The 47,036-nt window shown below is 48.4% G+C and carries 42 protein-coding genes; 25 read left to right on the top strand and 17 right to left on the bottom strand.

Annotated elements, in window-relative coordinates:
* Nucleotides 1-95: 95 nt before the first annotated feature.
* The 4 genes from NG792_RS24915 to NG792_RS24900 form a co-directional block, all read right to left on the bottom strand.
* Entirely contained in the window at nucleotides 96-2,222 is a 2,127-nt protein-coding gene (locus NG792_RS24915) for a DUF4433 domain-containing protein (protein ID WP_261237175.1), read from the bottom strand.
* 50 nt (nucleotides 2,223-2,272) lie between these two features.
* Nucleotides 2,273-2,461, bottom strand: a complete 189-nt coding sequence (locus tag NG792_RS24910; RefSeq protein WP_261237174.1) for a hypothetical protein — start codon at nucleotides 2,459-2,461, stop codon at nucleotides 2,273-2,275.
* 93 nt (nucleotides 2,462-2,554) lie between these two features.
* Nucleotides 2,555-2,965, bottom strand: a complete 411-nt coding sequence (locus tag NG792_RS24905; RefSeq protein WP_261237173.1) for a type II toxin-antitoxin system HicB family antitoxin — start codon at nucleotides 2,963-2,965, stop codon at nucleotides 2,555-2,557.
* A 99-nt stretch (nucleotides 2,966-3,064) separates the two neighbouring features.
* Nucleotides 3,065-3,391 carry a type II toxin-antitoxin system HicA family toxin gene (locus NG792_RS24900; RefSeq protein WP_261237177.1) on the bottom strand — a complete coding sequence of 109 codons (327 nt, stop codon included), beginning with the start codon at nucleotides 3,389-3,391 and terminating at the stop codon, nucleotides 3,065-3,067.
* 228 nt (nucleotides 3,392-3,619) lie between these two features.
* Here NG792_RS24900 and NG792_RS24895 point away from each other — a divergent pair, with 228 nt between their 5' ends.
* From NG792_RS24895 to NG792_RS24840, 12 genes are all read left to right on the top strand, one after another.
* The gene (locus NG792_RS24895; protein ID WP_261197988.1) at nucleotides 3,620-3,961 is read left to right on the top strand and encodes a hypothetical protein; all 342 of its coding nucleotides are present in this window, start codon (nucleotides 3,620-3,622) and stop codon (nucleotides 3,959-3,961) included.
* Nucleotides 3,962-4,369: 408 nt separating this feature from the next.
* Nucleotides 4,370-5,896, top strand: coding sequence for a photosystem II chlorophyll-binding protein CP47 (gene psbB, locus NG792_RS24890; RefSeq protein WP_261197989.1), 1,527 nt, complete (start codon nucleotides 4,370-4,372; stop codon nucleotides 5,894-5,896).
* 132 nt (nucleotides 5,897-6,028) lie between these two features.
* Nucleotides 6,029-6,124: a photosystem II reaction center protein T gene (locus NG792_RS24885; protein ID WP_015148751.1), complete on the top strand. Its 96-nt coding sequence runs from the start codon at nucleotides 6,029-6,031 to the stop codon at nucleotides 6,122-6,124.
* A 317-nt stretch (nucleotides 6,125-6,441) separates the two neighbouring features.
* On the top strand, nucleotides 6,442-7,035 hold the full coding sequence (gene nrdR, locus NG792_RS24880; RefSeq protein ID WP_261237172.1) for a transcriptional regulator NrdR: 594 nt from the start codon (nucleotides 6,442-6,444) through the stop codon (nucleotides 7,033-7,035).
* 716 nt (nucleotides 7,036-7,751) lie between these two features.
* Entirely contained in the window at nucleotides 7,752-8,828 is a 1,077-nt protein-coding gene (locus tag NG792_RS24875) for a 30S ribosomal protein S1 (protein ID WP_261237171.1), read from the top strand.
* 364 nt (nucleotides 8,829-9,192) lie between these two features.
* Nucleotides 9,193-9,933, top strand: coding sequence for an HAD family hydrolase (locus tag NG792_RS24870; RefSeq protein WP_261197992.1), 741 nt, complete (start codon nucleotides 9,193-9,195; stop codon nucleotides 9,931-9,933).
* Between the two features lie 70 nt (nucleotides 9,934-10,003).
* Entirely contained in the window at nucleotides 10,004-11,260 is a 1,257-nt protein-coding gene (gene metK, locus NG792_RS24865) for a methionine adenosyltransferase (RefSeq protein ID WP_261237170.1), read from the top strand.
* 424 nt (nucleotides 11,261-11,684) lie between these two features.
* Nucleotides 11,685-13,556 carry a DUF3352 domain-containing protein gene (locus NG792_RS24860; protein WP_261237168.1) on the top strand — a complete coding sequence of 624 codons (1,872 nt, stop codon included), beginning with the start codon at nucleotides 11,685-11,687 and terminating at the stop codon, nucleotides 13,554-13,556.
* 646 nt (nucleotides 13,557-14,202) lie between these two features.
* A complete protein-coding gene (locus NG792_RS24855) occupies nucleotides 14,203-14,919 on the top strand; it encodes an alpha/beta hydrolase (RefSeq protein ID WP_261197995.1) in 717 nt (238 codons plus the stop codon).
* Between the two features lie 115 nt (nucleotides 14,920-15,034).
* Nucleotides 15,035-15,652, top strand: a complete 618-nt coding sequence (locus NG792_RS24850) for an alpha/beta hydrolase (protein ID WP_261197996.1) — start codon at nucleotides 15,035-15,037, stop codon at nucleotides 15,650-15,652.
* A gap of 217 nt (nucleotides 15,653-15,869) precedes the next feature.
* Nucleotides 15,870-17,042 (top strand): M20 family metallopeptidase, encoded by a 1,173-nt coding sequence (locus tag NG792_RS24845; protein ID WP_261197997.1) that lies wholly within the window; start codon nucleotides 15,870-15,872, stop codon nucleotides 17,040-17,042.
* Between the two features lie 154 nt (nucleotides 17,043-17,196).
* Nucleotides 17,197-17,451 carry a hypothetical protein gene (locus tag NG792_RS24840; protein WP_261197998.1) on the top strand — a complete coding sequence of 85 codons (255 nt, stop codon included), beginning with the start codon at nucleotides 17,197-17,199 and terminating at the stop codon, nucleotides 17,449-17,451.
* 177 nt (nucleotides 17,452-17,628) lie between these two features.
* Here NG792_RS24840 and NG792_RS24835 read toward each other — a convergent pair whose 3' ends face one another.
* From NG792_RS24835 to NG792_RS24800, 8 genes are all read right to left on the bottom strand, one after another.
* Complete coding sequence (locus tag NG792_RS24835; protein WP_261237167.1) at nucleotides 17,629-18,714, bottom strand: AAA family ATPase; 1,086 nt, start codon at nucleotides 18,712-18,714, stop codon at nucleotides 17,629-17,631.
* Between the two features lie 232 nt (nucleotides 18,715-18,946).
* Nucleotides 18,947-22,399 carry a tetratricopeptide repeat protein gene (locus NG792_RS24830; RefSeq protein WP_261237166.1) on the bottom strand — a complete coding sequence of 1,151 codons (3,453 nt, stop codon included), beginning with the start codon at nucleotides 22,397-22,399 and terminating at the stop codon, nucleotides 18,947-18,949.
* A gap of 213 nt (nucleotides 22,400-22,612) precedes the next feature.
* On the bottom strand, nucleotides 22,613-23,005 hold the full coding sequence (locus NG792_RS24825; RefSeq protein WP_261198001.1) for a hypothetical protein: 393 nt from the start codon (nucleotides 23,003-23,005) through the stop codon (nucleotides 22,613-22,615).
* 447 nt (nucleotides 23,006-23,452) lie between these two features.
* Nucleotides 23,453-23,941: a PIN domain-containing protein gene (locus NG792_RS24820; RefSeq protein ID WP_261237165.1), complete on the bottom strand. Its 489-nt coding sequence runs from the start codon at nucleotides 23,939-23,941 to the stop codon at nucleotides 23,453-23,455.
* On the bottom strand, nucleotides 23,934-24,185 hold the full coding sequence (locus tag NG792_RS24815) for a UPF0175 family protein (protein WP_261237164.1): 252 nt from the start codon (nucleotides 24,183-24,185) through the stop codon (nucleotides 23,934-23,936). Before NG792_RS24815 ends, NG792_RS24820 begins: the two co-directional genes overlap by 8 nt.
* Before the next feature lie 262 nt (nucleotides 24,186-24,447).
* Nucleotides 24,448-25,179 carry an SIMPL domain-containing protein gene (locus NG792_RS24810; RefSeq protein WP_261237163.1) on the bottom strand — a complete coding sequence of 244 codons (732 nt, stop codon included), beginning with the start codon at nucleotides 25,177-25,179 and terminating at the stop codon, nucleotides 24,448-24,450.
* Nucleotides 25,180-25,321: 142 nt separating this feature from the next.
* Entirely contained in the window at nucleotides 25,322-26,419 is a 1,098-nt protein-coding gene (locus NG792_RS24805) for an OmpA family protein (protein ID WP_261237162.1), read from the bottom strand.
* Nucleotides 26,403-26,930, bottom strand: coding sequence for a hypothetical protein (locus NG792_RS24800; protein WP_261237161.1), 528 nt, complete (start codon nucleotides 26,928-26,930; stop codon nucleotides 26,403-26,405). The genes NG792_RS24805 and NG792_RS24800 overlap by 17 nt, the downstream gene beginning before the upstream one ends.
* Before the next feature lie 338 nt (nucleotides 26,931-27,268).
* Here NG792_RS24800 and NG792_RS24795 point away from each other — a divergent pair, with 338 nt between their 5' ends.
* The 4 genes from NG792_RS24795 (at nucleotide 27,269) to NG792_RS24780 (ending at nucleotide 32,083) form a co-directional block, all read left to right on the top strand.
* Nucleotides 27,269-27,835 carry a Uma2 family endonuclease gene (locus NG792_RS24795; RefSeq protein ID WP_261237160.1) on the top strand — a complete coding sequence of 189 codons (567 nt, stop codon included), beginning with the start codon at nucleotides 27,269-27,271 and terminating at the stop codon, nucleotides 27,833-27,835.
* 193 nt (nucleotides 27,836-28,028) lie between these two features.
* Nucleotides 28,029-30,362, top strand: a complete 2,334-nt coding sequence (pcrA, locus tag NG792_RS24790; RefSeq protein ID WP_261237159.1) for a DNA helicase PcrA — start codon at nucleotides 28,029-28,031, stop codon at nucleotides 30,360-30,362.
* Nucleotides 30,363-30,537: 175 nt separating this feature from the next.
* Nucleotides 30,538-30,978: a hypothetical protein gene (locus NG792_RS24785; protein WP_261237176.1), complete on the top strand. Its 441-nt coding sequence runs from the start codon at nucleotides 30,538-30,540 to the stop codon at nucleotides 30,976-30,978.
* Nucleotides 30,979-31,066: 88 nt separating this feature from the next.
* Nucleotides 31,067-32,083: a WD40 repeat domain-containing protein gene (locus NG792_RS24780; RefSeq protein WP_261237157.1), complete on the top strand. Its 1,017-nt coding sequence runs from the start codon at nucleotides 31,067-31,069 to the stop codon at nucleotides 32,081-32,083.
* Nucleotides 32,084-32,297: 214 nt separating this feature from the next.
* Here the strand turns inward: NG792_RS24780 and NG792_RS24775 are convergent, their stop codons facing one another.
* Nucleotides 32,298-33,587: an FGGY-family carbohydrate kinase gene (locus tag NG792_RS24775; protein WP_261237155.1), complete on the bottom strand. Its 1,290-nt coding sequence runs from the start codon at nucleotides 33,585-33,587 to the stop codon at nucleotides 32,298-32,300.
* 345 nt (nucleotides 33,588-33,932) lie between these two features.
* Between NG792_RS24775 and acs the strand changes: the two genes are divergently transcribed.
* The 5 genes from acs (at nucleotide 33,933) to NG792_RS24750 (ending at nucleotide 38,716) form a co-directional block, all read left to right on the top strand.
* A complete protein-coding gene (gene acs / locus NG792_RS24770) occupies nucleotides 33,933-35,900 on the top strand; it encodes an acetate--CoA ligase (RefSeq protein WP_261237154.1) in 1,968 nt (655 codons plus the stop codon).
* A gap of 371 nt (nucleotides 35,901-36,271) precedes the next feature.
* Entirely contained in the window at nucleotides 36,272-36,592 is a 321-nt protein-coding gene (locus NG792_RS24765) for a 2Fe-2S iron-sulfur cluster-binding protein (protein WP_261237153.1), read from the top strand.
* 64 nt (nucleotides 36,593-36,656) lie between these two features.
* Nucleotides 36,657-36,836 (top strand): DUF8621 family protein, encoded by a 180-nt coding sequence (locus NG792_RS24760; RefSeq protein WP_261237152.1) that lies wholly within the window; start codon nucleotides 36,657-36,659, stop codon nucleotides 36,834-36,836.
* Nucleotides 36,837-36,962: 126 nt separating this feature from the next.
* Complete coding sequence (locus NG792_RS24755; protein WP_261198014.1) at nucleotides 36,963-38,027, top strand: DUF3326 domain-containing protein; 1,065 nt, start codon at nucleotides 36,963-36,965, stop codon at nucleotides 38,025-38,027.
* Between the two features lie 83 nt (nucleotides 38,028-38,110).
* Nucleotides 38,111-38,716 carry a CPBP family intramembrane glutamic endopeptidase gene (locus NG792_RS24750; RefSeq protein ID WP_261198023.1) on the top strand — a complete coding sequence of 202 codons (606 nt, stop codon included), beginning with the start codon at nucleotides 38,111-38,113 and terminating at the stop codon, nucleotides 38,714-38,716.
* 96 nt (nucleotides 38,717-38,812) lie between these two features.
* Here NG792_RS24750 and purN read toward each other — a convergent pair whose 3' ends face one another.
* Nucleotides 38,813-39,499: a phosphoribosylglycinamide formyltransferase gene (gene purN, locus NG792_RS24745; protein ID WP_261198015.1), complete on the bottom strand. Its 687-nt coding sequence runs from the start codon at nucleotides 39,497-39,499 to the stop codon at nucleotides 38,813-38,815.
* 271 nt (nucleotides 39,500-39,770) lie between these two features.
* On the opposite strand from purN, the gene NG792_RS24740 reads away from it, so the two are divergent.
* Together NG792_RS24740 and NG792_RS24735 are read left to right on the top strand one after the other, a co-directional pair.
* Nucleotides 39,771-40,361, top strand: a complete 591-nt coding sequence (locus NG792_RS24740) for a Uma2 family endonuclease (RefSeq protein WP_261237151.1) — start codon at nucleotides 39,771-39,773, stop codon at nucleotides 40,359-40,361.
* A 51-nt stretch (nucleotides 40,362-40,412) separates the two neighbouring features.
* The gene (locus NG792_RS24735) at nucleotides 40,413-41,003 is read left to right on the top strand and encodes a Uma2 family endonuclease (protein ID WP_261237150.1); all 591 of its coding nucleotides are present in this window, start codon (nucleotides 40,413-40,415) and stop codon (nucleotides 41,001-41,003) included.
* Nucleotides 41,004-41,176: 173 nt separating this feature from the next.
* Here the strand turns inward: NG792_RS24735 and NG792_RS24730 are convergent, their stop codons facing one another.
* Together NG792_RS24730 and NG792_RS24725 are read right to left on the bottom strand one after the other, a co-directional pair.
* Nucleotides 41,177-42,574 carry a GTP-binding protein gene (locus NG792_RS24730; protein ID WP_261237148.1) on the bottom strand — a complete coding sequence of 466 codons (1,398 nt, stop codon included), beginning with the start codon at nucleotides 42,572-42,574 and terminating at the stop codon, nucleotides 41,177-41,179.
* Between the two features lie 64 nt (nucleotides 42,575-42,638).
* Complete coding sequence (locus NG792_RS24725; protein ID WP_261197493.1) at nucleotides 42,639-44,177, bottom strand: YcjF family protein; 1,539 nt, start codon at nucleotides 44,175-44,177, stop codon at nucleotides 42,639-42,641.
* Nucleotides 44,178-45,145: 968 nt separating this feature from the next.
* Here NG792_RS24725 and NG792_RS24720 point away from each other — a divergent pair.
* A complete protein-coding gene (locus tag NG792_RS24720; protein WP_261197492.1) occupies nucleotides 45,146-45,313 on the top strand; it encodes a metallothionein in 168 nt (55 codons plus the stop codon).
* A gap of 169 nt (nucleotides 45,314-45,482) precedes the next feature.
* Here NG792_RS24720 and NG792_RS24715 read toward each other — a convergent pair whose 3' ends face one another.
* The gene (locus tag NG792_RS24715) at nucleotides 45,483-46,103 is read right to left on the bottom strand and encodes a hypothetical protein (RefSeq protein ID WP_261197491.1); all 621 of its coding nucleotides are present in this window, start codon (nucleotides 46,101-46,103) and stop codon (nucleotides 45,483-45,485) included.
* Between the two features lie 153 nt (nucleotides 46,104-46,256).
* Here NG792_RS24715 and rpsD point away from each other — a divergent pair, with 153 nt between their 5' ends.
* Complete coding sequence (gene rpsD / locus NG792_RS24710; RefSeq protein ID WP_261197490.1) at nucleotides 46,257-46,865, top strand: 30S ribosomal protein S4; 609 nt, start codon at nucleotides 46,257-46,259, stop codon at nucleotides 46,863-46,865.
* Nucleotides 46,866-47,036: the final 171 nt, after the last annotated feature.

The raw sequence follows: 47,036 nt of genomic DNA, 5'->3' as shown, positions 1-47,036 counted from the left end.
CAGCTATAACCGGCCATCGGCTAAAATCAAGCAAAACTTTTTATTTTAGCATAAAATTATTTTGCAAGAGGTCTATTAAAAAACTATATTGCTGGCTACTTAGGAGACCAGTTCTTGATTTCACCTTTCCACCCGGCATCTCGTACTTTTTGCTCATTACCTGGAGGCACTCCAATGAAGATAACATCATCCAGGGAGATACTTTCATCTACTTGTACTTCTGCTTGAATACAGGTAGGTTTGCAAGGTGTTAGTCCTGCTCTTGTATGTGGTGTGCCGTTTATATCAATGACTACAGAATCGTACATACTTTTAAGTCCTGCGAAACCTTTTTTTATGTAAGCCCCCCGTCCTGAAGCTGCGTTAATGGGGCAAAACAGCGTTTCTTCTTTCCAGAGGTAATCTGGTTTAATAGCAAGTAATACCCAGCCTTGCGTTTGGTGTCTCTCTCTAGCACGATAAAGGTACATCGAGTTATAAGATTGAATACTACAACAGATATGATTCAATTTTCCATCCCATCGGCCTTCATCTATTTGCTGGTATTCATAATTTAAATATTTTAGTTTACGAGATGAGAGTACCCCCCCATCTTCGCAAATACCTTGCAAGTTTTCAAGAGTAGTAAAATGGCACAAGCATTTAATTTCCCGTTCGGCAACAAAAGCACGAATTTGTTCAGCTTCAGCCGCATCAGGACGAGCTATAACTGGGGGTATTTTAACTATATACCGCTGAAGCCCAGGTGCTTCTTTAACCCAGTCTGGAAGTTGAAATATTAGTGATTTGCGTTCCGACCCTGAAAGTGAAGAGTGAGAAAATACTTTTTCCATCCTTGACAAAGTATTAACCAACGACCCCGACAATATTTTTATTTTTTCTTGAGGTGGTAAATATTTAAAAATTTTTTCGTTGTTCTTAGCTGAATCCGGAAGTTTCTGAAGAAGTTTAAGCAAATCGTCATAAGATTTATTTACATCCTTAGATTGATTTTTAGTTGAGTATTCTAATCCCCAATTTATATCGTCATCTTCGTCATCCAAATCCCAAATTTCGTTATAATAATTTAATTCAAATGTTTTTTGAGGGTATTGATCCAAAATTTTGGCAATTCCATCGATCGCGCTTTCATAAGATTCTGGTTTTTGAAGCTGCAAGACGAAAAAATTAATTTTTTCCTCATCTGATAAAAGGTCAAAAATCTTGGGAGATTGTTTAGCCTTCAATGGTATTTTGCCAATGACTGATGCGCGCTTATTGTCAGAGCAACCTTGGAGCAACTCAGAAATTTGCTCGATCGCGCTCTCATACTTTTCATGATTATTCAGTTCTTTAACCCAAATTTCTAGTTTTTCATCATTTGACAAAAAAGTAAAAATATTGGAATGTTGTTTAGCTGTTACCGGAATTATTGACAGCCATGAAGCTCGCTTAGGATCAGCACACCCTTGTAGCAAATCCGCAATTTTAACCGTCGCGCCCTCATACTCTTCAGGATTGTTAAGTTGCTTAATCCAAAATTCTAGTTTTTTATCATCAGACAAAAAGGTTATAATTTTTTCGTGTTTTTTAATCTCGTCAGGAAGTTTTGAAATCAATGATATTTTGTTAGGAACTGAACAATTAGCTAGAATATGAGCTACTGAATTAACAGCCTTGTCATATTGAGGCTCGTTTAGAGAACAGCCAAATACTGCTAACAACACATCGATATTATCACTGTTAACGCAATTATCGATAATTTCTCCATCTGTTTCGGTACTCAATAATTTTATATTTAAAGCATTATCTCTATATGTATTTTTGTCTCGTCGATATATTTTTCTGATATCACAAACAACAACATCTCCTCTCTTGATATCTTGCCTCGCCGAAGTAACTTCATTAATATGGAAAAAAACTTCTGCTGTAACGTTTTCACCCCGCTCGAACAATTGCAACAATTCTGAGTCGTTTATCAGAAGTATTGCACTACCAAAACCTTTTTCTATGTTATACGAATCTATCACTCCCACTTGTCTAAGTAGGCGCAGGTTCTTAGCCTCATTTTCTTCAATCTCAAAAGTGATAAACTGTCCTCTCTTGAGTTCTTGTGCTGAATGAATTTCACTTTTATGAATAGGAAAACGCTGTTCGTCTTCACATTCTAATATTTTGTAACGGTCATCCCAGTCATTTTCTGGTTCTGTTTTCCACCATTTAAAAAGTGCAACTTTAGTCATTTCAAAAGTCCAGGCATTTAATCGATTTTCAAACGATAAAGTATTTATTATTAACCGAATATCTCCAAATCATCAGGAGAGAAGGACTTCATCTCTCCTGTCCCATAACCATTATCGTCTAATAATTCATAGACAATATTTCCTTTAATTTGTGAGCTTGTTAGCTTAATGTCACAGCCTTTTTCAATCACTAGCTGCCCAGTTGATTTGACGCGATATCTTGTCTTCTTAAACCCCATATTTTGTCTCCTTAATTTTTCAAAGCAAGAGCAAAACTCAAATGCACCCTACCTACGATCGCCCCCTAAAGAAAAGACGACCTAGCATAAACGTCAATTCTGGAAACCCCGATGAGCTGCATCTGCTAAAACTTCTTCCATCCAAGCATTGATGCTCTTACCGGCTTTTGTTGCAGCAAGAAAAATTTGACGGTGCTGTTCTGGGGTGGTGCGAAATGGCAGCTTACCGGAGAAAGGCTTTTCTGGCGTTTCTCCTAATTCTTCACAAAATTCTAAATAATCATCAACAGAATCATAGAATGCCTGACGTGCTTCTTCCACGGTTTTACCTTGAAAGGTAATCACGTCTTTGATGTCCAAAACGCGACCAAAAAGGATGTCTTTTTCTGAATCTACTTCAAGTTTAGCAGTGTAACCTTTGTAAGTTAACATAGTTGCCTCAGTGGTGGAACGACGAAATGGCACAACAACACTTTTTGGAGAGTTTGTAAAATTGTGTGGCATGATGCGGTGATGGGGTGACTAGATGGGTGGTCAAGCTTTTAAAAATTTGGGGTTGGGGCAACTGGTGAAGTTGCCCCTTTCTGAACATCTTACTAACGGTTACTCAGACACAGATATAGAGGCAACTCTAGCTTTTTCTAAGAATTCCCGGACACTTTTAACTGCGTCCTTGCACACTTCCTTTTCAGGATGTGGTTCGTGAAAAACGGCTTTGACGCCGTTTAATGCAACTCGCACCCGAGACCCTCTCCCTGGGCGGACAATCGCCCCTAGCGCTACGAACAGGCTTTCAACATCTGTCCAGACAATATCTGACCGAACGGGGTGTACATAGATTGCCTTTAGCGTTCGACGCTGTTTGCTATTTAATCCACTTACCAGTTGAAGTCCCTCAGATTGAGATGCCTTTACACGAAGTGTCTGCATTATTACCCCAGCTTGACGCCATTCTTTGATGATATCAGTAAATGATATCGCTGTCAATGGACAATTTTTCTAGAGGCAGGCGAGTGGCGATCGCTAGGTTTCCCCTATTGCACTGCTACACTTCTTAGACTTAGCAACTCCAGAGTTAATGAAGGGAAAATACAAACAGTGGGTATTTTTGCGATATCTTAAAACAGCAGATTCTTCGTCTGATGCCAAGAGGAGTGCGTGAAATATTTTTTTCTAACAGAAGGCTGGACCGTTGGTCGCGTTTGGGGAGTGGAAGGACTGTGGAATGCAGTCGCCTGGAGACGCGAACCTGAAATCGAGAAAATACACTTTTGTATTGTGGAGAATAATGACGAAAAATTATGGCTCTATCGGGTGGAAGACTCCGTAATCATGGTGGAAGTCAAGCCGATTTCCCCCGCATCCAGTGGGGCCTCTACAATTGGGCAAGTCGTGCTGCGGCGTCTGATGAGTGCCGAGCAAGTCATTGAGCGCTTGTCCGCCTCAGAAGCCACCTGCCAGATTAATCGGCCCAATTTTGCGAATTTGGGTGCAACCTAAACCGCAAATTCCCAGGTCCTTGCCTGGAAACCCCAAATCAACTCCGCTTAGGGACCGCTTCTGCCGGAAGCTTCTAAAAATCAAGGCTTTAACCCCTGGCTCTAGGGGAACAAAACCCTGAGAGACTCGGCAATCTGGATGCAGCCGCTTCTCAGAAATCAGCACCCGCCACTGTACCGGGGCGATCGCTTTTCTTTACATCAATAACCAAAACTCTTGCATTCGATTCCATCAATAGTTACACTTCTTTAAATACTGTCTCATTTTTGAGATGCGATAGTCATCGTGCAGCCACTGTCCAGCCCCCAGCTTTAAGGCTTGGACCCCCAGTGAAAACGCTTTGACTTTATAAAAGGCTCAAAGATAGCGTCCAAATAGATAACTCAAACTGAGGAGGAAGCGTAGTCAATGGGACTACCCTGGTATCGAGTACACACAGTCGTTTTAAACGATCCGGGTCGGTTGATTGCCGTACACCTGATGCACACAGCTCTGGTGGCAGGTTGGGCCGGTTCAATGGCCCTTTATGAACTGGCGATTTTCGATCCGAGCGATCCCGTCCTAAACCCCATGTGGCGTCAGGGGATGTTCGTCATGCCCTTCATGGCTCGCCTGGGCGTGACTGATTCTTGGAGAGGCTGGAGCATTACCGGCGAAAGCGCAGCTGACGTCGGGTTCTGGTCATTTGAAGGAGTGGCTACTGCTCATATTGTCCTCTCCGGATTGCTGTTCCTAGCAGCTTGCTGGCATTGGGTTTATTGGGATTTGGAACTGTTCACCGATCCCCGCACCGGCGAACCCGCCCTGGACTTGCCCAAAATGTTTGGGATCCACTTGTTCTTATCGGGTCTGCTGTGCTTCGGATTTGGAGCATTTCACCTCACAGGTTTATTCGGACCGGGGATGTGGATTTCTGACCCTTATGGCTTAACGGGACATATCCAGCCCGTTGCGCCCGAGTGGGGACCCGATGGCTTTAACCCCTTTAATCCGGGTGGTATCGTGGCTCACCACATTGCAGCAGGTATTGTTGGCATTATTGCTGGCATTTTCCACTTATCTGTGCGTCCGCCTGAGCGGTTGTACCGAGCGCTGCGCATGGGGAACATTGAAACCGTACTCTCTAGCAGTATCGCTGCCGTATTTTTCGCCGCTTTCGTGGTCGCCGGTACCATGTGGTACGGTTCCGCCACCACTCCGATTGAACTGTTTGGTCCAACCCGCTATCAGTGGGATAGCAATTACTTCCAGCAGGAAATTGATCGGCGCGTACAAACTTCCCTGGCTCAAGGGGATAACCTAGAACAAGCCTGGGCCCAAATTCCTGAAAAACTGGCGTTCTATGATTACGTCGGCAACAACCCCGCCAAAGGTGGTCTGTTCCGCGTAGGACCCATGAACAATGGTGATGGACTCGCCCAAGGTTGGTTGGGTCATCCCGTGTTTAAAGATGGTGAAGGTCGCGTGCTCTCGGTGCGTCGTCTTCCCAACTTCTTTGAAACCTTCCCCGTGGTCTTGACTGATGCCGATGGCATCGTGCGCGCGGATATTCCCTTCCGTCGTGCTGAATCTAAATACAGCTTTGAGCAAACCGGCGTAACGGTGAGCTTCTACGGTGGGGAACTCAACGGGAAAACCGTTAGCGAACCGACTCTGGTTAAGCAGTATGCTCGGAAAGCTCAGTTAGGCGAACCGTTTGCGTTCGATCGCGAAACCCTCAACTCCGATGGGGTGTTCCGCACGAGCACTCGCGGTTGGTTTACTTATGGTCATGCCTGCTTTGCTTTGCTGTTCTTCTTCGGTCATATCTGGCACGGATCTCGGACGATTTTCCGCGATGTGTTTGCTGGAATCGACCCGGATCTCGAAGAGCAGGTCGAGTTTGGTCTGTTCCAAAAAGTCGGGGACGTTTCAACCCGCAAACAAGAAGTTTAGAGTGGTTTACCTCTAACTCTGAAGTCAGGTCTAACAAATGGACTGGTCCCAAAAGACAAGTGCATTTTGTTAGACCTTTTTTCTATTGCTTGGTAGACTGGTGTTACCCTTGATGATCAGGAATTTATCATTATGCAGAGTGTCGCTTACATCTTAATTCTGACTTTAGCCATCGGTGTGCTGTTCTTTGCGATCGCCTTCCGTGAACCGCCTCGCATTGGTAAGTAACAATCCGGGGGTAATTTCTGAGTTAATTGATTCCTCTAGCTGACTCATTCCATTGGGAAAAGAAGGCAAAGAAGGCGAGGCGGCCATTGCGATCGCATTGAACCTTCAAAAATAGGATATAGATAGACTCAGATTTTTTCCCCAGACTTGGACCCCACTCCTCAAGCCAGCCCCATGCTGCGCTTTTAACCGAGTTTAGGCAGGAAGATTTCACAGCGGGAACTCCCATGCGAAAAACAGCCGCTAATCGCCGGAATAATTTCCCGATTTCTTTCTGCCTTCCCCTCGGAGTTCCTCTCGCTCACAGGACAAAAATCATGCGATGTCCATTTTGCCAGCATACTGACAGTCGGGTGCTAGAATCTCGCTCCGCTGAAGCCGGTCAAAGCGTCCGGCGTCGCCGGGAGTGTCTCCTGTGCAACCGTCGCTTTACCACTTATGAACGGATTGAATATGTCCCGATCACGGTAATTAAACGCGATGGCTCCCGGGAATCGTTTGATCGCTCTAAGTTACTGCGCGGGATTGTTCGCGCTTGTGAAAAAACCGGCGTTGAGGCTGGACAAATTGAAAATTTAGTCGATGAAATCGAAGCTCAATTGCAGCAACAGCGATTTAGACGCGAAGTCACGAGCAATGATATCGGAGAATTGGTCCTTTCTCAACTGCAAGAGGTCAGTGAAGTGGCCTATATCCGGTTTGCCTCAGTCTATCGACAATTCCAAGGGATTCGTGATTTTGTGGACACTTTAAAGGACCTGCAAAATCAAAGCGATCGCCAGAGCACTGAACACTCACCCACCCCGGAAGAAGACAATTCCCCTCGAAAATCTCCCGATGATCCAGGGCAGTTAACTATCAATGATGCACCCCAGGATTCTCCCCCTGTCTCTTCTCTAGCTCAAGCCTAGAGCAAAATTACCGCTTAGGCTCTGGGTAATCAAGGGTCGGTGAGTTCCGAGGTAACCATTAACCTATCCTTAAAATAAATTCTCTTCAACCACAGCGATCGCCCTTGATCGCTCATGGATCTGTCCCCTCTTCACCGGTGGCAAGGGGTTCCTATCCCGGGTCTTAACGAGAGATTCTACAGAAATTGTTTGAAAAATTTCCCAAGCTCGGTGTTCAAAAAAGAGCATTCAAGCTATAATAGTTTTTCTAGGCTTAAAATTTTCCAAAGGAAAGCGTCTAAAATAGTACGGAAGCGTCTTTTTGACGTCATCTGAATGCTTGCAAGCCAAACCGGAAGTTGAATCGAACCAGCCCTCAAAAACAACGGCTGAATCTTTGACAGGAAACTGCTCGAAGTCAATTCTTTCCCTTTGCCTGTGAGCGGGGAAGCAGAACCCCTAGGAGCAGTCTAAACGCGCTAGTTCGTGGCCAAGACCCCCCTCCCTCTTCTTGCTTTCGCCCCCACACTAAACTCTAACTTTTTTGTTTAACCTTGGACGCCCAACCGAGGCGACCAAGGGAAAAGGAGTGTGATGGTGCACTGATGTCCAGGTTAGCCTAGACTTTAAGTTGCTCAAGATTTCTAGCCGTTTTACGGCTTCAAAATCAACATCGACAACATCTTTTCAAAAAATACACGACTACGAACGGAGAACAGTTCCAGGAATCAAATCGCATGGTCAATCAGAACACAGTCGCCAAAGATGTAGGCTTTACTCACGAGGATTTTGCAGCTCTTCTCGATAAATATGACTATCACTTTAGCCCCGGTGATGTCGTTGCCGGTACAGTATTCAGTCTAGAGCCGAGGGGCGCTCTGATTGACATTGGTGCAAAAACAGCGGCATATATCCCCATTCAGGAAATGTCGATCAACCGGGTTGACGCTCCTGATGAAGTCTTGCAATCGAACGAAACTCGCGAGTTCTTTATCCTAACCGATGAGAACGAGGATGGGCAGCTAACCTTAAGCATCCGCCGCATTGAATATATGCGGGCCTGGGAACGAGTTCGCCAGTTGCAAACCGAAGACGCCACGGTGCGCTCTCAGGTCTTTGCAACCAATCGCGGTGGAGCGCTGGTTCGCATTGAAGGGTTGCGTGGCTTCATTCCAGGGTCCCATATTAGCACCCGCAAACCCAAAGAAGAACTCGTCGGAGAAGAACTCCCCTTAAAATTCTTAGAAGTAGACGAAGACCGTAATCGTCTGGTTCTATCCCATCGTCGAGCGTTGGTTGAGCGCAAGATGAACCGCTTGGAAGTCGGCGAAGTCGTCATCGGTACAGTTCGTGGCATCAAACCTTACGGTGCCTTTATCGATATCGGCGGAGTCAGCGGTTTACTGCACATTTCGGAAATTTCCCACGATCACATCGATACCCCCCACAGCGTGTTCAATGTCAATGACGAGCTGAAGGTGATGATCATTGACTTGGATGCAGAACGGGGTCGCATCTCCCTGTCTACCAAGCAACTCGAACCGGAACCCGGGGATATGGTGAAGAACCGGCAGTCGGTGTTCGATCGCGCTGAAGAAATGGCTCAAAAATTCCGCGAACAAATGCGGGCCAAACAGCAAGGACAACAAGAGCAGCCAGCAGTTCCTGTGGCTGCCGTGGAAGAACCCGTAGCTGAAGAAGCCGAGATTGAAGTCCCTCCTGCTGTAGAAGACGCAATTGAAGTCCCTGCTGCTGTAGAAGCACCGGAAACTTCGATTACTCAAGAGGAAGTCTCTGCTGTCGCCGAAGAATAGATCGGGGAAACTCTGGCGATCGCCGGATCTTCAATCGGTGAGACTGGGTTCGGGGAGTAACGGATTAAACTTCTAACTGGATTCAAAAGCAATCCCCCCGTCCCTGGTTCACTTAACCTTGCTCCCTCATCACTGCTCCCTCCTTTGTAATCCTTTGGAACAGGAATTACCCTAGAGTGGCCCCAGCGGGGACATTTTATCACTGGGGGGAGTTTTGAACTGAGGCCATCCAGGTACTCCGTTCAGTCAATAGCAGGGCATGAAAGAACCGCAACCCCCTTTCCTCCCCTCGGGGAAAATATGCTGACTCTTGACCCCGAACCGATCGCCCTTTAATCATCACCGTCACAGGAGACTAAAGACATTGACCACCATTCAGTGTCGAGATATCAAATTCGAGCGCATTGAGGCAATCATCTTTGATAAAGACGGAACCTTAGAAGACTCAGAAGATTTTTTAAGACTCTTGGGACACAAGCGATCGCGCATCATCGACGCTCGGGTTCCGGGAACCGGAGACCCCCTCCTCATGGCCTTTGGCCTCACCAATAACACCCTCGACCCCACCGGCTTACTCGCCGTCGGCAGCCGAGGCGAAAACGAAATTGCCGCTGCCGCCTACATTGCCGAAACCGGACGCGGTTGGCTGGACGCCCTAGAAATTGCTCGGGCCGCATTTGATGAAGCCGATGAGTTCTTCAAAAAAAATGCTACCCCTTCTCCCTTATTTGTCGGCTGCCTGGAAGCGATCGTCAATCTTTCCCAGGCAGGACTCAAACTTGGCATTCTCTCCGCAGCCAGTACCGCACGAGTCCAAGCCTTCGCGCAACATTATCAGCTTGACACCTATCTTCAACTTCAAATGGGCGTGGATTCCGGGCCCAGTAAACCCGACCCCGCTCTATTTTTACAAGCTTGCCAGTCCCTCGGTGTTGAACCGGGGGTCACCCTCATGGTGGGGGACTCCCCTGCTGACTTTCAGATGGCAAAACGCGCTGGTGCCGCAGGTTGTATCGGGATTAGCTGGCGTCCGGCATCTTCTGATCGCCTCGCGGGTGCGGATGTAGCGATCGCCTCTCTAGAGGAAATCCTCATTCAATCTTGAAACTTCCTGTTACCAGCGTCAGACTAAGATAGTTTAACGATCGTTATCCAGATCCCAGGAGGACTTAACGTTGACTCGTCGCTACTTATTTACCTCAGAGTCCGTCACCGAAGGACACCCCGATAAAATCTGCGACCAGATTTCTGACTCCATTCTCGATGCCTTGCTGACCCAGGACCCCAAAAGTCGTGTCGCCGCCGAAGTCGTCGTTAACACGGGCTTAGTTCTGATTACCGGGGAAATCACCTCCCAAGCACAAGTAAACTTTGTCGAAGTCGCCCGCAAAAAGATTGCGGAAATAGGCTATACCGATGCCGGAAATGGCTTCTCGGCCAATAGTTGCTCGGTACTGGTGGCCCTCGACGAACAATCTGCTGATATCGCCCAAGGGGTTGACCAAGCGCAAGAAACCCGCGAACAGATCAGCGAAGAAGAACTCGATGCGATCGGTGCCGGTGACCAAGGGTTGATGTTTGGCTTTGCCTGCAACGAAACCCCCGAACTGATGCCGATGCCCATTTCCTTGGCGCATCGGATGTCTCGCCGACTGGCAATGGTCCGCAAAAATGGCGAACTGCCTTATCTGCGTCCCGATGGCAAAACCCAAGTTACAGTGATTTATGAAAATGGGGCTCCCGTCGGCATTGATACCATTTTGATTTCCACTCAGCACACCCCGGCGATTGCAGACATTACCGATAACCTGGCGGTACAAGCCAAAATCAAAGAAGATGTCTGGGAACGGGTGGTTCAACCTTGTTTTGCTGACCTCCAGGTGAAACCTGACGAGAACACCCGCTTTTTGGTGAATCCCACAGGTAAATTTGTCATTGGCGGACCCCAAGGGGATTCGGGCTTAACCGGACGCAAAATTATCGTCGATACTTATGGCGGCTATTCCCGTCATGGGGGCGGTGCATTCTCTGGGAAGGACCCAACGAAGGTAGACCGCAGCGCAGCCTATGCTTGCCGGTATATGGCAAAAAATATTGTAGCGGCTGGTTTGGCCGAGAAGTGCGAAGTACAAATTAGTTATGCGATCGGGGTCGCCCGCCCGGTGAGTCTGACCATTGACACCTTTGGCACGGGTAAAGTGGACGAAGATAAGCTGCTAGAAGTGGTTCAGAAGCATTTTGAACTGCGTCCGGCAGGGATTATCCAAACGTTTAACTTGCAGCGTCTGCCTGGGGAACGAGGCGGTCGTTTTTACCAGGATGTGGCCGCCTATGGTCATCTGGGCCGCACGGACCTCGACTTACCTTGGGAAGCTACGGATAAGGTGCAATTGCTCAAAGAGGCGTTGCTCCCCGCTGTGGCTGCGGTGTGAGACCGATGTTAGCTGAGATGTTCCCTCGGTCAATGTGAGAGAGCATCCGTAAGCTCGTGAAAAACCCGGTTTCTTCAAACCGGGTTTTTGAATTAATGGCCACTCACATAACGAGGAGGGCAAAAAAAGAGCGGGGGGAGGGGGTTGCTTTTTTTGGCTTAGTACAATATTATATTTATAATCCGAATGGTGAGTTCAATAAAATTTGGGTAAAGCCTCCCATTATAAAATTAAATTTAACAGAGTCAATCCCCCTTGTCTAGTCCTCAATCCCTTTTTTTAAGGTGAGTTCGGGACCGGAATCACTCGGGACTTAAAAAAGGGACTCCTCACAGCTTTTCTCCTCTAGGGGCCGGTCTGAAATTGCGAAACTCTCTTCAATACGGTACGCTTGCTGTGGATCGCAAAAGGGAGAAATGGTTCAGTGCTTAAGCGCGTCACCTTACCAGTGCTTTCTGTTTTAGTCCTGACGACGGGTTCAGTGCTGCAAGCACAACCTGTACCGGAGGGGGTTGCACCGACAACCCCTTTGCCAGTCACGACGGTGTTACCTGGGGATATCAGCGGGGTGTTGCTGATTGATACCCGCGCGAATGCCTGGAATGGGTTAAATCGATTTATTGACCTCCCGCCTGGGTTTTCTGGGCCGGGATTTTTGCCTTACATTCCGGCAGAGGTGAATTTTGCCAGGGATATCCAACCCTGGTTGGGAGACTGGACGGCGATCGCCCTGATGCCAGGAGGAGAAGGGACCGGGAGGGCCTCTCTCCAGGAGAATGCGGTTATGGTGGCTCCAATTCAGGACCCGAACCGGATTCCTAATTTTGTGGCGCAATTAAGTGCGGTTCAGGGACAGCCCCGGGAACGGCAGTTTCAGGGGGTGACGCTGTTAGAATGGCCCGATCAGAGTATGGCGAGGGAACAGGGGGAGTCTACAGGGTCCCTACAAAGGGGGCCGATCGCCTTAAATCCCTTGTCGCCTTTCAAACGGAACAAATGGCTCAAAGGGTGGCCCGGATTGGCACAGACGAGGCCCATTTTGCCCGATTCTACCCCGACAGCCCCAGCTCAACCCGACCCCAGGCCCCCCGCAGTCCCGGCCCCAGAAGTTCAGGGAACCGGAGGTTTGACGATCGCGATTGTTCCGGGATATGTGGCGGCGGCCCAGAGTAGCGCCCCCTTGGAACGTTGGATTGCAACGAAAGACACAAGCAATAGTTTAGCCAGAGATCCTCAGTTTCAGCGGACCTTAGCGCATCCTGAATTGGGCCGATCGCTGGTGATTGGTTATGGCAATTTTCCCGAATTGGCCCAACTTTCGAGCACTTCTCCCCTGTTGAACCGTCTGGTTCCCCTACCCGCTTCCGGGGATATTAATCCGGCAGGGGGTGAGTTGACCACTCCCTACAGTGCGATCGATTTGATGGTATGGATGGAACCCCAAGGGATCCGCGCTCAGTCTCGGGGGTTTTACAAAACCCCCGAGACTGAGCCTCGGGGAGTAGCAACCCCGAACCCAATGACGGCAAGCCTTCCGGCATCCACCTACTTCACCTGTGGCGGCAGTCTGAATTTGTGGCAGGCGATCGGCCCGATTTTGGGTCAAAACCTCCTCACTTTGCCCGGATTGGAGCAAATCCCGGAGTTCACTCAATCGACTCTGGGTTTAGACGTGACACAAGATATCCTCCCCTGGATGGATGGCGAAATTACCGCTTTTGTTTTTCCCACCAATCGGGGCTTTTTCCCCACAGTGGATGAAACGATGAAATTGGGAATGGGGTCGATGATTGAAACGAGCGATCGCCAGAGTGCGGAACGGGTGTTAACTCAGCTCGATGAATTAATTGCCCGGGAGTTGTCCGGGGTGATTACTATTACTCGTCATCAAATTAATGAAAACTCTGTCACCAGTTGGGAGGTCATTAACCAGAATGGGAGGACAGAAAGTGTATTCGCTCATGGATGGATTTCTGATAAGACCCTGATGATGACCACGGGACTAGGACCATTCCAAGAACTTTATCCGCAACCTTATCAGAGTCTCACCAATGCTTTTAATTTCCAAGCTGCTTTAGAACCGTTACCACAACCGAACCTCGGCTATTGTTATCTGAATATGGGTTCTTTCTTGGCCTGGGTTAATACGTTTGTACCGCCGGAAATTAATGCATCCCGGGAAGGTCAGATTGTGCTCAATAGTTTGGGGAAAATTCGGAGTATAAGTGGAACGGGTATTTCTCAGAACACTCATGTTCAATGGGATTTATTTATGCTTTTATCTCCCCGCTCCTAGCCGAACCCGGGTTTAGAGTGCAGGGGGCCTTACCCGGAGTGACCGGGCAAGATTTGATTTCCTATAGGGCGATCCCAATTCCCTCTGTAGGACCTCCATCCCGTACTTTGGCGATGAACCTCCTGTATAACTTTTTTTTAGGAAACCGAAAAGCCAAATGAAATAGAGGAATCCCTGATGGAGGATAATTCAAAAAAAAGTTTACGATGATTGTTCGTTAGCCGTAAAGCTTGTCTGGCGACGAACACAGAGCGGCGATTTTCTCTTCCCCCTTGTTATCAGATTCAGATAAACTATAAACTCCTGAAGAGTAAATCCCGCTGAAACAAACGAAAATCAGGGGTTACAGCTACAAGGGGTTATTTGCTTGAAAAACCCATCAGTTTTTTGTCAACGAAATAATATAATTTGTCAAAAATAACTATCGCTAATCTGATTATTTTTTTAGTTTAAAAATATCTAACTTTAGAATGAGTAAAAAGACGAGAAAAAATGTAGTAACATAAGACTGACCTGTTTTCACAGAGATTGTCGATTTTCTGGAATCTTTCCAGGAACAAAAAACTGGTAGAGAAAATCCTCTAACATCAATATAGTCAACGTTGCAAAACAGACAAGTCTGAAGTGTTGTATCAGGAGTACGTGGATGAACATAACCTCTGGGTTGGATATTAATCAAAAATTCTCCTTTGTGGTGAAACAGTTTCATGGGATCTGGAAAAGGGCTTTATCCCTAGGTCTGGCAATGGTTTTAGCAGTAACTGCTGCGGTTACCATCAATTGTGACAATGCGATGGCTGTAGAGAGAATCATCCTAATGTACGGCGATTCCCGCGAGACCATCTCGATCGGCGATTTGCGCCGGTTTGTGAGCGAAGGTGCGGAACCCGCAGAATTTCGTAACCGCTTGGGTATCATCGATCGCGATATTGAAGCATTACGATTTGCATTGGGTCAAGAAATTCCCGTTTCCCAGGAATTCTTGAGAAAGATTCTTAACAGCACCATCGGTCAATTTATCCTCACCCGTCTTGAACCTGTTCTGGGTATTGCAGTGGAGGAAAATGTTACTCAAGTCGTTGATTCCTTCGTCTCGGCAGCAGCCAACGATAGCTTTACCCTTTTGGAATTGCTAGAAAACTATCCAGAACCACAGTTGAGCGTCAGTGGTCCCCTGTTAGAAGAAGGCTATAACCGAATTAGTTTCTTAGCGACGGATGTTTTGGCGATCGCACAAGTGGTCCAAACCTATTTATCAGATGTCGTTTGTGAAGAGGGATTGTTTGGGTCAGATTTTGACACCAAACCAGTCCCCCAACTTTTCACCGGATCTAAGGCGAATAACTTAGGCTGGTCTAAATAAACTGAACTCAATCTATAGAGGCAGAGTGACTGCCTCTATTTAATGCTTCATGAGCCGATAATTTGGGTCGGGTGAAGCCAGCAAAAAGGGTGAAAAATCCTTCAGGAGCGATGCCATGAAAATAAAAATCAAAACGTTTGTCACCAGTCTGCGTCAGCTACCCAAAAAGTGGGTGAAATTTATAGCCCTCAGCCTCGTTGTTTTTCTGACGAGTCTTTCATTTGTGGTGTTTACACCTTCCCCGGCGACGGCTTCTCAAGTGGTGGTCCTGACTTATGGTCCCCAAAGAATTGCCATTCCCATGACCGAATTAGTGGAATTTGGGGAAACCGGAGAAGCATCTCAGGTGATCCGATTTTTGACGGGAATTGCCGATGTGGATCGGGATCTATTTCGGACCGTTTTAACCCAGGAAATTCCGGCGAGCGTCCGAGTTTTAGACCGTACCCTCAACTTTATTGTGGGAGAATTATTCCTCTACGAGATCAGTCAAGCCATTTATCCGCCCTCGGGTCGTAAAGGGGTTGAAGGGTTGCGATCGAGTTTGGTCCTTTCTGCTGCGGATGATGGCCGACTTTCCCTGCTAGAACTTCTACAAAAATATCCGGCTCAACGGGTTGAAATTGATGCTAGAAAGATCAATAAAACTTATGGACAGGTCGAATTTTTGGTGGAAGGAGCAGAGAAAGCCTTACAATTTGTTCGAGAAACTGTAGGGGATATTATTTGTTAAGCCATCCATGCCGTCTTGCCAATGAAGCTTACCTACTGCGGCAATCAAAACCTTAGAGGGTTACAACTTTAAAGAATTGAATTCCTTATCAAGAGCCGACTTTTTCTTAGATTTAAGAATCAGTCGGCTTTTGGCGATCGCCCCTCAATCTGGCCGCACAGAGTTCCCGGAGCAAGCAACTCTATAATAAAAACTGTACGCTCACCCTCGGACCTTCATGCTCACTGACATTAAAAACATTGCTGCTAAACTCGCTCCCCGCCTGATTGAGATTCGGCGACATATTCACAGTCATCCCGAACTTAGTGGTCAAGAGTATCAAACCGCTGCCTATGTGGCGGGGGTGCTCTCTTCCTGTGGGGTTCATGTGCGGGAGGGGGTGGGTAAAACCGGGGTCATAGGAGAACTTTCCGGTCAAGTTACTGATGAGAGAGTGTTGGCAATTCGCACTGATATGGATGCGCTGCCGATCGCCGAACGGACGGGGTTAGACTATGCCTCCCACCAGGCAGGAGTGATGCACGCTTGCGGACATGATGTGCATACCACCGTTGGATTAGGGACGGCGATGATCCTCTCGGAACTGGTAGATCGTTTACCCGGAACCCTGCGTTTTTTATTCCAACCGGCGGAGGAAATTGCTCAAGGTGCCGGTTGGATGATTGCCGATGGTGCAATGCAACAAGTCACCAATATTTTAGGAGTGCACGTTTTTCCGTCGATTCCCGGGGGGTCGATTGGGATTCGACGGGGAGCATTAACCGCTGCCGCCGATGACCTAGAAATTACGATTATTGGGGAATCGGGACATGGTGCGCGTCCCCATGAGGCAGTGGATGCGATTTGGATTGCGTCTCAGGTGATTACTACCCTCCAGCAGGCGATCGCCCGGACTCAGAACCCCTTGCGTCCCGTGGTTTTGACCATTGGTCAACTGAATGGAGGACGTGCGCCGAATGTGATTGCCGATAGTGTAAAAATGCTGGGAACCGTGCGATCGCTGCATCCGGAAACCCATGCCGACTTACCCGCTTGGATTGAAAAAATTGTTGCAAGTGTCTGCCAGATGCATGGCGGCAGCTATGAAATGAACTACCGACGGGGAGTCCCTTCGGTGCAAAATGACACCGGGATGACGCAGTTAGTGGAATCAGCGGCATTAGAAGCCTGGGGAAGCGATCGCGTCCTCTATATTCCTGAACCCTCCCTCGGTGCAGAAGATTTTTCCCTTTATCTGGAATACGCACCGGGAATGATGTTTCGTCTCGGCGTTGGATATCCAGACAAACCCAATTACCCCCTGCATCATCCTCAATTCGAGGTAGATGAATCGGCGATCGTCACGGGCATTGTTACCCTTGCTTATGCGGCTTGGAAGTATTGGCTTTAATAATTGATAATGGACAATGGATAATGGATAATGGAAAGTTATCAATTATCAATTATCCATTATCAATTATCTTCTTCCTTTCGGGGGATGAATTGAGAATGGGTTCTTGTTAGGGTAAGTGAATAATCTGAATGAGTGAGATAGGGCTAAACCTATGGCAGCAAGTAAACAACTCCAAGGACTAGAACTGATTGACTGTGCTAAGGCCAATGCGGAACAAGGTTTAGAAACGGCTGCGGCACAGAGTGGTTATGGGCAGAATACTAGCCTATTTTCCCAAGAATTAAAAGCCGCTTGCCAGAATATTGGGGTGGAAATTAGGGAACTCAGCGATTTGATTACCCCTCAGCATCAAATGCAACAAGGGCGAGGGATTGATATTGCGCCGGAAACTCCTGGAGATTTATAACGCTCACGGGTCAATAAAACGGGCTTTAAAATTAATATTTTTTATGCCGATGGGGTGATCCGCTGGTGCGGGGGATAGGGTAGAGGGCAAAAAGCGGGTTTCTGGACAAAATTGCTACATCCTGCCCCAATTTTGGGGCGTTTGGGATGTAGGGTGGGAAATGCCCACCCTATCGGACTAAAAATGTTCGTATTCTCGCGGAGCAGTGTGGGGCAAGGTTTCTAGGCGGCTGCTTAAATCGGTGACGGAATGAGAGAGGCGATCGTATCCATCTTGTAAGGAGGCGATCGTAGTTGCCTGAAACTCAATCTCTTGATGGAGGCGTTCCACTTCTTCGTTTTCTAAACAATTCAGCCGTCTTTGCATCTGGGCGTTGAGGGTTGAGACTTTCTCAAATAACTCCCTAATCGGCGCTTCCCTACTCCCGAGTTGTTGGAGGTTGCTCCAGGGAGGTAGGGCTTCAAAACGCTGTTGAAGTTGTGCTAATCCCTCGCTGATGCGGGTCATTTCCCGTTGGAGGGCAGTAATTTCCTCGGATTCGGGATGCTGCTGTTGAAATTCAGCCTGTAATCGGTCTAAGTGGCGTTTTAAGGCAGTGAGAGAACTCGTTTGTTCCAACTTTTTAACCGCTTGGGTGAGACGCTGCAAATAGGGCTTGACAATTTGTTTGTTTTGTTGTTCTAATGTTTTGACGCGACGGGCCAAGGGTTCCATTTCGGTTTGAATTTGGAAGTGGAATTCAGCCAAATGAGGAGGGGGGGGAAGGGTTTCTTCTGTCTCTGGAGAGTTGAGGAATTGTGATTGTGCCTGGGGTGGAGTGGAGAGTTGGTCCAACTGTTCCTGCATTAATAATAAGCGAACGTTCACCGTCTCCCAGTCATCTTCGCGGACGGCGGTTTTTTGGAGGCGTTGGGTGATGGTTTGCAACTGGGAAATCGCCTCATGGAGGGGATGCAAATTCACCTTTTCCACGGGGGGTTGTTGGGAGATGGCAGTTTGGAGAGAGTCTACCCTCTGACGGACATCCGCGATCGCCGAGGTGGTTTGTTGTGCCGTTTCCTGTTGCGATCGCATTCGATTGGACAAATTCAGACTTAACGCCAAGGTGAGAGGCACCGCCGCATAGACGACTTGTCCGGAAATGGCTGCCACGACGGTTCCCACGGCGGATCCGGCAACACAAGTGCCTTCAACCCAGGTTTGCCAGGGATACGAGTTGAGATTGCCCCTAAAACTTTGATTGGAAGGTTTTATCGTTTGCATGGTTGGTGGTAGGATGCCCGGTTTTGCACCAATTATAGTCACTTCGACAAAAAAGCGGGAATAAAAATTCCCGCTAGATAGAAACCCGCACCCTGTTCGCGTAGCGTTCCGTAAGGAAAGGGTGGGACTATACGGACGAAGCCCGAGAAGCGCGGGCTAAAGAACGAATTTTCGGTCTTTGAGAACCGGATTGGGTATCGGGTCCCCTGAGATTCAGGGGACATCCGAGGGGTTACTCTGCACTCGCTAACGCAGTCAGGGCAGCGATCGCCTGTTGGTGATGGATGGTATCTCCTTGGCGAGAAAACAAGTTTGCTGCGGTTTGTAAATCCCCGATCGCCCCTTGGCGATCGCCCATTTCTGCCCTCGCCCGACCCCGATAGTTATAGGCGCTGGCATACTTCTCATTCAGACTCAGGGCTTGGGTAAAGTCCTCGATTGCTCCATGATAATCAGTCCCTGCGGACCGGGCAACCCCCCGATTCAAGTAGGCGACGGCATCATCGGGTTTCAGACGCAAGGCTTCTGTATAATCCGCGATCGCCCCGGCATAGTCCGCTTGGTTATACCGGGCTAATCCTCGGTTGTTATACGCGACAGCATCTTGGGGATTCAGTTGAAGGGCGCGAGTGTAATCCTCTGCCGCTTGTTGATAATTCCCCAAGCGTCCGTAGGCTTCCCCACGATAGAAATACGCGCTTGTCTGTTCCGGTGCTTTCAGGATGGACTCGGTGTAATCGCCAATTGCTCCTGTATAATCCCCTTGATTAAACCGGGCAAATCCTCGGTTAAAATACACCACTGCTTCATTGTCATTCAATTCCAGCGATCGCGTATAGTCGGCGACTGCACCAGCAAAATCACCGATTTGGAACTTCGCTAATCCGCGATTATTATACGCCGTCGGCTGATTGCCGTCAATCTGTAACGCCCGAGTATAATCTTCTACCGCCCCTTGGTAATCCCCAATATCCAACCGCTCAAACCCGCGATTGTAGTAGGCGCTGGCATTAGCAGGATTCAGCAACGGTTCGCTAAAGCGCTCAATCAACCCGTGAATAATCTTCGGGTCCGTCGTGCGTAATCCGACTTCTCGTTCCGGTAGCGCATCACTGCTACTCAGGAAATGATGAGTCGCTAACATCGCCCATTTGTCATCGCACACCAAAAAGTTCTCATGGGTGCCGAGGACTTTCAATTGTAGGCGATCGCCATATTGAGTCCGCAGATGTTCCAAATCATTGAGCGCATCGTATAACCCGCGTTTTGCCATCGGGTCCAGTTGCCAATGTTCATTAATCCGAATCGGGAATTCTCCGGCTTCAATATCCCGCAGATGTCCCCAACCGATTTCGACTTGTACACCCTGTTGCAGCAGCCCTTCCAGCTTTTGCAGCAGGGTACCATCCAATCCCGCCCGACTAACCCAAGGACAAACTAAAATCAGACGATGTTCAGCCGTCTCGATCGCCTCGAACAGTTGCGCTCTAATCGAGGGTCGGTCAAATACTAACTCATACTGATGAGCTTTAATCCCTTCCAGTAAGGATTCGATTTGATAAAGTTGCTGGGCGATCGCCGGAGAAATCAGAGATTGCAGATGACCACTTTGTTGGGTATTGTTCGGCACTTCCGGATGAGTTGCCAGGGCTTTTAGCTGCTGACTCAGTTGCTCAATCTGCGGTTGCACTGAAACTTCTCCCGGGCGATTGCGCCACTGTTCCAGTTGCCCTTCCAGTTGTCCTAACGCAACTTCTAACCGTTCGATTCTCTCCGGGGTCACATCCGATAAGTGACCGATGGATTCGCTCACTTGCGCCAGGGCCGATCGCAACTCAGAAATTTCCAGCCGCAGGACATCGATCGCTTCTGCATCCCGTCCCCCTGCCGGGGATTGGCTGGGGTTGGGCAGTTGTTCCAATCGCCGATCCAGCTCACTCACACTGGCAGTGAGGCTTTCAATTTGCTCCAATTCCGGACGAGAATTAAACTGTTCCAGCAGTTCGTGGATTTGGTGAGTCACCTCACTCGATACCGCATTAGGAACGCCACTCCCTTGCCATTCCAGTTGCTCCCGCAGACTCTGCACCTCTTGGCGCAAGGCATCCCGTTCTTGCGGCAGGGTTTCGTCCAGGCGTGAACTGAGTTCGCTCACGATGCTATCCAGTTGACTAAGGCGACTGCTCACTTCACTCTGGTTTTCCAGGGAAGTAGTGAGTTCCCGCACTTCAGCTAGGTTCGCGGTAACTTCCCGTAATGCTTGATTCAGTTGTTCCACATCGGATTGTGAGGCGATCGCGGAGGGTAAATTATTGACGCGATCGGCTAACTGTTCAAGCTGGTCCTGCAATTCAGGAATAGGAAATCCCCCCAGGAGATCCACCCGTTCTTTGAGGGTTGTGAGGGCAGCTTCCAACGGTTCCAGGGCTTCCGGGGCGACAAATTGGGGTAATCCCTCAATTTTTTCCTGTAATGAAGCCAGGGCAGTTTGCCACGACCCCTGTTCTTGTTGCAGGGCCGCTAATCCGCTGGTTAACTGTTCTAAATCCCGAGTTTGCAGGGCTAAATCCTCTTGAATCCGGCGCAAATTTACCGCTTCTAAGGGCGCTAACCGAGTATCAATTTCCGTGATTGCTTCGCTGACAGATTCGGCAATTTTCCGCAGGGATTCATCCACCCCCGTTAAATCTATCGCCTCTTGGTTACCACGGGCGGAAACCCCGAGGCGTTCCAAGTCTAACTGCTGTTCCAGTTGAGGAATCAAGGCGATCGCCAGGGATAAAGCATTTCTCAAGCGTTCCACTTGCTCAACATCCGGTTGCGCTGCTACCTTCTGATTAAGCTGTTCCAGTTGCATCCGCAACTCGCTTACCGGGGCGATCGCCTGTTCTAATGCTTGCTGCCGTTCCTGCAATTTCGCAATTTCTGAGCTCAGGGAACTCACCTGTTCCGCCCCAAATTCCAGAGGATTTCCCGCACTCACTCGCGCTTCGAGATCCGCCCGCAACCCCGCAATTTCCTGCTCAATCGCTTGACTCACGCTGGCGCGAACCGTTTCCAGTCGCTGTTCAATTTGAGCAATTTCGGACAAAACTGGGTTTAAATCCGGAGTGGCATTGCCAGTTTCCAACTTCGAGAGCTTGTTTTGAAATTGGGCAATTTTGCTATTAATCTGGGCGATCGCACTCTCCCACCGCTCAACCCCATGTCCACTCTTGGGGGATTCTGCACTCTGGAGTTGGGCACTCAGGGCCGTCAAAGTTTCCTGGACCCCGGCATAATTCTCCCGGAGTACGGAAATATCTTGGCGCAAGGGACTCAACTCTAACCCTTGCGCCAGGGACAGGGTTTTTTCTAACTGTCGCTTAACTTCTTCAAATTCCTCCGAATGTTTTGACACTGCCGACTGGACATGATTAAACTCCGAATCCGTCGGCAATCCCTGCACTTGTTCGCGCAATATCTTTAACTCTCGGGCGAGTTTCTCCCCGAGTTCGATGCTATTGCCTCCGATAGACGGTTCCTGCGCTAATCGACGGCGATTAGCCAAATTGAGGATTACCGACAGGGATAGCGGCGTTGCAGCATAAACAATCTGCTGCGTCGCGATCGCTGCCACGGAACCCGCCACGGAACCCGCCACGGATAAATATTCCAGAATCTCTAGCCAACTTCGCTTAGTCATTTGAATGGAGAGGCCAATTTTTGGTTTGTATGAGGATTTTTCTGATATATGCGGTCAATTTTACCCTGGGAGTTATCCTCCTGGGGCGATCGAATGCAATTCCTTGCCCATTGGTCAATGTAACGTAACGCCGGTTAGTCTCCCCATCCGGACCAATCCCAACGAATCCCTAAGACTCCCGGGAGATTGCCCTAAATTCCCCAAGAAATTGCTTTAATCACTGCCCAGGGGCGGCACTTCAATCGTTGCCTCCCCTGTAGCAATATCTAGCAAACTTTCTAAACTCATCGTATCCATCGACTGCGGATGCACGGGTTCCAACACATCGATCAGCAACATCAACTGATCAATCGCAAGGCGAGTAATCTTACCCCCCTCGATCCGATTAATCTGCGGTCCCGATATCCCCGGCACCAGTTCCGGGTCGATATAGAGGTCCTTCCCTCGGTCCTTAAGCAACATCGACTCTTGGGTTGCAATGTACTGCCCCAGATCATGTACCGATGTCCACCCCCGATAATGTCTGAGCCAACGCAGGTATCGGCCTAAATGTAGCAATCCCACCTGAGTTAACCGGCGATTTTTCGTAAGCGTGTTTTGGGGCATATTAATTTAGCTGCTATCCGTTGTTTTTCTTGCAGACAACCAGTATGATGTTATCTTAACATAGCGAATTACTGATGAAGAATTAAAATTTATATGATTTCAGGTTCTTAATATGTTATCATGCCCTTAAAAAAAATCCCCTTCTTGAAGGGACCCCTCCCTAACCCTCTCCTGTGCCTTCAGGGGGGGGACCCGAGATAGAGTGGCGGTGTTAGGGGTAATGGTTTAGCCATAATTTTAACTCATATCATAAGTCGAGGTCCCTGTAGAGCCTCAGCCCCCGGCAGGTGACCATTATACAGCAAGTGCGGCTGTGCGGGTGATTTTTTGGCATTTTTCCGACATTTTATGTTAAAATACTCCTCAAAACTAGCAAACTCAAGCCATCATTAAAACGATGGCCAAAACTAATGTCAGAACATCAACAAATTTAAGTTAATTTGCCATTTATTCCCCTACAGATTTGAGGGATTGATTGACAATGCGATCGCTCAGATACATCCCACTTTGACGCAAGCGCTCTATAATGGGCCGTGCAGAGGGAATTAAGCCCCTTTGCTTTGCAATCAGGACTAAACCCAAGGTTCCTCTAACTGGAATTTTAAGAGTAGTAGCGCAACGACGTGCAGCTAAATCGTCTAAAATCACTTCTGTTCCAGGATTAGTATATCCCCAAGCTAAAACCGATGACTCACCTGCACCTAAATCCCAATTTTCAATGATTGAAGGAATGGGAGGAGTTTCTCGAATGAGTAACCAGTTTTTAGACGAAAGGGCTTGAAGGGTTATGTCTTGTTCTCCATAAGTTTGGATCTCTATGGCTACAGCTTCAGGAACAATGATATCCGAATTGACCGTTTCGTGCAGTAATGCTAATAAATCAGTTTTACTGAAGAAGATCAGGGGTGAAGTATTGATAGCCGGAAAGTTAGCCACGCTCTAGTTCTCTTTGTAAGTCTTCCATATCAACGGCAAAAACATCAATTTTTTCTCGGGACAAAGCCTCTAAAAAGTCCCGTCGATTGAGTCCAGCAATTTGAGCCGCTTTTTCTTGAGATATCTCAGATTTTCGATACCAATGAATCGCTGCTGCTAATCGCAAATCGTTAACAAATTCTTCGGGAGGAAGACGACGGGCAGAAAATACTTCATCCGGTAAATCAATGGTTATTTTTGACATGGTTTAACCTGGTTGTGTGCTAAAGTAAGTTTATCTTATTTTTTGTCAGCGTGAGGTTTCCTGCCAAAAGTTTGTTGGAAATACTATTGCCCACGCTCTTGGTTTATTATCAACGCTACTGGGTTGGATTATAGCGTAGTTTGAGATTTGTCATTTGTCATGGGTCCTTTGTTGTTTGTGCGGGGTGTTGGAGAGGAGTTTGTATGGGGAGAAGGGGTCGGGAAGTGTGGGCGGGGGTTGTAACCCCCGACGGTTGAGGGATTTAATAACTAATGTCCAGAGTCACTGAGGCGGAAATCTGCTGATCGCCTCCGATAACTGGGGTGGAAAAATCCGCTGCTGCTTCCATGCGTGAGAACATCGGTTGTGGATAGGGCATGGCGGAATTGACTTGTATTTTGACAATTTCTCGCCGAGTGAGATTGAGTTCCGATAAAACGGTATCCGCTTGGGTGAGGGCGTCTTGGGTGGCGGCGCGAATCGCTTGCTGGCGGGCGGTTTCCATTGCTGCATCGGCAGCGGTGAAGCTGACTCCATCAATGCGGGTTGCACCGGCATTGACTGCTTCATCTAACAAAGTTCCGGCGCGATCGGTGGGAAGACGAAAACTGACAATATTTGAGGCAGAATAGCCGGTAATCGTAGGCGCTGCGTTGTCATTACTGCGATACAAGGGGTTGAGTTGTATGCCAGTGGTTTGGAGTTTTTCCACATTGCGCGATCGCAACAGTTCTACCACGGCTTGCGATCGCCTTGCTACCTCTTGTTGCACCTCTTGGGCAGTTTTTCCCTGCACTTCTACCCCTAATCTCACCTCTGTTAAGGTGGTGGGAATACCGACAATTCCCTGTCCCGTGACGGTGAGGTTGCGAGAGGGTTGTTCCTGGGCAGAAACTGCATCCATATTGGGGCTAATCCCAAACATCCCCAAGGCGAGGGCAACAGCGGCGATCGGACTTAAAAGATTCAGGTTTGTCGGCATTAATCGGTTCATGGGTAAAGTTTCCTCTTGGATTCATCTATTGCTAGTCTGACACCTTAAGGACGCGGTTGAGGAATCGGTTACCGTTTTGGAAACTATTTTTTTTTAAACCACTCCCCTCGGGGATTCAAGCGAATATAGCTTTTGATTGCCTTTAAATCAATCCCGCATTTTTCTGAGCATACTTCAAGTTATTCTGATACTCTATCACCTTGACTTGAGCCATAACATAATTGGCATTATTTTGGGGGACTGCCTCCATGAATGCGATCGCCTCTTGCCATTGTTTGGCGACTTGTAACCACTGTTGGGGAGTTTTAGCCGCTTGTGTCAGGGTTGCTGCACTCGTTGCCTTCTTAACTGCTTCCCCAAAGGGGTCGGAATTGGGCGCAATTTCTACCGTCCGAGTTTCTGTTTGAATGGTAAATTCAACCCGCCGATTTTTTTCCCGTCCCTGGGGATTATCAGAACCATTAGGATTTGTATTCGGGGCGATCGGTTGACTTTTTCCTAACCCTTTGGTTTGGATGCGGGTAGGTTCCGCTTGAAAATTATTGACAAAATAATATTTCACTGCCGCTGCTCGTTTTTGCGACAATTCTATATTATATTCATCGGTTCCTTTGCTGTCTGTATGTCCATGAATCAAGATTTGGGCATCCTTAAAATGGGTCAACACTTGATTGACTTTTTCCAAAGTCGGTTTAGCTGCCGCCCGGACGTGATATTTATCAAATTCAAATAAAATATTGTCGGAGAGATTGAATTTAATCCCTTCAATGGTGGTTTCTGCATTTAATTCGGTGAGGGTCTGTTCCACCTCAGTGGGCGTCGGCAACACCGTTTCTACCATAATTCGGGTTGAATCGGTCGGGTCTTCTTCCGCAGTACCTACAGTCGGTTCCGGTGGCGGTTCTACTTGGACTGAAGTCGCAGGAGGGAGGGTTTCTGTGGTTGCTGAACTCGGTTCTGGTGTTGTTTCTACGGGTACTGGAGTTTGTGGAGGTGGGGTTTCTACGGTTGGTCTCCTTTTAGCCAGAAATTGAGGGTCAATCCTGCTCATGGGAACAGGTTTAAAGGTCCATGTTGTCCTAGGGGTCTGGTTAACCTTTTCTAATTGAGTGACAGGAACAGGGACGATTTCATAGGTGGTAATTTTGGATGAGTTTTGCTGGGGATTTTGGCAAGCGTTAGTCGTCAACAGCAAGCTAGAGGCGATTACTAGATTTAAGGATTTAATTGGTTGGGTCATTTTCGGAATTTCTGGAAATTTCAATATTTGTCATATCAAATTGAGTCCACTGTCGGGAAGAAGAATTAGCCCGGACCCACTCCATTCTATTTTGTAATCGGATTGAGTTAACTTCCGGCAATAACCGACCCATAAATACAAATTGACCGTTAAGCGTCGTACCCGGTGGGATTTGAATCAGGGGATTATCTGGAGGAATAGCTAGATTATATTTATTATTTTTGTCATCATAAATAAAGATATGTTCTTTTTCAGGATCAATTTTGATGACCTCTCGGCGGCCATTGGTGATGGATAATGTTACAATTGTACTATCTTCAGCGAATGCGACTTCTGTCAAGCGCATCACGATTTCGCTTTGATTCATTTGTAAATCATAACGTTCTGTCACCGTTGGAGATGTTGTAGTTACGGGTGCGCCTCCTGGGAGTTGTTGTGCCAAAGGGTTAGAATCACACCCCACACAGACCAAGGAGAGGAAGGCGATCGCAGCGAACAGGCGAAGGTTCATAGATGCGCGGTTTTGAAGATTAAGGGATTATTGTACTCGATATGAGTGAATTGGTGGGTGGGTTAATCTTTAAGAATTATTAAGGAATGCTCGTTTATTATTGAACCTCAGTAAGAATGCGGAAACTATCAAATTTACTTGAGTTATAAAAGAATAAATTTATTTGCTTACTTTGAAGAGGCTACCCGCGAAATTACATGGGTTAAAGGGTAGCCAAATTACACATTTATATGCAATTTCCGGGTAAAATTATCAAAAATTTACCGTTTTTCAGTTAACTATTAACTCTTTCGCTAAACTGTGCTAAAATTAAAAAGACCTATCTTTAACAAAAAATTATGTCCAGCGTAACAATCAAAGACCTTGAAATACTTCAAGGTGTCATCAGTCAAGCTGGGTTGGACTATCAATTAGAATTAGAAAACGGCCAAATATCAATCATGGGACCTTCAGATATCGTATCCAGCGAGGTTGGAGTCCGGTTAATTGCGGCGCTTTATGCTTGGATTAATCCGCGTCGATTGGGACGAGTTTTTGACTCTGCCGGTGGGTTTATTTTGCCGAATAGTAATCTGAAAGCACCGGATGTTTCTTTTGTAAAAGCAGAACGGTTGCGGCGTAGTATTCGATATTTTGCCGAACTGGTTCCAGATTTAGTGGTGGAAATTAAATCACAAAGCGATCGCATTCCTCCGATCCAGCAGAAACTCCAGCAATACTTAGAACAAGGCGCACAAGTGGCAATTTTAATTGACCCAGATGAACAAACCGTGACCGTTTATCGCCCTACCGGGGAACCGCTGCAACTTCGAGGAGATGAAATTTTAACGATTCCGGAACTGTTACCGGGTTGGGAACTGTTGGTTTCTGAACTTTGGCCGCCTATTTTTGAGGAAAATGAGTAAAAGCAGTGGCGGTATGAATCAGATTCCAACAGTCCCCAAATTTGGTAAAATTACAAAGCAGATCTGATACCAAATCCGGTTGTCAAACACCGGCTTTACTCTTCAGCCCGCGCAGGCGGGCTTCGTCCGCAAACGCCCCACCCTTCAGGGTGCGGGTGTTTCTCAGCCCTTACCGCTTTTGCTTCGTTCAACCATGACCTCAACCCTTGACTTTCTGGCCCATCTGAACCCAAACCAACGTCGCGCTGCTGAACATTTTTGCGGCCCCTTGTTAGTCGTTGCCGGGGCGGGTTCGGGCAAAACTCGGGCGCTTACTTATCGAATTGCTAATTTAATCCGCAGTAATCAAGTCCATCCTGACGATATCCTGGCGGTGACCTTTACGAATAAGGCGGCCCGGGAAATGAAGGAACGGATTGAGAAGATTTTCGCCGATATTGTAGCGGAACAAAAGTATGATAAACCCTTTTCTGCCCTAGAACCAGCGGAACAAACTCAGGTGCGATCGCAGGTGTGGAGAAATAGCATTAAACCTCTGTGGATTGGCACGTTCCATTCCCTCTGTTCCAGGATTTTGCGTTACGATATTGAAAAATTTAAAGATGAAAATGGGCGGCAATGGAACCGCAAATTTTCTATTCTGGATGAGTCCGATGCTCAAGCGGCCATTAAGGATATTGTTATCAAACAGATGAATTTGGATAGCAAAAAGTTTGAGCCTCGCAAAATCCGGTATGAAATTAGTGGGGCGAAAAATAAGGGGTGGTCTCCTCGGGATTTAGAGGCGGATGACCCGACAAATTACCGCAATCGCAAGGTAGCGGAGGTTTATAGTCGGTATCAGGATGCTTTGGCAGCGAATAATGCCTTAGATTTTGATGATTTGATTCGGATTCCGGTGGAATTGTTTCGGCAGGATGCCCAGGTTTTGGATTATTGGCATCGCAAATTTCAGCATATTTTGGTAGATGAATATCAGGATACCAACCGCACTCAATATGATTTTATTCGGATGTTGGTGACCAATGGAAAAGCGGCAAAGTCCTTTAAAAAATGGGAAAATCGCTCGGTGTTCGTGGTGGGCGATGTAGATCAATCGATTTACTCATTTCGGATGGCCGATTATACCATTTTGCTGGAGTTTCAGCAAGACTTTGGGGATGGTTTAGAGGATGAAGAGACCCAAACTTTGGTGAAATTAGAGGAAAACTATCGATCGCGCGAAAATATCCTAGAAGTTGCTAATAAACTGATTGAGAATAATACGGAACGGATTGATAAAGTGTTGCGTCCCACCCGGGGAGAAGGGGAATCGATTATATGTTATCGGACCGAAAATGATTTAGATGAAGCGCAATATGTGGTGAATCAAATTCGGATGTTGCAAAATCAGCATCCGGAGTTGGATTGGGGTTCGTTTGCGATTTTGTATCGGACTAATGCTCAATCGCGATCGTTTGAGGATGTGTTAGTTAAAATGAATATCCCCTATCGAGTGGTGGGGGGGTTGAAGTTCTACGATCGCAAAGAAGTTAAGGATGCCGTTGCCTATTTGCGCGCCCTTGCGAACCCCTCGGATTCGATTAGTTTGCGGCGAATTATTAATACTCCCAAACGCAGTATCGGGAAAACCACATTAGATCGTCTCGATGAAGCGGCAAAGCAGTTAAACGTCCCCCTGTGGGAAATTCTCAGTGATGAGACATCGGTGAAAACTCTAGCAGGGCGATCGGTAAAACAAGTCCTAGAATTTTCTGAGTTAATGTCCCGATGGCAGGCACAAGTAGAAACCTTACCGGCGATCGAAGTCCTTAAAGGGATTATGGAAGAATCCGGTTATATGGAAGCCCTGAAACTCGAAAACACCGATGAAGCGTTAAACCGCATGGCCAACATTGAACAGTTGTATAACGCCACCATCCAATTTGCCGAAGAAAATGAAGACAATTCTTTAACGGGATTTCTGTCGAGTGCTTCCCTTGCTTCAGATTTAGACAACTTAGAAGAAGGGGAACAGGCGGTGTCTTTGTTAACCATTCATTCCGCCAAAGGGTTAGAATTTCCCGTGGTCTTTTTAGTGGGAATGGAAGAGGGTTTATTTCCTAATTTCCGCAGTGTGAATGACCCGCGCAGTCTGGAAGAAGAACGGCGACTCTGTTATGTGGGGATTACTCGCGCCCAGGAACGACTGTTTTTAACTCATGCCTTAGAACGTCGGTTGTGGGGGTCTTATGAACGCGCTCAACCCTCCCGATTTTTAGCTGAATTACCCCGGGATTTACTGCAAGGAAATTCGGTTCCCAAGGAAAAAACTCGCCGCAGTTCGGGGGCTGCAAAAACGCAAAAAGGGGCGGCGGCAAAAGAGACTTGGGTGGTGGGAGATATGGTGGTTCATGATACTTTTGGTCCTGGGGAAGTGTCTCACGTTTTTGGGTCTGCAACTAAGATGTCCTTGGCGATTAAATTTATGCGAGGAGGTCAAAAAATTATCGACCCGCAAACGGCCCCGATGCAAAAATTAAATTAATTTGGGGAACTAAAAATGAGCGATGGCGTCTAAAGAACGCCTGGATTTTAGACGGAATACGGTATTCAAAGGTCTGATGAGAACCCCGCAGCCTAAAGGCTGGGGCTATACGGACGAAGCCCGCCTGCGCGGGCTGAAGAAAGCTCTAATTATAGCGATCGCAGAGATTAAAGAGATGGAAAGAGGACTGATGTGGTTACCCTTGCTGGCCCTATTTATAGGACTCGCTTGGGCGGGATGGAACGAATATCAAAAGGTGGAAGCCTATCAGACTTGGGCACAAGGGTTCGATCGCACTAAGTATGATATTTATGCGGTGTTAGGAGAGAAGGGCGACTGCCTGACTTGGGGAAAACCCACGCGCAAAGGTCCCGTGAATCAAGAAACCTTTTCCTTAAAAGAGGTACAGTCAGTGCAACTGCTGGTGAATCACCAACCCGTGGTAGTCGATTCCCTGCCGGAAAATCTCCAAGCCAAGACCATTGCCTTAGAATTTTTGTTTCCATCCCCAAAACAGTCCGTGCAGATTCCCTTTACCGAAGTGGCGATCGCCGTGGAATGGACAAAATATTTACAACAACAGTGGCAAAAGTGGCAGGAGGGGACGGTGGATTAAGTCAACTTTTTCCTCAAAAATGCGTGAATCTAAACTCTAAAATAGTGTTAGATCCTAGGTGAACACTTAATTTTCTAATAAAGCCAATATGACCTTAACGCCCTCGTCCTGGAAAAAATTTAGCGCCTTAGTCGTAGCTGGAATCGCGACCCTGGGGGCGATCGACCTCCATTTTCTAGCCAGCGCCCCCCCATTGTTGGCACAACAGGGCACCCCCAGTTCCCGACTATTAACCACCTTTGGCGATCGCGCGTTCCCAATTTTTGCCGTTGCCTATAGTCCCACTGCCCCAGTCGTCGTCAGTGGTAGCAATGAAGATACCATCAAATTTTGGAATGCCGACACCGGAGAACTGAACTATACCGCTTCTGTTCATTTAGATGACGTGAGGGCCTTAGATATCTCTCCCAATGGTCAAATCCTTGCCAGTGGTAGCGATGACAATACCGCCAACCTTTGGAACATGGAAACCGGACAGTTGATTTATACCCTTTATGGTCACACAAAGGGGGTGAGATCCGTGGCATTTAGTCCCGATGGCCGGACCCTGGCGACGGGCAGTTGGGATAATACAGTTAAACTCTGGAACGTCGAGAATGGGCAAATTATTCGCACCTTGAGCGCCCATGAGGACGGCGTAAATACCCTCGCTTTCAGTCCCAATGGCGGTACATTGGCATCCGGGGGACTGGATAACAATGTCAAACTCTGGAACCTGAATACTGGGGAGTTAATCACCACCATTCCCGCCCATGATGATTGGGTGAGTTCCGTTGCCTTTACCCCCGATGCACAGAATCTCGTCACGGGCAGTTATGATAATACCTTGAAAATTTGGGATGTGAATCGTGGGCAATTGTTGCAAACCCTGCGGGGTCACTCCTTCCCGGTGTATCAAATTGCCATTACCCCCGATGGAAGCACCGTTGCCTCAGTCAGTGACGATCGCACCGTCCGACTCTGGGATATCCCCAGTGGTAGATTAGTGGAAACCCTTACGGGCCATGAAAAATCCATCTTTTCCGTTTCAATGGGACCCGATGGCAGACGATTAGCGACTGCGGGGAATGATAACATCATCAATATCTGGGAATTAGGTCGGTAATTGCTTGGAGAGGCCCGCAGCGTCAAGCCCGGAGGCTATACGGACGAAGCCCGAGAAGCGCGGGCTGAAGAGAACCCACACTTTCAAGGGTGACGGGTTTTGGAAACCTCATCACTAGCCCTCTTAGCCCGCGCAGGCGGGCTTTGTTCGTATAGCCCCACCCTTCAGGGTGACGGTTTTTATAAACGTTAAACGTTGACAACCGAATTCCAAATTAGCCCCGGTCCTGCATTCGGGCCAATAATGCGGCACCATAGGCCGCTTCTGTGTGAGTCGGCGTGATTACCGGAACATTCAAACGACGCTGGCGAATTGCCGTCCAGGTGGGGTTTTTGGACCCGCCACCAGCGGTATAAACCCGCTTGAGACCCGTGGCCCCAAACTCTTGTAACACTTCATATCCCCTTGCTTCAATGCGGGCGATGCTTTCTAATAATCCATGCAAAAATTCCACATCGGAGTTAGGACGGGGTTCTAATCGCGGTGGCAGTTCCGGATTATTTAACGGAAAGCGTTCCCCGGGTTTAAGCAGAGGATAATATTTCAGAGGACTTTCCAGGGTTGGGTCAATGCTTTCGCTGAATTCTGCCAGTTGCCGATCGCTGAAAAACTGACGCAGGACCGCCCCTCCGGTATTGGATGCCCCGCCCGTTAGCCATAAATTGCCGAGACGATGACTATAAATCCCATAGCGCGCATCATCCACGCGATCGCGACTTAAAAGCTTGAGTACCACCGTTGAACCCAGGGAAGTCACCGCCTCTCCCGGTTCCCTGGCACCGGATGCCAAAAATGCGGCAATACTATCTGTAGTTCCGGCGCAAATTACGCAATCCGCAGGCAACCCAAAGCGATCGCCCATTTCTGCGGTTATCGGGGCGATGGGGGTTCCCGGTTTGACCACATGAGGTAAATAGGGAATAAACTTGGTAAACAGTTGCGGCAAGGCCAGTCGTAACCATTCAGGATAAAATAAATGCTCGGGGTCATACCCCAATTTCAGGGCATTGTGGTAGTCGCTGATGCCAATTTGACCATGAAGTTGAAAACCCAGCCAATCCGCTTGATGCAGAAAGAATAAACCCGTAGTCGCCACGCGATGAAGGGCATCGGGATACAATTTGGGATGACGGGCATACCATAACAGCTTTGCCAAACTGGAAGTCGCCCCGATCGCCGGATGATTGGGCGGGGCGATTTCCCGTAAAGTCTCCATCACCGTGATCCCCCGAGCATCATTGTAGAGAATCGGTTCCACTACCGGAGCCCCGCTGCGATCGCACAGCAACACCGTAGAGGACGTCCCATCAATGGCGATCGCGCCGATGGACTGGCGCACCGATAGAGGAAGTTGGTCCAGTAACGCAAATAACCCCTCCTGCCACAGTTCCGGGGTTTGTCGGTCCAGGGGAAAATCCACCTGTGCCTGAATCCCTGCATGGTCATCGATCGCCACTGCACGAGCACCAGAAGTCCCGAAGTCTATGCCGAGATAGAGGGTCATGGGTGATTTGTCCTTTGTCCTTTGTTGTTTGTCCTTTGTCATTGGACCTCTTGCCTAAATCTCTTAAGCCCCCCTTTTTAAGGGGGGTTTGGGGGGATCAATCGAGAATGTTGCAAGAGGTTTATTTGTCGTTAGTCCTTGGTCGTTGCTTATTCATCCGAATGACACAGGACAAATCCCCAATGACCAATTCACCTTAACGCTTACCATCCTCTAGTTTAGGGGATTTTATCACTCGTCGGTCATCGGTCCTGGGTGAATCCCCGCTTAAAAAATCTCAAGGTTTTAAGTGCCCTTCTGGATCAAAAATAATAAATAAGCCCAAACATAGAGACTGTAACAACCATGTCCCAACCCACGATTGAATCAATTCTGAACGAAAAACGGCAGTTTCCGCCATCAGAGGAATTTTCCAAAAATGCTCGCATCAAGAGTTTAGAAGAGTACCAGGCGCTTTATGACCAAGCTGCCGCCAATCCGGAACAGTTTTGGGAACAGCTTGCAGAAAAAGAACTGCACTGGTTTAAAAAGTGGGATAAAGTCCTCGACTGGCAACCCCCCAATGCTAAATGGTTTGTCGGGGGTCAGACGAATATTTCCTACAACTGCCTCGATCGCCACCTCACCACCCACCGCAAAAATAAAGCGGCCCTGATTTGGGAAGGAGAACCAGGGGACTCCCGGACCCTCACCTACGCCCAATTGCACCGGGAAGTCTGCCAAATGGCAAATGTGATTAAAGAGATGGGGGTGAAAAAAGGCGATCGCGTCGGTATCTATATGCCGATGATTCCCGAAGCAGCAATTGCAATGCTTGCCTGTGCGCGGATCGGGGCCGCCCATACGGTGATTTTTGGCGGATTTAGCGCCGAATCCCTCAAGGACCGCCTGGTAGATGCCCAAGCTAAACTGGTGATTACTGCCGATGGCGGGTGGCGTAAAGATTCCATTGTTGCCCTGAAAGAGCAAGTAGATAAAGCCCTAGACCTAGGGGCCAGCAGTGTTGAACACGTTCTGGTTGTCAAACGCACTGGACAAGAAATCGCCATGAAACCGGACCGCGATCGCTGGTGGCATGAACTGCAACCCACCGCCTCCGCCAACTGTCCCGCAGAACCGATGGACAGCGAGGACTTACTCTTTATCCTCTACACTTCCGGGACTACTGGCAAACCCAAAGGCGTCGTCCATACCACTGCGGGATACAACCTTTACACCCATGTCACCCTGCAATGGACCTTTGACCTCCAAGAAACCGATGTCTATTGGTGTACTGCTGATGTGGGTTGGATTACGGGTCATAGCTATATCGTCTATGGACCCTTGTCCAATGGTGCAACAACGGTGATGTATGAAGGTGCACCACGACCCTCAAACCCTGGTTGTTTTTGGGATGTCATCGAAAAATATGGGGTCACCATCTTCTACACGGCCCCCACCGCGATTCGGTCCTTCACCAAAATGGGGGACGAACATCCCAACGCCCGGGATTTGTCTTCCCTGAGATTATTGGGAACTGTTGGAGAACCGATTAACCCGGAAGCCTGGATCTGGTACTCTCATGTCATTGGGGGCGATCGCTGTCCAATAGTCGATACCTGGTGGCAAACCGAAACCGGCGGATTTATGATTACCCCTTTACCCGGTGCCATTCCCACCAAACCCGGTTCTGCTACTCGTCCTTTTCCTGGAATTTTGGCGGAAATTGTAGATTTAGACGGCAGTCCCGTCCCCGCCAACGAAGGCGGATATCTAGTAATTAAGCACCCTTGGCCCGGAATGATGCGCACCGTCTACGGAGACCCGGACCGCTTCCGGCGCACCTACTGGGAACATATCGCCCCCAAAGACGGCCATTATCTTTACTTTGCGGGAGATGGCGCACGCTGCGACGAGGACGGCTATTTCTGGGTAATGGGTCGTGTCGATGACGTGATTAACGTTTCTGGACACCGTTTAGGGACAATGGAAATCGAGTCGGCCTTAGTCTCTCATGAGTCCGTCGCTGAAGCTGCTGTAGTGGGTAAACCGGACGAAGTACGCGGCGAGGCGATCGTTGCTTTCGTATCCCTAGAGGGCGGATATGACCCCAGTCCGGAACTGGAAAAAGCCTTGAAACAGCACGTTGTCAATGAAATAGGGGCTTTAGCGCGACCCACGGAAATCCGATTCACCGATGATTTACCCAAAACGCGATCGGGCAAAATCATGCGCCGTATCCTCCGCAATCTCGCCGCCGGGGAAGAAATCGCCGGAGATACCTCAACCCTACAAGACCGCAGTGTACTAGACAAACTCAGAAGCGGCGGCTAAAACCCTTCTCCAGTCCCCTCCCCTTGGCAAGGTCCGGGTTAGGGTGGGGTCCCCCATCTCCAGAAAAAAAACAAGAATTACTTCTTTCTCCGGTCCCCTCCCCTTGGCAAGGTCCGGGTTAGGGTGGGGTTCCCCATTTCCAGGAAGAAAACAAGAATTAATTCTTTCTCCGGTCCCCTCCCCTTTTCATCACCGGATGGACCCCACCCAACCCTCCCCTTGCTAAGGGGAGGGCTCCGGAGACCCCACCCAACCCTCCCCTTGCCAAGGGGAGGGCTCTGAGTCTTGGAGGCTAGTAAAACGTTCCAATCAGTGATAAGCTCAGAAATTGGGCAAAATCGCACTGCAAGTCATTTCCTGGAACTGAGACGATGGGCAAAACTTATACCGTTGAAATTATCCATAAAGGCACTTCCCACAAGATTGAAGTGCCAGAAGATAAACAGATTCTTCGCGCTGCTTATGATGCAGGAATTCTAGATCTACCGAGTTCCTGCAATGCAGGAGTCTGTACTACCTGTGCGGCGAAAATTATCGGAGAAGGGACAGTGGATCAATCTGATGGTATGGGGGTAGGCACGGATATGCAAGCGCAGGGATATGTCCTGTTATGTGTTGCTTACCCACGTTCAGACCTCAAAATTGAGACTGAAAAAGAAGATGAAGTCTATGAAGCTCAATTCGGTCACTAATCGTTAGAATTGGGTTTTGAAGTAGTTAATATTCTGACCATAAATTACAAGGGAATTCTTGACCATGACGACTCATTTTATCTCTGCTGAAATTGATTTAAAAGCCTCTCCAGTTGAATTACAGCAAGCCATTGAAACGGAACTGGAAAAACGCGGTGAACCCCTGCGTTGGGCGGTAACTTCGGTAGATGAAGAAACTCAAAAAGTAGCTGTAGAAGCGGTGGTGACTGTACAGGAAGCATAAAGGATTAGGGGGGAAGAAGAAACGACTTCAGTCGTTACTACGAACCTCTCCCCCATCTCCCCCATCTCCCCCATCTCGATGGCGGTCCTCCCCATCTCCCCCATCCTCCCCATCTCCCCCATCCCTATGCTTCAACGTCCTTACACTGTAATGCTAATCGTCCCTACGGGAGTAGGGGCGGCTATTGGGGGTTATGCGGGAGATGCGTTGCCGGTGGCGAGGGCGATCGCCCAAGTTTGCGATCGCCTGATTACTCACCCTAATGTCCTCAATGGCGCACAATTATATTGGCCGATTTCTAATGCTTTCTATGTGGAAGGATACGGACTCGACTGCTTTGCCAAAGGAGATTGGGGACTACAACCTGTCCATCAAAATCGTATCGGTTTAATCCTCGACTGTGGGATGGAACCGGAACTGAGAATTCGTCACTTACAAGCTGCTGATGCCACTAGGGCAACTTTAGGCTTAAATCTAACTGAATATGTCATCACCGATGCCCCGTTAAAGGTCGAATTACGGACTTCTGCTGCTGGTGCAAGTTGGGGAACCATTGGTAACCCAGATAGCTTACTCAGGGCCGCTGAACGGTTAATTAAGGAAGCCAAAGCGGAGGCGATCGCCGTGGTTGCCCGATTTCCCGATGATATGGAAAGCGAAGCCCTCCACAACTATCGCCACGGGACTGGGGTCGATCCCCTCGCTGGTGCAGAAGCGGTGATCAGTCATTTGATCGTTCGTACCTTCAAAATTCCCTGTGCTCATGCCCCGGCCTTGTTACCCCTTCCCCTCGATCCGGATATCTCTCCCCGTTCCGCTGCCGAAGAAATAGGCTATACTTTTTTACCCTGTGTGCTGGCTGGGCTGAGTCGCGCTCCTCAATTTATTAGCACAAAATCCCCCTATTGTCAAGCTTCGGATATCTGGGCTGAACAAGTCAATGCCCTCGTCATACCTGCTACAGCAGCCGGAGGCAGCGCTGTGTTAAGTTTAAGTCACCAATCTGCCCAGATTATTGCTGTCCGAGAGAATCAAACTCAGATGCAAGTCCCCCCAGCGAGTCTGGGAGTACCCGCCATTGAGGTAAGCTCTTACTTAGAAGCCCTGGGTTGGTTGGTGGCGCATCGGGGAGGAATTGCCCCAACTGCCCTAAGTCCAAGTCTCTCCTCTCTGCAATGCCTTTCGGATTAACTGTGGCGATCGCCCAGTCGGAAGTCGCATCGGAAAGTTTAGCACTTGGTGTCAATCATCTACCTTGTAAACTGAGAACAGCCGTGACACAACAGCTTCCGAACGATCCACAACTGGAAACCTTTACCCGGACTCAAATTCTCATGGGGATGGGAGTAACGGCGATCGTCTTGTTTGGCATAGCCAAACTCTGGCTATACTTTGGGAATGTCACGAGACTGGGTTGGGGTTGGGATGGAGTGGCGATCGCCTCTGGGGTGGGGTTAGGACTCGCCATCAGCGCCACCAGTTCCCTAGTTTATCGCTTGTGGCCGGGATATCGGCGCTGTGCGGACTTCTATCTACAAATCGTTTTAGAACCCCTAGTCTGGCCGGATTTAGTGTGGTTGGGTTTATTACCAGGACTGAGTGAGGAACTGTTATTTCGCGGGGTGATGCTTCCGGCGATCGGCTTGAATGCGGTGGGTTTAATCCTATCGAGTTTATGCTTTGGCGTATTACATCTCAGTGGACTTCAACAATGGCCCTATATGGTGTGGGCGACGGTAGTGGGTATCATTTTAGGCGGCAGTGCGCTGATCACTGGGAATTTGTTTGTTCCCATCACAGCGCACATTGTGACTAATTTGATTTCTAGTGTGTTGTGGAAACTCGGTAAAACGGGCAACGAAGGGCGATCGCTCGATTAAACTATACCCGCAGCGTCAAGCCCGGAGGCTACACGGACAAAGCCTGCCTACGCAGGCTAAGACAAAAAAACGGACTTTTCATACCCGGATTTTGTATTACCGGGCCGATCGCCGATGGATACCCGCAGCAGCTATGGCGATCGCCAGGGGATAAATGTGATGTTCTTGGACCTGAATTCGAGCGTGCAAACTGTCTCGCGTATCATTAGGAAATACGGGAACTGCTGCTTGCATTAATATCTTCCCACTGTCCACTTCCGGCGCGACCAAATGCACCGTACAACCACTAATTTTCACCCCAGCGGCGATCGCATCTTCCACCGCATGACCGCCTTTAAAACTCGGTAATAAACTCGGGTGCAAGTTCAAAATTCGGTTAGGAAACGCATCAATCAAAACCGGCGTCACAATCCGCATCCAACCGGCCATTACCACTAATTCTACATCATGCTCGTGCAAAGTTTCAATAATTTTTGCATCTAAATCTTCTCGACTAGCATAATCCCGATGGTTATGTAAAACCGCCGGAACCTGCCATCGATTAGCCCGTTCTAAAACCTTGGCTTGGGGATTATTATAAATCAAAACTTGAATTTTGGCATGGAGTTGTCCGCTGGAAATTGCTTCCGCGATCGCCTCAAAATTGCTCCCACTCCCCGACGCCATAATCCCCAACCGAATCGGGCGATCGGCAGGAGGATGTTCCGCCATAAACTGAGGCGGCAACGCAGGAGAAATAAAACTAGGGCTAGACTCTGTTTTTGGTGCTTGGTCATTGGTCATTGGTCATTGGTCATTGGTTGTTGGTCATTGGTTGTTGGTCAGTTGTCATTGGTGGTTAGTCCTGAGTATTCAACAATCCAAATGACAAAGGACTAGGGACCCATGACAAGTTTCCCTATCCCACCAGCTAATTTTACCAGAACTTAGCCCATTTGCAAAAGAGCCTTTTTTCAATCCCGCCCCCATTGCCCTCTGTGCGGAATGGGTTAACATAGGTATCAATAGGAAATAGTAGAACCCGTTCCCTTATATAACCAATTGGGATAAAACTATGGAAGTGGCAACCCTCGAACCGTTTACCCCGGTTAAATTAACCCTCGATTTAACCGATGATCAGTTTTTTCAACTTTGTCAAAACAACCGAGATTTACGCTTTGAACGGACAGCAACAGGAGAATTAATTATTATGCCGCCGACGGGAGGAGAAACCAGCAATCGTAACATCGAACTCTCTTATCAGTTGCAAGGCTGGAGTCGGCAAAATAATTTAGGGAAAGCGTTTGACTCGAATGGGGGTTTTAAATTACCTAAAGGGGGAAATCGTTCCCCCGATGCCTCTTGGGTGAATATAGCAAGTTGGGATGCCTTAACTCCGGACCAACGCGAGAAATTTCTGCCCCTTTGTCCCGATTTTGTAGTGGAGTTACGTTCGGCTAGTGATTCCTTGAAAGAATTACAGGATAAAATGTTAGAATATCTGGAGAATGGAGTGCGGTTAGGATGGTTGATTGACCGTCAAAATTTGCGAGTGGAAATTTATCGCCCTGGGCAAGAGGTGGAAATCATTGAGTCTCCTAGAAGCCTATCTGGGGAAGATGTGTTGCCGGGGTTTGTTTTGGATTTAGGTCCTGTTTTATATTAACTTCAGTACAATTCGATGGCAAATATTTAAACAAAGGATTGGGATAAAATTATGGAAGTAGCGACCCTCGAACCGTTTACTCCGGTGAAATTAACCTTAGATTTAACCGATGAGCAGTTTTTTCACCTCTGTCAAAACAACCGCGATTTACGCTTTGAACGGACGGCAACGGGAGAATTAATTATTATGCCACCCACAGGCAGCGATACGGGAAATCGGAATGGTAGACTGATTCAGCAGTTATTCAATTGGACGGATACGAATGATTTGGGTGTTCCCTTTGACTCTTCTGCTGGATTCAAAATGCCCAAAGGTGGAAATCGATCGCCCGATGCTTCGTGGATTCAAAAAGCGCGGTGGGATGGGTTGACGGAGGAACAAAAGCAGCAATTTGCTCCCTTGTGTCCCGATTTTGTGGTGGAATTACGTTCGGCTAGTGATTCTTTGAAAGAATTACAGGATAAAATGTTGGAATATCTGGAAAATGGGGTGCGGTTAGGATGGTTAATTGACCGTCAAAATCTGCGAGTGGAAGTTTATCGTCCTGGGCCAGATGTGGAAATCATTGATTCTCCTGAAACACTCTCTGGAGAAGATGTGTTGCCGGGGTTTGTGTTGGATTTAGGTTTGATTTTATATTAGGATTATTACGGGATTTGGAGGGAACCCCCCCCAGCCCGATGGCGTTGCTAAGGGGGGGAGTTAGAATGGGGCAAAAATTATCTGAAATTTGCTTGTTAAGAGGTTTTTAAAATTAGCCCGCGCAGGCGGGCTTTGTCCGCAAGTGCCCCACCCTTCCAGGGTGCGAGATTGATTCAATTTTTCACCTCTAATTGTTGCTGCAATTCCTCGCGGAGGCGATATAAGACGGTGTTGGGTTCTACTTGGGATAAAATATCCTGAATGACGGTATTTGCACCCAATGGTCCCCAGGTGCAGCCTTGTTCTAAGTAGACTTGTGCCGCTTGTCCGACTTTATAGGTTCCAAATCCGGCAACGGATGCTTGCGCGATCGCCGCGCCGACATACCCAGTCATCCCCCCGACATCTCCCGATGCACCGATAATCGCCGCTGCACTCTTGCCAAATCCCATAAACAATCCATTCGCCAACTCACTCAGCAGGACCCCGCCACTGCTAAATAAAATTTGCTGCCATAACTTACCCGCCTCATATCCTGTCATTGGCAATCCATACAACCGCGCCAATGCCCGAATTAACAGCAAGTCAGCGATCGCACCCCCCAAAACATCAAACAGCGCCAACGGATTCAGCGCCACCGCTGCTGCCTTATACTGAGCAAAACGCCAAATTAACGTCTCCGCCTGTTCTTGTCGCGCTTTTATACTCGCCTTGGCTAACTCTTCTTGAGCATCTTTCGCCTGGACTAAGGCATTAATCGCCAACAGCGATCGCCCTTGTTCCTGCACCACCTGCAAAATCTTGTCCTTCAATTCCTCAATCTGCGGTGGCGGTGTTTCCAACTCGTAAGACACTCGACCATCGGGCCATTGAATTCTCACTTGCAACGGGGCTGGGTCCGCTGCTACCATAACAATATCCTCTTGATGCGGCAGGCGATCGCTCGGAGTCTCATCCACCTCAACCCAATCATCCTCACTCTCTACCGCTGCCTGTTTCCGCTTCTGCTTGGCTGAGGCAAAATACTGTAACTGTCGATAAATCGCCTGCCGGTCCTGTTCCGGATACAAATCTATCTTATTAAACACTAAAATTAACGGCTTCTGAGTCCGGCGCAACTCACAGAGTGCTTCGTATTCCGTCCGGGTAATATCCCCAGACACCACAAATAAAATCAAATCCGCAGCGCGAGCAATATTCCGCGCCATCTCCGATCGCACTTGACCCTCAACCTCATCCAATCCCGGGGTATCAATCAACTCCACCGCCAGATTTCCCCCGACATCCCATTGTACCGATCGCGGCCATTGGGTCACCCCGTGAATCGGTCCCGTTGTCAGGATTTTCTGACCCATCAAACTATTTAACACCGTGGATTTACCCCGACTGACTAACCCAAAAGCGGCAATGCGAATCATTCCGCCGTCAAGTCGTTCTAGGGTAGCTGACAGGCGATCGAGTTGTGCCTGCATCGCTGCAAGCTGCTTGACATCCATCGCCTGCTGCCGCGATCGCCGTTGTTGGGAATAGAAAGACTGCGCCTGCCGTATGCTGGCGCGTGCTCGGTTCATATACTGGACATCCTGCCGGTTTGAACCATTCAAATCGGCAGAGGAGGGGATGGGGTTGGGGGTCTTAGGTGCTTGGCTCAAGGTTCGGAATCGCTACACGCTCTGCTATTCTATTCTCCTGTAAAGCCTTCACTTGTGCAGTGAGGCTTTCCGACTTTTTCGATTCGGGTACGAATCGCGTGACAGTCTGCTTGACAAATCCTTGCAAAAATGCCATTCGCTGATTCTGCTGGAACACCATTTTTAAAGTTTCACTCAGTTGTTCCAAATTAATCCCGGACTCTGCACTCACGTCTTGCGCCTGGAAGTATTCAACCAGACTCAAACCCGCTAACCGAGTTAAATAGGCGGCGCTAATCCCTTGAACAACTCCCCCGGCAACATACGTGACGGCGTTGGTTTTGAGGATGGCTGAAATGGTTTGGGTAGACAGTTCCACCACTCCCAGTTTTACCAGTTGTTCCCCCATTGCAGCAGCGATCGCCTTTTCTCGGTCAAAGGAAAAGGGATGCTGATAAATCTCCCCTAATTCGACAATTAATTGCGTCGTAACCGCACCTGTGGCTAACAAATCCAAGGCTGCCACTGGATTGGCAAAGGTTGCCGCAGCGGAAATATACTGATATTTCTCAATCACTGGCATGGCGCGATCGCGACGCAGTTGGTTTAATACCTGTTGTGCCTCAGCTTTTAAGGCGACTGCCTGCCGGTAACTTTGCGCGAGCACAAACTGTTGGCTTTCTTGTTTCACCATCTCCTGTAACCGCGTCATCAACGCAGTCGCTTCCGGTTGCGGTTGTTCCATTGTCTCAACCGTTGTCCCATCACTTTGATGTTGCCGCACTTTGACTGGATTGGGTGCCACGGAAATTGCTACTACATTTTCAGGATTTAATGTCAACCCCAGGCGATCAATCGCACGCTGCAAGATTCCCGCCTGTTGTTCCGGTAAAGTCTGGTCTTTTTTATTCCAGGCGACTAAAACCGGGACCGCTGCGATCGTCAGTTGTTGGATGGCTTGAAATTCCGAGTCCGTTAAGTCACCACTGGTCAAAAATACCACTACATCCGCAGCGATCGCCTGTTTCCATGCCGCAGTCGCTTGTAACGGTAACCCTTCATCCGCATCCCTTGCCGTAAACAAAGCAGGAATTTCCCCAAAGGTTAGGGTTTTATCGGTTTGTGACTGCCAGTTCGACTGCAACCATTGCATTACTTTGGTTTTGCCGGTACTTTTACCCCCGGCGATCGCCAGATGGAGTGTATTCCGCGTCGCAGAGGGTGAGAGTTGTCCTAGGCGAGTTCTTAAGTCAGCAATGATTTTGGCATCCCCTGCCTCTGCCTCAATTTTGGCGATCGCAACTTCTGCTTGGCTTTTGGCTTTTTCCAGCATCTCAGGGGTTACCGATTCAGCGGCGATCGGTTTAATCGTTGCCGGTTCCCGTTTTTTGAACAGCCAAAGTCCGGTCCCCACTGCGATCGCGCCGAGTATCCCAAATTCCCCCGCCTGTCCCCAGGAGTGATGCAAACTTTCCATCACCCACAGACCAAATGATAAGCCCAAACCACCAATTAAAATAGGTCGTTGCAGTTTAACTGCCATAAAATTATCCCACTTTCTTTATAGATCTTGATTCGTGGGGCAACCGGGGGCAAACAGTTCCGATACGCGATCGCCCTTCTTTATCTATTTCCATTTTAACGGCTGGGGTTACACTTCCACCTCTACTATTACAGTGCGGATTTTACGATCACCTTAGAATGAGGGGACAACCCTAGGACCAGAAACCCGGTTTTTGACCCCCTACCAAGACTAGAAACCGGGTTTCTAACCGAGATTTTTGCTATTTTCTAGAAATTGTCGCAAGAAACCCGGTTTCTGACCCCCATTCTTGGATAACGACTGAAGTCGGGACGTTGAACACCGGATAACGCCTGAAGGCGGGACGTTGAACACCGGATAACGACTGCAAAGGACCAATGACCAATGACCAAAAACAAAACCCTGCAATCATTTAAGATTACAGGGTTTTGTTTTAGTAATGGCGGGAGGCGGATTTGAACCACCGACCTTCGGGTTATGCGTACCATCTACAACTTTCGTTGCCTGGAATTTTTCCAGTTTGTGGTCTGGACTCTCCCTTCACCCTCAGCTTTAACTGTTAGGGTGCCTCCCATCGAGTCTCTACACCTTCTCTTGTTCAGAGCTTGGCTCGGGATTACCGCGCTACCGGCTTCCCCGAATTTGAGAGGCGATCGCATACCAGTCTCCTTAGTATGCAGCCCATCGCAATGCTAACTGTCAAGCGTTTAGTTAACTTGCGTATTGAGCCCGACGAGCTACCAGACTGCTCTATCCCGCGTCACTGAAGTTACTATAACCTGAACTTAAGTCTTTTGACAACCCCTAAAGTAAAACTTTTTTCAAGTCCTTACTAACAGAGGCTTTCAGCCTTCCTCTGCCTCAGCGACTTCCCGTGGTCCTGCAATTCTAAAAAAAAAACACAGAAAATACCTGAATAGCTGTTCATGTGTTAAGATGAATTCAGAATTAATGGAGGAAGTCAAGCAATGACAACCGTAACTCAAATGAAATGCGCCTGTGAATCCTGCCTGTGCGTGGTCCCGACGGATAAAGCCGTCATGAAAGATGGCAAGCCCTACTGTTCTGATGCCTGTGCCAATGGTCATGTGGATGGAAAGGGGTGTGGGCACTCCGGTTGTGAGTGTCACTCCTAATCTTAGTCATCAGCAAAAATGCCCTCATTCCTGTAGTCAAGGGGAATGAGGGCATTTTTTTGGAAGTAAGGGCTGGCAAACCAAATCCGGCTGTAACAGTCTTTTTCTTAGGGTAGCCCGCCCAGGCGGGCTTTGTCCGCAAACGCCGCACCCTTGAGGGTGTAGGGAATTAAGTAGACGGAAGATTTGGCGAGGGACGAGTGGGCGCTGGCGGTTCCCTGCCGGGGATAAAATTAGGCAGGGGTGAATCTACGCGATCGCGAGTATCAATGCAAACCGACATCGCCTGAGAAGTCACTAAGTCAATTTGATTTTGTAACCCTACCACACACTCCGAAAACTCAGCCGGTAACAAACTGCGGCGACAGAAATCGAGAATTAAAGGGGCTTCCCCTTCCGTCGAATCATCGCTAATATCCACCACACAGGTGGCCAACTCCAGAGGACGGCGCACCTGCTGACAGCGAGTTAGAGCATCCTCCGCCAAAATATCCGTGCGGTTATCAATCTCCGCCACGCATTCGGAGAGTTCTTCCGGACGGAGGGCCGCAGAGCAGGCAAGGGCCACTGTTTCAGCAGGCAGTTGGCGATCGAGTAACTCCGCAGCACAGCGATCGTAAGCATTTTTTCTGGCCTCTGCCGGTCCCGGGTTTAACGGGATGAGACCCACCGTTAGAGCCACCAGAGAAAGCCCCAACAGTCCGCCCTTGCGCCACCGTTGCCGGGGAGAGTTGGGATAAGTTGGGGCGCTACTCCCCAGGCGACTGCGAATTTTCCGAATCATCATCATTTAAAGACTCCTCATGACAAAAAACAGGACATTTGACCCTAAACCGATGTTTCTGAGCACAAAGTCATTTAAAGTTAGACTTGAAACTGAACCTAGTAAAGATCTATACTAGAGAGTCTGGGAAAACTGTGTAACAACTGACGAGGAAAAGGAATGTCACGATATCGAGGCCCGAGACTGAGAATAGTACGCCGTTTAGGAGAACTGCCCGGATTATCGCGCAAAACTCCTAAGCGCGCCTATCCCCCAGGTCAGCACGGGCAAGCCCGCAAAAAGCGCTCAGAATATGCAGTCCGTTTGGAAGAAAAGCAAAAACTGCGCTTTAACTATGGTCTGAGCGAAAAGCAACTGCTGCGCTATGTTCGTCGCGCCCGTCGCGTCACGGGTTCTACGGGTCAAGTGCTGCTACAACTGTTAGAGATGCGTCTGGATAATACCATTTTCCGTATGGGAATGGCACCCACGGTTCCAGCCGCACGGCAACTGGTCAATCACGGTCACCTCACGGTTAATGGTCGGGTTGTTGATATTCCCAGTTACAATTGCCGTCCCGGAGATCAAATTGCCGTCCGCGATCGGGAAAAATCTCGCCAGATGGTCCAAGCTAACTTGCAATCTCCTGGATTAGCCAATATGCCTAGCCATTTAGAGTTTGACAAGAACAAACTAGAAGGCAAGGTCAATGGAGTTATTGAGCGGGAATGGATCGCGCTACAAATTAATGAGCTCCTGGTGGTTGAATACTATTCTCGACAAGCCTAACGTTTCAAGTCTCACTGCTTCTTACCGCGCAGCCTAATTAGAGATTTTTCAAAGCCCCCAAACCCGTCAGCAAGGGGGCTTTTAGTTTGGGGATGGAGGATGGGGAGGATGGGGGAGATGGGGAGGATGGGGAGGATGGGGAGGATGGGGAGGATGGGGAGGATGGGGAGG

The sequence above is a fragment of the Laspinema olomoucense D3b genome (assembly GCF_025370785.1).
In the GTDB taxonomy this organism is placed as follows: Bacteria; Cyanobacteriota; Cyanobacteriia; order Cyanobacteriales; family Laspinemataceae; genus Laspinema; species Laspinema olomoucense.
The sequence above is the reverse complement of the archived record's forward strand: the minus strand, read 5'-3'. Positions and strand labels throughout refer to the sequence as shown.

Coding starts and splice junctions, on each gene's coding strand:
- NG792_RS24915 (WP_261237175.1), bottom strand. CDS start 2,222: ATGACTAAAGTTGCACTTTTTAAATGGTGGAAAACAGAACCAGAAAAT.
- NG792_RS24910 (WP_261237174.1), bottom strand. CDS start 2,461: ATGGGGTTTAAGAAGACAAGATATCGCGTCAAATCAACTGGGCAGCTA.
- NG792_RS24905 (WP_261237173.1), bottom strand. CDS start 2,965: ATGCCACACAATTTTACAAACTCTCCAAAAAGTGTTGTTGTGCCATTT.
- NG792_RS24900 (WP_261237177.1), bottom strand. CDS start 3,391: ATGCAGACACTTCGTGTAAAGGCATCTCAATCTGAGGGACTTCAACTG.
- psbB (WP_261197989.1), top strand. CDS start 4,370: ATGGGACTACCCTGGTATCGAGTACACACAGTCGTTTTAAACGATCCG.
- NG792_RS24885 (WP_015148751.1), top strand. CDS start 6,029: ATGCAGAGTGTCGCTTACATCTTAATTCTGACTTTAGCCATCGGTGTG.
- nrdR (WP_261237172.1), top strand. CDS start 6,442: ATGCGATGTCCATTTTGCCAGCATACTGACAGTCGGGTGCTAGAATCT.
- NG792_RS24875 (WP_261237171.1), top strand. CDS start 7,752: ATGGTCAATCAGAACACAGTCGCCAAAGATGTAGGCTTTACTCACGAG.
- NG792_RS24855 (WP_261197995.1), top strand. CDS start 14,203: ATGAACATAACCTCTGGGTTGGATATTAATCAAAAATTCTCCTTTGTG.
- NG792_RS24850 (WP_261197996.1), top strand. CDS start 15,035: ATGAAAATAAAAATCAAAACGTTTGTCACCAGTCTGCGTCAGCTACCC.
- NG792_RS24845 (WP_261197997.1), top strand. CDS start 15,870: ATGCTCACTGACATTAAAAACATTGCTGCTAAACTCGCTCCCCGCCTG.
- NG792_RS24840 (WP_261197998.1), top strand. CDS start 17,197: ATGGCAGCAAGTAAACAACTCCAAGGACTAGAACTGATTGACTGTGCT.
- NG792_RS24835 (WP_261237167.1), bottom strand. CDS start 18,714: ATGCAAACGATAAAACCTTCCAATCAAAGTTTTAGGGGCAATCTCAAC.
- NG792_RS24830 (WP_261237166.1), bottom strand. CDS start 22,399: ATGACTAAGCGAAGTTGGCTAGAGATTCTGGAATATTTATCCGTGGCG.
- NG792_RS24825 (WP_261198001.1), bottom strand. CDS start 23,005: ATGCCCCAAAACACGCTTACGAAAAATCGCCGGTTAACTCAGGTGGGA.
- NG792_RS24815 (WP_261237164.1), bottom strand. CDS start 24,185: ATGTCAAAAATAACCATTGATTTACCGGATGAAGTATTTTCTGCCCGT.
- NG792_RS24810 (WP_261237163.1), bottom strand. CDS start 25,179: ATGAACCGATTAATGCCGACAAACCTGAATCTTTTAAGTCCGATCGCC.
- NG792_RS24805 (WP_261237162.1), bottom strand. CDS start 26,419: ATGACCCAACCAATTAAATCCTTAAATCTAGTAATCGCCTCTAGCTTG.
- NG792_RS24800 (WP_261237161.1), bottom strand. CDS start 26,930: ATGAACCTTCGCCTGTTCGCTGCGATCGCCTTCCTCTCCTTGGTCTGT.
- NG792_RS24795 (WP_261237160.1), top strand. CDS start 27,269: ATGTCCAGCGTAACAATCAAAGACCTTGAAATACTTCAAGGTGTCATC.
- pcrA (WP_261237159.1), top strand. CDS start 28,029: ATGACCTCAACCCTTGACTTTCTGGCCCATCTGAACCCAAACCAACGT.
- NG792_RS24785 (WP_261237176.1), top strand. CDS start 30,538: ATGGAAAGAGGACTGATGTGGTTACCCTTGCTGGCCCTATTTATAGGA.
- NG792_RS24780 (WP_261237157.1), top strand. CDS start 31,067: ATGACCTTAACGCCCTCGTCCTGGAAAAAATTTAGCGCCTTAGTCGTA.
- NG792_RS24775 (WP_261237155.1), bottom strand. CDS start 33,587: ATGACCCTCTATCTCGGCATAGACTTCGGGACTTCTGGTGCTCGTGCA.
- acs (WP_261237154.1), top strand. CDS start 33,933: ATGTCCCAACCCACGATTGAATCAATTCTGAACGAAAAACGGCAGTTT.
- NG792_RS24765 (WP_261237153.1), top strand. CDS start 36,272: ATGGGCAAAACTTATACCGTTGAAATTATCCATAAAGGCACTTCCCAC.
- NG792_RS24760 (WP_261237152.1), top strand. CDS start 36,657: ATGACGACTCATTTTATCTCTGCTGAAATTGATTTAAAAGCCTCTCCA.
- NG792_RS24755 (WP_261198014.1), top strand. CDS start 36,963: ATGCTTCAACGTCCTTACACTGTAATGCTAATCGTCCCTACGGGAGTA.
- purN (WP_261198015.1), bottom strand. CDS start 39,499: ATGACCAATGACCAAGCACCAAAAACAGAGTCTAGCCCTAGTTTTATT.
- NG792_RS24740 (WP_261237151.1), top strand. CDS start 39,771: ATGGAAGTGGCAACCCTCGAACCGTTTACCCCGGTTAAATTAACCCTC.
- NG792_RS24735 (WP_261237150.1), top strand. CDS start 40,413: ATGGAAGTAGCGACCCTCGAACCGTTTACTCCGGTGAAATTAACCTTA.
- NG792_RS24730 (WP_261237148.1), bottom strand. CDS start 42,574: ATGAACCGAGCACGCGCCAGCATACGGCAGGCGCAGTCTTTCTATTCC.
- NG792_RS24725 (WP_261197493.1), bottom strand. CDS start 44,177: ATGGCAGTTAAACTGCAACGACCTATTTTAATTGGTGGTTTGGGCTTA.
- NG792_RS24720 (WP_261197492.1), top strand. CDS start 45,146: ATGACAACCGTAACTCAAATGAAATGCGCCTGTGAATCCTGCCTGTGC.
- NG792_RS24715 (WP_261197491.1), bottom strand. CDS start 46,103: ATGATGATGATTCGGAAAATTCGCAGTCGCCTGGGGAGTAGCGCCCCA.
- rpsD (WP_261197490.1), top strand. CDS start 46,257: ATGTCACGATATCGAGGCCCGAGACTGAGAATAGTACGCCGTTTAGGA.